General features: G+C 72.0%; 55 protein-coding genes and 1 tRNA gene (2 of these 56 cut by a window edge). 38 read left to right on the top strand and 18 right to left on the bottom strand.

Annotation, left to right across the window (positions count from 1 at the left end):
* Window positions 1-729 carry the end of a preprotein translocase subunit SecA gene (gene secA / locus AOM01_RS07990; RefSeq protein ID WP_062291569.1) on the top strand. 2,100 nt of this gene lie to the left of the window's left edge, so only the last 729 of its 2,829 coding nucleotides appear in the window; the start codon falls outside the window, past its left edge; the stop codon is at window positions 727-729.
* A gap of 64 nt (window positions 730-793) precedes the next feature.
* Here secA and AOM01_RS07985 read toward each other — a convergent pair whose 3' ends face one another.
* On the bottom strand, window positions 794-1,186 hold the full coding sequence (locus AOM01_RS07985) for an Rv3235 family protein (protein WP_062291567.1): 393 nt from the start codon (window positions 1,184-1,186) through the stop codon (window positions 794-796).
* Window positions 1,183-1,896, bottom strand: coding sequence for a LysM peptidoglycan-binding domain-containing protein (locus AOM01_RS07980; RefSeq protein WP_169746535.1), 714 nt, complete (start codon window positions 1,894-1,896; stop codon window positions 1,183-1,185). The genes AOM01_RS07985 and AOM01_RS07980 overlap by 4 nt, the downstream gene beginning before the upstream one ends.
* Before the next feature lie 135 nt (window positions 1,897-2,031).
* Here AOM01_RS07980 and AOM01_RS07975 point away from each other — a divergent pair, with 135 nt between their 5' ends.
* Entirely contained in the window at window positions 2,032-2,538 is a 507-nt protein-coding gene (locus tag AOM01_RS07975; RefSeq protein ID WP_062291562.1) for a hypothetical protein, read from the top strand.
* Between the two features lie 6 nt (window positions 2,539-2,544).
* Here AOM01_RS07975 and AOM01_RS07970 read toward each other — a convergent pair whose 3' ends face one another.
* Window positions 2,545-2,757, bottom strand: coding sequence for a helix-turn-helix domain-containing protein (locus AOM01_RS07970; protein WP_062291560.1), 213 nt, complete (start codon window positions 2,755-2,757; stop codon window positions 2,545-2,547).
* 108 nt (window positions 2,758-2,865) lie between these two features.
* Here AOM01_RS07970 and AOM01_RS07965 point away from each other — a divergent pair, with 108 nt between their 5' ends.
* The 3 genes from AOM01_RS07965 to AOM01_RS07955 are packed head-to-tail and all read left to right on the top strand — an operon-like array spanning window position 2,866 to window position 5,082.
* A complete protein-coding gene (locus tag AOM01_RS07965; RefSeq protein WP_062291557.1) occupies window positions 2,866-3,468 on the top strand; it encodes an SAF domain-containing protein in 603 nt (200 codons plus the stop codon).
* On the top strand, window positions 3,465-4,637 hold the full coding sequence (locus AOM01_RS07960; RefSeq protein WP_062291546.1) for a CpaE/TadZ family protein: 1,173 nt from the start codon (window positions 3,465-3,467) through the stop codon (window positions 4,635-4,637). Before AOM01_RS07965 ends, AOM01_RS07960 begins: the two co-directional genes overlap by 4 nt.
* Before the next feature lie 4 nt (window positions 4,638-4,641).
* On the top strand, window positions 4,642-5,082 hold the full coding sequence (locus tag AOM01_RS07955; RefSeq protein WP_062291544.1) for a DUF6912 family protein: 441 nt from the start codon (window positions 4,642-4,644) through the stop codon (window positions 5,080-5,082).
* Between the two features lie 12 nt (window positions 5,083-5,094).
* On the opposite strand, the gene hisN is transcribed toward AOM01_RS07955, so the two are convergent.
* The 4 genes from hisN to AOM01_RS07935 are packed head-to-tail and all read right to left on the bottom strand — an operon-like array spanning window position 5,095 to window position 8,822.
* Window positions 5,095-5,880 carry a histidinol-phosphatase gene (hisN, locus tag AOM01_RS07950; protein ID WP_062291541.1) on the bottom strand — a complete coding sequence of 262 codons (786 nt, stop codon included), beginning with the start codon at window positions 5,878-5,880 and terminating at the stop codon, window positions 5,095-5,097.
* Between the two features lie 43 nt (window positions 5,881-5,923).
* Complete coding sequence (gene rsgA / locus AOM01_RS07945; RefSeq protein ID WP_062291862.1) at window positions 5,924-6,943, bottom strand: ribosome small subunit-dependent GTPase A; 1,020 nt, start codon at window positions 6,941-6,943, stop codon at window positions 5,924-5,926.
* Window positions 6,940-8,244, bottom strand: coding sequence for a 3-phosphoshikimate 1-carboxyvinyltransferase (aroA, locus tag AOM01_RS07940; RefSeq protein ID WP_062291540.1), 1,305 nt, complete (start codon window positions 8,242-8,244; stop codon window positions 6,940-6,942). The genes rsgA and aroA overlap by 4 nt, the downstream gene beginning before the upstream one ends.
* Entirely contained in the window at window positions 8,241-8,822 is a 582-nt protein-coding gene (locus tag AOM01_RS07935; protein ID WP_062291534.1) for a hypothetical protein, read from the bottom strand. The genes aroA and AOM01_RS07935 overlap by 4 nt, the downstream gene beginning before the upstream one ends.
* Window positions 8,823-8,974: 152 nt before the next feature.
* On the opposite strand from AOM01_RS07935, the gene AOM01_RS07930 reads away from it, so the two are divergent.
* Both AOM01_RS07930 and rsrA read left to right on the top strand, forming a co-directional pair.
* Window positions 8,975-9,595 carry a sigma-70 family RNA polymerase sigma factor gene (locus tag AOM01_RS07930; protein WP_062291528.1) on the top strand — a complete coding sequence of 207 codons (621 nt, stop codon included), beginning with the start codon at window positions 8,975-8,977 and terminating at the stop codon, window positions 9,593-9,595.
* Window positions 9,582-9,827, top strand: a complete 246-nt coding sequence (gene rsrA, locus AOM01_RS07925; protein ID WP_062291527.1) for a mycothiol system anti-sigma-R factor — start codon at window positions 9,582-9,584, stop codon at window positions 9,825-9,827. Before AOM01_RS07930 ends, rsrA begins: the two co-directional genes overlap by 14 nt.
* Before the next feature lie 128 nt (window positions 9,828-9,955).
* Here rsrA and AOM01_RS14835 read toward each other — a convergent pair whose 3' ends face one another.
* Window positions 9,956-10,030, bottom strand: coding sequence for a 50S ribosomal protein bL37 (locus tag AOM01_RS14835; RefSeq protein WP_371327667.1), 75 nt, complete (start codon window positions 10,028-10,030; stop codon window positions 9,956-9,958).
* A 140-nt stretch (window positions 10,031-10,170) separates the two neighbouring features.
* On the opposite strand from AOM01_RS14835, the gene AOM01_RS07920 reads away from it, so the two are divergent.
* Window positions 10,171-11,259, top strand: a complete 1,089-nt coding sequence (locus tag AOM01_RS07920) for a type IV pilus twitching motility protein PilT (protein WP_062291524.1) — start codon at window positions 10,171-10,173, stop codon at window positions 11,257-11,259.
* A gap of 158 nt (window positions 11,260-11,417) precedes the next feature.
* Here the strand turns inward: AOM01_RS07920 and AOM01_RS07915 are convergent, their stop codons facing one another.
* The 4 genes from AOM01_RS07915 to AOM01_RS07900 form a co-directional block, all read right to left on the bottom strand.
* Window positions 11,418-12,014 (bottom strand): GDSL-type esterase/lipase family protein, encoded by a 597-nt coding sequence (locus AOM01_RS07915; protein ID WP_062291521.1) that lies wholly within the window; start codon window positions 12,012-12,014, stop codon window positions 11,418-11,420.
* Entirely contained in the window at window positions 12,011-15,784 is a 3,774-nt protein-coding gene (locus AOM01_RS07910) for a multifunctional oxoglutarate decarboxylase/oxoglutarate dehydrogenase thiamine pyrophosphate-binding subunit/dihydrolipoyllysine-residue succinyltransferase subunit (protein WP_228374253.1), read from the bottom strand. The genes AOM01_RS07915 and AOM01_RS07910 overlap by 4 nt, the downstream gene beginning before the upstream one ends.
* Window positions 15,785-15,966: 182 nt before the next feature.
* On the bottom strand, window positions 15,967-16,770 hold the full coding sequence (locus tag AOM01_RS07905; RefSeq protein ID WP_062291518.1) for an ABC transporter permease: 804 nt from the start codon (window positions 16,768-16,770) through the stop codon (window positions 15,967-15,969).
* A complete protein-coding gene (locus AOM01_RS07900; protein ID WP_062291513.1) occupies window positions 16,767-17,657 on the bottom strand; it encodes an ATP-binding cassette domain-containing protein in 891 nt (296 codons plus the stop codon). Before AOM01_RS07900 ends, AOM01_RS07905 begins: the two co-directional genes overlap by 4 nt.
* A gap of 113 nt (window positions 17,658-17,770) precedes the next feature.
* On the opposite strand from AOM01_RS07900, the gene AOM01_RS07895 reads away from it, so the two are divergent.
* The 9 genes from AOM01_RS07895 to AOM01_RS07855 all read left to right on the top strand — a co-directional run bounded on the left by AOM01_RS07895 (window position 17,771) and on the right by AOM01_RS07855 (window position 26,960).
* A complete protein-coding gene (locus AOM01_RS07895) occupies window positions 17,771-19,069 on the top strand; it encodes a hemolysin family protein (RefSeq protein ID WP_062291511.1) in 1,299 nt (432 codons plus the stop codon).
* A complete protein-coding gene (locus AOM01_RS07890) occupies window positions 19,066-20,106 on the top strand; it encodes a hemolysin family protein (protein WP_062291509.1) in 1,041 nt (346 codons plus the stop codon). Before AOM01_RS07895 ends, AOM01_RS07890 begins: the two co-directional genes overlap by 4 nt.
* Before the next feature lie 156 nt (window positions 20,107-20,262).
* Window positions 20,263-21,054, top strand: coding sequence for a M15 family metallopeptidase (locus AOM01_RS07885; RefSeq protein WP_228374252.1), 792 nt, complete (start codon window positions 20,263-20,265; stop codon window positions 21,052-21,054).
* 63 nt (window positions 21,055-21,117) lie between these two features.
* Window positions 21,118-22,206 (top strand): alanine dehydrogenase, encoded by a 1,089-nt coding sequence (gene ald, locus AOM01_RS07880; protein ID WP_062291504.1) that lies wholly within the window; start codon window positions 21,118-21,120, stop codon window positions 22,204-22,206.
* A gap of 9 nt (window positions 22,207-22,215) precedes the next feature.
* Window positions 22,216-22,680, top strand: a complete 465-nt coding sequence (locus AOM01_RS07875; protein ID WP_062291502.1) for a hypothetical protein — start codon at window positions 22,216-22,218, stop codon at window positions 22,678-22,680.
* 20 nt (window positions 22,681-22,700) lie between these two features.
* A complete protein-coding gene (locus AOM01_RS07870; RefSeq protein WP_062291500.1) occupies window positions 22,701-23,063 on the top strand; it encodes a YidH family protein in 363 nt (120 codons plus the stop codon).
* Window positions 23,060-23,398 (top strand): DUF202 domain-containing protein, encoded by a 339-nt coding sequence (locus AOM01_RS07865; protein ID WP_062291497.1) that lies wholly within the window; start codon window positions 23,060-23,062, stop codon window positions 23,396-23,398. Before AOM01_RS07870 ends, AOM01_RS07865 begins: the two co-directional genes overlap by 4 nt.
* Window positions 23,399-23,486: 88 nt before the next feature.
* Window positions 23,487-24,539: a LacI family DNA-binding transcriptional regulator gene (locus tag AOM01_RS07860; protein ID WP_062291494.1), complete on the top strand. Its 1,053-nt coding sequence runs from the start codon at window positions 23,487-23,489 to the stop codon at window positions 24,537-24,539.
* A 156-nt stretch (window positions 24,540-24,695) separates the two neighbouring features.
* The gene (locus AOM01_RS07855) at window positions 24,696-26,960 is read left to right on the top strand and encodes a beta-glucosidase family protein (RefSeq protein WP_062291492.1); all 2,265 of its coding nucleotides are present in this window, start codon (window positions 24,696-24,698) and stop codon (window positions 26,958-26,960) included.
* Window positions 26,961-27,279: 319 nt separating this feature from the next.
* On the opposite strand, the gene AOM01_RS07850 is transcribed toward AOM01_RS07855, so the two are convergent.
* Window positions 27,280-27,352: transfer RNA gene (locus tag AOM01_RS07850), tRNA-Arg, on the bottom strand.
* A 220-nt stretch (window positions 27,353-27,572) separates the two neighbouring features.
* On the opposite strand from AOM01_RS07850, the gene AOM01_RS07845 reads away from it, so the two are divergent.
* The 10 genes from AOM01_RS07845 to AOM01_RS07805 all read left to right on the top strand — a co-directional run bounded on the left by AOM01_RS07845 (window position 27,573) and on the right by AOM01_RS07805 (window position 38,292).
* Entirely contained in the window at window positions 27,573-28,919 is a 1,347-nt protein-coding gene (locus AOM01_RS07845; protein ID WP_156155896.1) for an ABC transporter substrate-binding protein, read from the top strand.
* 77 nt (window positions 28,920-28,996) lie between these two features.
* Window positions 28,997-29,935 (top strand): carbohydrate ABC transporter permease, encoded by a 939-nt coding sequence (locus AOM01_RS07840; RefSeq protein ID WP_062291858.1) that lies wholly within the window; start codon window positions 28,997-28,999, stop codon window positions 29,933-29,935.
* Window positions 29,932-30,786: a carbohydrate ABC transporter permease gene (locus AOM01_RS07835; RefSeq protein WP_062291487.1), complete on the top strand. Its 855-nt coding sequence runs from the start codon at window positions 29,932-29,934 to the stop codon at window positions 30,784-30,786. Before AOM01_RS07840 ends, AOM01_RS07835 begins: the two co-directional genes overlap by 4 nt.
* 3 nt (window positions 30,787-30,789) lie before the next feature.
* Window positions 30,790-33,549 (top strand): family 78 glycoside hydrolase catalytic domain, encoded by a 2,760-nt coding sequence (locus tag AOM01_RS07830; RefSeq protein WP_062291484.1) that lies wholly within the window; start codon window positions 30,790-30,792, stop codon window positions 33,547-33,549.
* Window positions 33,550-33,593: 44 nt separating this feature from the next.
* Window positions 33,594-33,947, top strand: coding sequence for a hypothetical protein (locus AOM01_RS07825; protein WP_156155895.1), 354 nt, complete (start codon window positions 33,594-33,596; stop codon window positions 33,945-33,947).
* Between the two features lie 41 nt (window positions 33,948-33,988).
* The gene (locus AOM01_RS07820; protein ID WP_228374251.1) at window positions 33,989-34,771 is read left to right on the top strand and encodes an MBL fold metallo-hydrolase; all 783 of its coding nucleotides are present in this window, start codon (window positions 33,989-33,991) and stop codon (window positions 34,769-34,771) included.
* Window positions 34,772-34,780: 9 nt separating this feature from the next.
* A complete protein-coding gene (argS, locus tag AOM01_RS07815) occupies window positions 34,781-36,454 on the top strand; it encodes an arginine--tRNA ligase (RefSeq protein ID WP_062291478.1) in 1,674 nt (557 codons plus the stop codon).
* Entirely contained in the window at window positions 36,451-37,797 is a 1,347-nt protein-coding gene (gene lysA / locus AOM01_RS07810; RefSeq protein WP_439645113.1) for a diaminopimelate decarboxylase, read from the top strand. The genes argS and lysA overlap by 4 nt, the downstream gene beginning before the upstream one ends.
* A gap of 95 nt (window positions 37,798-37,892) precedes the next feature.
* Window positions 37,893-38,048: a hypothetical protein gene (locus AOM01_RS14370; RefSeq protein WP_156155894.1), complete on the top strand. Its 156-nt coding sequence runs from the start codon at window positions 37,893-37,895 to the stop codon at window positions 38,046-38,048.
* A 34-nt stretch (window positions 38,049-38,082) separates the two neighbouring features.
* A complete protein-coding gene (locus AOM01_RS07805; protein ID WP_062291472.1) occupies window positions 38,083-38,292 on the top strand; it encodes a hypothetical protein in 210 nt (69 codons plus the stop codon).
* Window positions 38,293-38,305: 13 nt separating this feature from the next.
* Here AOM01_RS07805 and AOM01_RS07800 read toward each other — a convergent pair whose 3' ends face one another.
* Window positions 38,306-39,160, bottom strand: a complete 855-nt coding sequence (locus AOM01_RS07800; protein ID WP_062291469.1) for an NAD(P)H-binding protein — start codon at window positions 39,158-39,160, stop codon at window positions 38,306-38,308.
* A 116-nt stretch (window positions 39,161-39,276) separates the two neighbouring features.
* Here AOM01_RS07800 and AOM01_RS07795 point away from each other — a divergent pair, with 116 nt between their 5' ends.
* The 4 genes from AOM01_RS07795 to thrB all read left to right on the top strand — a co-directional run bounded on the left by AOM01_RS07795 (window position 39,277) and on the right by thrB (window position 43,044).
* A complete protein-coding gene (locus tag AOM01_RS07795) occupies window positions 39,277-39,666 on the top strand; it encodes a winged helix-turn-helix transcriptional regulator (protein WP_228374250.1) in 390 nt (129 codons plus the stop codon).
* An 84-nt stretch (window positions 39,667-39,750) separates the two neighbouring features.
* Window positions 39,751-41,037: a homoserine dehydrogenase gene (locus AOM01_RS07790; protein ID WP_062291853.1), complete on the top strand. Its 1,287-nt coding sequence runs from the start codon at window positions 39,751-39,753 to the stop codon at window positions 41,035-41,037.
* Window positions 41,038-41,040: 3 nt separating this feature from the next.
* Window positions 41,041-42,099: a threonine synthase gene (thrC, locus tag AOM01_RS07785; protein WP_062291466.1), complete on the top strand. Its 1,059-nt coding sequence runs from the start codon at window positions 41,041-41,043 to the stop codon at window positions 42,097-42,099.
* Between the two features lie 12 nt (window positions 42,100-42,111).
* Complete coding sequence (gene thrB / locus AOM01_RS07780; RefSeq protein ID WP_062291463.1) at window positions 42,112-43,044, top strand: homoserine kinase; 933 nt, start codon at window positions 42,112-42,114, stop codon at window positions 43,042-43,044.
* Between the two features lie 37 nt (window positions 43,045-43,081).
* Here the strand turns inward: thrB and AOM01_RS07775 are convergent, their stop codons facing one another.
* Window positions 43,082-44,050 (bottom strand): trimeric intracellular cation channel family protein, encoded by a 969-nt coding sequence (locus tag AOM01_RS07775; protein ID WP_062291461.1) that lies wholly within the window; start codon window positions 44,048-44,050, stop codon window positions 43,082-43,084.
* 36 nt (window positions 44,051-44,086) lie between these two features.
* Here AOM01_RS07775 and AOM01_RS07770 point away from each other — a divergent pair, with 36 nt between their 5' ends.
* The 5 genes from AOM01_RS07770 to AOM01_RS07750 are packed head-to-tail and all read left to right on the top strand — an operon-like array spanning window position 44,087 to window position 49,979.
* A complete protein-coding gene (locus AOM01_RS07770) occupies window positions 44,087-45,040 on the top strand; it encodes an FUSC family protein (RefSeq protein WP_082110088.1) in 954 nt (317 codons plus the stop codon).
* Window positions 45,037-45,621 (top strand): GNAT family N-acetyltransferase, encoded by a 585-nt coding sequence (locus tag AOM01_RS07765; RefSeq protein WP_062291453.1) that lies wholly within the window; start codon window positions 45,037-45,039, stop codon window positions 45,619-45,621. Before AOM01_RS07770 ends, AOM01_RS07765 begins: the two co-directional genes overlap by 4 nt.
* 50 nt (window positions 45,622-45,671) lie before the next feature.
* Window positions 45,672-46,271 carry a TetR/AcrR family transcriptional regulator gene (locus AOM01_RS07760; RefSeq protein ID WP_156155893.1) on the top strand — a complete coding sequence of 200 codons (600 nt, stop codon included), beginning with the start codon at window positions 45,672-45,674 and terminating at the stop codon, window positions 46,269-46,271.
* Window positions 46,272-46,275: 4 nt separating this feature from the next.
* Complete coding sequence (locus AOM01_RS07755) at window positions 46,276-48,006, top strand: ABC transporter ATP-binding protein (RefSeq protein WP_062291447.1); 1,731 nt, start codon at window positions 46,276-46,278, stop codon at window positions 48,004-48,006.
* Entirely contained in the window at window positions 48,003-49,979 is a 1,977-nt protein-coding gene (locus tag AOM01_RS07750) for an ABC transporter ATP-binding protein (RefSeq protein ID WP_082110087.1), read from the top strand. Before AOM01_RS07755 ends, AOM01_RS07750 begins: the two co-directional genes overlap by 4 nt.
* A gap of 64 nt (window positions 49,980-50,043) precedes the next feature.
* Here the strand turns inward: AOM01_RS07750 and AOM01_RS07745 are convergent, their stop codons facing one another.
* From AOM01_RS07745 to AOM01_RS07735, 3 genes are all read right to left on the bottom strand, one after another.
* Window positions 50,044-51,084, bottom strand: coding sequence for a TIGR00341 family protein (locus AOM01_RS07745; RefSeq protein WP_062291443.1), 1,041 nt, complete (start codon window positions 51,082-51,084; stop codon window positions 50,044-50,046).
* The gene (locus tag AOM01_RS07740; protein WP_228374249.1) at window positions 51,081-51,428 is read right to left on the bottom strand and encodes an SHOCT domain-containing protein; all 348 of its coding nucleotides are present in this window, start codon (window positions 51,426-51,428) and stop codon (window positions 51,081-51,083) included. The genes AOM01_RS07745 and AOM01_RS07740 overlap by 4 nt, the downstream gene beginning before the upstream one ends.
* Window positions 51,429-51,516: 88 nt before the next feature.
* On the bottom strand, window positions 51,517-51,945 hold the full coding sequence (locus AOM01_RS07735; protein ID WP_062291440.1) for a DUF6325 family protein: 429 nt from the start codon (window positions 51,943-51,945) through the stop codon (window positions 51,517-51,519).
* Window positions 51,946-52,289: 344 nt separating this feature from the next.
* Between AOM01_RS07735 and rho the strand changes: the two genes are divergently transcribed.
* Complete coding sequence (gene rho / locus AOM01_RS07730; protein ID WP_267127726.1) at window positions 52,290-54,143, top strand: transcription termination factor Rho; 1,854 nt, start codon at window positions 52,290-52,292, stop codon at window positions 54,141-54,143.
* Window positions 54,144-54,463: 320 nt separating this feature from the next.
* Window positions 54,464-56,401, top strand: partial view of an immune inhibitor A domain-containing protein gene (locus AOM01_RS07725; protein ID WP_062291438.1) — the 5' portion only. It continues 417 nt past the right edge of the window; the window shows 1,938 of its 2,355 coding nt (coding positions 1-1,938); it begins with the start codon at window positions 54,464-54,466; the stop codon falls past the right edge of the window.

Genomic DNA, 56,401 nt, shown 5'->3' with positions numbered 1-56,401 from the left:
GACCTGCGCGCCATCTACCCGGTCTCCATCGACATCGACGAGGTCATCGAGGAGGCCGGGGACCTCTCCGGCGTCTCGACCGCGTTCCTCGAGCGCGAGCTGCTCGCCGACGCGAGGCTCCAGTACCAGTACGTCGAGATGAAGCTGGGCGAGGACGTCCTGCGTCAGGTCGAGCGCCAGGTGCTGCTCCAGGTGCTCGACTTCAAGTGGCGCGAGCACCTGTACGAGATGGACTACCTCAAGGAGGGCATCGGCCTGCGCGCGATGGGTCAGCGCGACCCGCTCATCGAGTACCAGCGCGAGGGCTACCAGCTGTTCGAGGCGATGTCCGACGCGATCAAGGAGCAGGCCGTCTCGATCCTGTACCGGGTCGAGAAGAAGGAGCAGCCGGCGCCCGGCGCCGCCGTGACCGCGGAGTCGGCGGCCGCCGTCGCGAAGGCCGCGCCCGCCGCCGGGGGCCCCGCGCCGCAGCGCCTCGCGGCGATGCCCGCGACCGGATCCGCCGGTGGCCCCGTCCAGGCGCGCATGGGCGCGCTCACGTTCTCGGGCCCGTCGCAGGACGGCTCCGGCACCGCGAAGGTGGCCGCCCCGGCGCAGCCCTCCGGGCCCAAGCCGTGGGACGACGGTCGCGTGTTCGAGGGCGCCGGCAAGAACTCGCCGTGCCCGTGCGGCTCGGGGCGCAAGTACAAGATGTGCCACGGCAAGAACGAGGAGGACGCGGAGCTGTAGCGCTCCGTCCCCACCGCCACGAGGGCGGCACCCTTCCGGGGTGCCGCCCTCGTGGCGTCTGCCCTCAGCCGATGTCGAGCACGGTGATGACCCACCGGCCCGCGAGGTCCTCGAGGCGGATCGCGACGGCATGGGCGCGCGTCCCGATCATCGCGACCGCCGCGATCTCCGCCGCGCCGCGCGACACCCGGCAGGCGCGGGCGCGCAGGATGCTCGCCTCCGTGCCTCCCCGCCGCCCGGTGCGCCGGGCGATCGAGTGCTGCCGCGCCAGGGACTCGCGGACCTCCGGCGTGACCCACCGCAGCAGCGTGTCGATGCCATCGCCGCCGTGGGCCACCTCGATCGCGGTGAGCGCGACGGTGCACGCGAGCGGGGTGGGGTCTCCCAGCGTGGGCCGCCGCCTCCCGTAGACGTCGCGCCGGGCCGGTCGAGGCGCCCATGCCGGCTCGGCGCTCATCGGGCGCCCCCCTCGAGGGCGGCGGGGACCGTGAGCCGTTGACCCGGGTGGATGAGGTCCGGGTCGCCGCCGATCGCGGTACGGTTCGCGCGGTAGAGCTCCGGCCACGCGGCGGCGATCGCGCCGGCCTCGTCCGTGTCCAGCGCGTCCGCGGTGATGGACCACAGCGACTCGCCGGCGGCGACCACGTGCACGGAACGGCCGGGTGGCGCCCCGGCATCCGGGCGCTCCGTCGCCGTCGGCGCCGCCGTCGGGACGATGCGCGCGGGGCTCGGCGCCTCGGTCGCCGGGGTCCACGGGACGGCCGTCGAGGCGCCCTGGGCAGGGAGCCAGCCCGCGGAGGGCGGCGGGTCCGCGGCCTGTGCGGCACCGGCACCGAGCAGCGTCGCGGCGAGAGCGGCAGCGGTGGCCCGCGCGAACCGGCCCGTCCAGCGCGGCGCCGATGCGCCGTGGGCGATCGCCGCGAGGGCGGCGGCGACCTCGACCAGGAACCGGGCCGCGACCGTCGCGGCCACGGCTCCCGCGACCACCACCACGGCGTCGGCGGCGGCCCACACGCGCCAGTCGACCCGGTGCAGGGTCTGCCAGGCCAGGGCGGATGCCGCGCCGGCAGTCACGAGTGCCGCCGCCGTCGCGGCGAGCGACGCCCAGGCCGCCCGCGCCGCGGCCCCCGACCGCCGCATCGTCCCCGCGGCCCCTGACGGCCGCATCGTCCCCACCACGTTCATGGTTTGCCCCTCTTAGATGTTGTTTGATGCAGTTTGATATCTCCTGGTGTAACTCAGTGATGTCCGATCTGTCCACCGCTGCGGGCGGGCTGTGGATGCGGGCGCTAGCGTGGCGCCATGCGCTGGGAGCTGCTGTTCGCCGACCTCGAGTCGAGGCTCGAGGTCGCCGAGCGCGTCGACCTCGACGTCGAGATCGAGGAGCGCACCCGGGACGAACGGGCGGCGGTGACGCTCGCCGGGCGGCTCGCGGCGCACCGCGGTGGGCCCGTGCGCCTGGTGCTGCGCGGGGGCTCCGAGGTGAGGGGCGCGGTGGCGGACGTCGCCGGCTCCTGGGTGCTGCTCGACGTCGGCGACGGTCAGGCGTTGGTGCCGCTCGCGGCGGTGGCGGCCGCCGACGGACTGGGACACGCCGCGACGGTGCTCGGCGAGGTGCGGCTCCGCCTCACCGTGGCCGCGGCGCTGCGCGAGCTCGCGGAGGCCGGGCTCGCGGTGGCCGTCGAGACCGACGGTGGACGCTGGCGCGGGATCATCGGCGCGGTCGGCGCCGACCACCTGGACCTGGTGACGGACGCGGGGTCGGTCGCGATCGCATCGGCCGCGCTGCTCGCGGTCCGGGCCCGCTAGCGCAGGTCAGCGGGTCTCGCGCTCCTTCAGGTGCTCCTTGGCGAGCGCGTACTGGCGCGCGATGTACGCCTCGAGCTGCTCCTCCTCGACGCGCCACTGGCCGCGTCCGCCCACCTGGATCGCGGGCAGGTCGCCGGACCGCACCAGGGCGTAGGCCTGCGGGGAGGAGATGTTGAGGATCTCCTGAACGTCGCTGAGCTTGAGGAACCGCGGAGGCACCCGGCCATTGTGACACGGCGCCGTCACGCATGCCCGCTGTCCACAGGACTTCACGCGAGCCCATCCACCAGGCATGATGGCGGTATCCGGCGGCAATGGGGGGTGCCGATGGGCGCACAGGTGCAGGCGGTCGCCGCAAGGCTGCGACCGCCGGGGTGGCGCGACCCGCGCCTCGTGGTCGGGGTGCTGCTGATCGTGGTCGCCGTCGTGGGGGTCGCGGCGATGCTGCGCGGGGCGGACCGCACCGCCCCCGTGTACGCGGCCGCGACGGACCTCGCGCCCGGCACGGTGCTCGACGAGTCCACCCTGGTGGTCGCGCACGTGCGGGTGGGCGACCAATACCTCGGGGCGCCGGACCAGGCGCCGTTCGGCTCCGTGGTGACGCGCGCTGTCGGTGCGGGCGAGCTGCTGCCCGCCAGCGCGGTCGCCGCGCGCGAGGACTTCGACGGGCGTCCGGTCGCGGTGGTCACCACCGCACCCGTCGCCGCCGGGGTCGACGCCGGCTCCGTGGTCGACGTCTGGGTGACCCCGGAGGCGGGCGCCTCGGAGCGCGTGGGGGAGTCGCTGCCCGTGTCGGCGGTCGAGCGGGACGAGGGCTCCTTCGGGCTCGCCGGGGAGACGGTATACGTGGTGGTGCCCGCGGACGACGTGGGGCTGCTGCTCGACGCGCTGTCCGCCGCTTCCGAGGTCGCGGTGGTGGGGGCCGCGTGAGCGCGCCGCTCGGCGTGGTGGTCGCGGTGCGTGGCGACGCGGAGGCGCGCGTGGTCGCGGAGGTCGACGCCCACCCGCGGCTCACGGTGGTGCGCCGCTGCGCGGACCTCGCGGAGGCCGTCGCCGTGGTGCGCGCCGGGCTGGGCGTCGTGGTGGTGCTCTCGGACCAGCCCCACCTCGACGCCGACGCGGTGGCGGCGATGCGCAGGGCGGGCGCCGGGATCGTGGGCGTGGGCGAGTCCGCGCGTCTCGACGCGATCGGCATCGCCGTGGCGGACGGTAGCCTCGCGGAGGCGGTGCTGGCCGCCGTCGACACACCGGCCCCCGAGTTCCTTCCACCCCCGACCGTCGGCGACGGGGCGATGGTCGCCGTGTGGGGCACGGGCGGTGCGCCGGGACGCACCACGGTCGCGGTCAACCTCGCCGCCGAGGCCGCGCTCGCGGGTCATCGCGTGATGCTGGTCGACCTCGACACGTACGGCGCATCGATCTCGTCGATGCTCGGGCTTGCGGACGAGGCGCCCGGGATCGCGTCGGTCGCGCGGGCCGCCGCGCGCGGGGAGGACCCGGGATCGCTGCTCGAGCGGCACGCGCTCGAGGTCGCGCCGCGGCTGAGGGTCGTGACCGGGCTCACGCGTGCCGCGCGCTGGCCGGAGGTCACCGCGCCGGCGCTCGAGCGCCTGTGGCCGGCGCTCCGCGCGGCAGCCGACGTGGTGGTGCTCGATCTCGCCGCCTCGGCGGAGGCGGCGGCCGGTCCGGCCACGCTGGGTCCGCGCCGGGACGATGCGACGCTCGCGGGCCTCGCCGAGGCCGACGCGGTCGTCGCCGTCGGGGGAGCGGAGCCGCACCAGCTGGTGCGGCTGGTCCACCTGCTGCTCGACCATGAGGGGCCGACCCCGGTGGTGGCGGTGAACCGCATCCGGGCATCGGTCGCGGGCGCGCGTCCCGAGGACGCCATCGCGGCGGCGCTGGGCCGCCACGCGGGGATCGCGGAGGTGTGGCCGCTGCCGTGGGATCCGCGCGCCTGCGATGGGGCCGTCAGGGACGGCCGGACGCTCGCCGAGGCGGCGCCCCGCTCACCCCTGAGGCGCGCGATCGCGTCGCTCGGTGCCGCCGTGGTGACCCACGCGCGCGCCTCGCGTGGCACGCCCGCGACGGTGACAGACTGACCGCATGCGCGTGTACATCCCGGCCACCGTCGACGACCTCCCTCGCTGCGCGGACGGGCTGTGGGAGCCGCCGCTCGCCTATGCCGTGACCGACCGCCTGCTCGCGATCGTCGACTCGGACGACGCGGACGAGCTCGCGGAGATCGCTCGCGACGTCGCCGCCCGTGCCTCCGTGATCGAGGTCGGGTCGCCGCTGCGCGTCGTCGTGGTCGCGGAGCTCACGCGTGCCGAGTGCGAGGCGGACCCGGACCTGCACCCCGCCGCGGTCCGCGTCCAGGGGCGCATCCCCGCCTCGGCGATCGCGTGCGCGTTCGTCGACGAGGCCGACGCGGCCGCGGACGTGCGCGCCGCCGTCGGCGGTGACGAGGACGCCCTCGACTCCCTCGAGGAGCGCGACCTGCTCTGGTACGACGCGTCCGAGCTGGCCCACCTCAAGCCCGCCTGACCTTCATGGAGGTCACGCGAGGCGGCGCAGCACCTCATCGTGGAGCAGCCCGTTGGTGACCAGCGCGTTGCCGCCGTGCGGACCCGGCGTGCCGTCGACGCCGGTGAAGCGGCCGCCCGCCTCCTCGACGATCGGCACCAGCGCGGCCATGTCGTACAGCTCGAGCTCGGGCTCCGCGGCGATGTCGACGGCGCCCTCCGCGACCATCATGTAGCTCCAGAAGTCGCCGTAGCCGCGCGTGCGCCACACGGCATCCATGAGGCCCATGAAGGCGTCCAGCCGGCCGAACTCGCGCCACTCCGACAGGTCCGAGTAGGACAGCGAGGCCTCGCTCAGCGAGTCGACGCCCGACACGGAGATGCGACGGGCGGTCGCCTCCGACGCGCCCAGCCACGCCCCTTGACCGCGCGCCGCGAACCAGCGGCGGTGCAGCGCGGGCGCGCTCACCACGCCCACGACCACGTCGTCGCCGTCGAGCAGGGAGATCAGGGTCGCCCACACCGGCACGTCGCGGATGAAGTTCTTGGTGCCGTCGATCGGGTCCACGACCCACCGCCGCGCGCCCGTGCCCGTGGTCCCGTACTCCTCGCCCACGAACGCGTCGTCGGGGCGGTGCTGGGCGATGGCGTCGCGTGCGATGCGCTCGGCGGCGCGGTCGACCGCCGTCACGGGGGTGTCGTCCGGCTTGGTCTCGACCGTGAGATCCCCTGTCGCGAAGTTCGCGAGGGTGAGGCGGTCGACCTCGTCCGCGATGGCGAGGGCGAGCAGCAGGTCGTCGGCGTAGGGGGCGTCCGTCATGGCTTCAACCTACCGGCGACGATGCCCGGGCCGGGCGGGCGCGTCAGTACTGGTCGCCGGCCGCGCGGGAGGCGAGGAGGCGCCGGATCGACTCGACCCGGGCCTGGCGCGCCGGGTCGTCGGCCGCCCAGGCGTCGAGCTCGCAGCCCAGTGCGGCGCTCTCATGGGTGCAGCCCCGAGGGCAGAGCTCGTCGGTGGCGGCAGACACGTCGGGGAAGGCGTGGATGAACCGGTCGGGGTCGATGTGCGCGAGCCCGAAGGACCGTACGCCGGGCGTGTCCACGATCCACCCCGCGGTGGGGACCTCGTAGCGGATCGCGGACGTCGACGTGTGACGGCCGCGGCCGGTGACGTCGTTCACCACGCCCACCGCGCGGCCCGCGTCGGGGACCAAGGCGTTCACCAGCGTGGACTTGCCCACGCCCGAGTAGCCCACCAGGACGGTGGTGATCCCGTGGAGCTCCTGGCGGAAGCGCACGAAGCCGGGATCGACCTCCGGGCCGCCCTCCCGCTTGGTGGACGTCTCGATCACGGTCACGCCCAGCGGCTCGTAGGCGGCGCGCAGCTCGTCGGCGCTCGCGAGGTCCGCCTTGGTCAGCACCAGGAGCGCCGTCATGCCCGCGTCGAAGGCCGCGACCAGGCAGCGGTCGATCATGCGCGGGTTCGGCTCCGGGTCGGCCAGCGCGGTGACGATCGCGAGCTGGTCCGCGTTGGCGACGATCACCCGCTCGGTGGGATCGGTGTCATCGGCCGTCCGGCTGAGCGAGTTCCTGCGCTCGTCCCGCTTGACCACGCGGGCCAGCGTGTCGGGCGCGCCGGAGACGTCGCCGACCACCTTCACCCAGTCGCCGATGACCAGGCCGCGCCTGCCCAGCTCCCGGGCCTTGACGGCGGTGACCACCGCATCGTCCACCTGGACCGTGTAGCGACCGCGGTCGACCGCGATCACCGTGCCGTCGACGGCCTCGTCATGCGCGGGACGGATCTTGGTGCGAGGCCGCGAGCCGCGCCGATTGGGGCGCACCTTGGCGTCGGACTCGTCGTAGCGGCTCCAGTCGCTCACGCCGAGAGCATCCCCGTCCACATGCGCGGGAAGTCGGGCATGGTCTTCGCGGTGGTCCCGACGTTGATCACGTGCACGCCGGCCACGGCCAGCCCGACGATCGCCGCGAAGGTCGCCATCCGGTGGTCGTGATAGGTCTCCATGGCGGCGCCCGCAAGGCCGCCCGCGGGCACCCCTCCGAAGGTCAGCGAGTCATCGTCCGCCGTGCAGCGTCCGCCCAGCCGCTCCACCTCGGCCGCGATGGCGGCGAGGCGGTCGGTCTCGTGGCCGCGCAGGTGGCCGATCCCGCTCAGCCGCGACGGCCCCTCGGCCAGTGCGCACAGCGCCGCGATGGTGGGCGTGATCTCGCCGGCGGGGGAGAGGTCGGCGTCGATGCCGCGGATCTCGCCGGTGCCGGTCACGGTCATGACGTCGCCCTCGAGCGTGCACGTCGCACCCATGCGCTCGAGCAGCTCGGGGAAGTACGCGCCCGGTTGCGTGGTCGCGGACGGCCAGCCGGGGATGCGGACGCTGCCGCCGGCGACCAGCGCGGCGGCCATGAAGGGGCCGGCGTTGGACAGGTCCGGCTCGACGCGGACGTCCCCCGGACGGATGTCGCCCGGGTGGACCACCCAGGTGCGCTCGTCGGGCTGGTCGACCCGGATGCCTGCCTCGCGCAGCGTCTCGCACGTCATGTCGATGTGGGGCAGGCTCGGCAGGGTCGCGCCGGTGTGGCGGATGGTGAGCCCCTCGGGCAGGCGCGGCGCGGTCAGCAGCAGCCCGGTGACGAACTGCGACGAGGACGACGAGTCGACCTCGACCACGTCGGGCACCTCGGCGGGCGGGGTGACGGTGAACGGCAGCGTGCCGCGGCCGTCGTCGTCGACAGTGGCGCCCAGCAGGCGCAGCGCGTCGAGCAGCGGGCCCATGGGGCGCACGCGGGCGCCCTCGTCGCCGTCGAAGCTCACGGGGCCGTCAGCCAGGAGCACCATGGGAGGCACGAACCGCATGACCGTGCCCGCGAGCCCGCAGTCCACGTGGGAGCCGCCCCGCAGCGGGCCGGGCGTGACACGCCACTCGGCGCCCGCATCGTCCACCTCGACGCCCAGGCCGCGCAACGCGCCGATCATGAGCTCCGAGTCGCGCGAGCGCAGGCCGCCGCGGACCGTCACGGGCTCCGCGGCGAGCGCCGCGAGCACCAGGTAGCGGTTGGTCAGGGACTTCGAGCCGGGGACGGAGACCGTCGCGTCGAGGGGACGATGCGCGGCGGGCGCGTCCCACGCCTCGCCGAGTCCGGTGCCGGAGGGAAGGGTGCCGCTCACGCGGCGCGCTTCTTCTTCGCGCTCTTCGAGCTCTTGGCGGGCGTGGCCTCGGGCTGGTCCTTCGCCTTGGCTGCGGCCTTGAGAGCGGCCTTGACCTCCGCCTTGGCCTCCTTCTCCTTCAGCTTGGCCTCGACCGCCTTCTCCTTGGCCTTGGCCTTCTTTGCCTTCTTGCGGTCGATGTGACGCTGGCTGTGGCCCGCCGTGGCCGCGAGCAGCACGCCGCCCACGAGCGACACGTTCTTGAGGAACTGCTCGAGCTCCGCCTCCTTGCGCGCCTCGTCCTCCTCCTTCCAGAAGGGGTGGGTGAGGGCCGCGGTGGCGCCGGCAAGACCCGCGAGGCCGAGCGCGGCTGCGCGCGGGCTGCGTGACAGCGCGAGGGTGGCGGCCAGCGCGACGGATGCGGCGCCGTGGACCTTCACCAGGTCGACGGTGCTGACCTCCTCGAGACCCAGCTCCTTGAGCGCGGGCTCGACGGTGGGGGCGACGCGCGCGGCGCGCGTCTCGGGCTCGAGATAGCTCTGGACGCCTCCGTAGATGAACCACGAGGCGAGGAGCGGCCGGGCAAGTGCACGCAACATGCCTCCTACGCTACCAACACGCGGGCGTGCCGTCAGGGGCGGGAATGCGAGAGCGAGGCTCACCGTTACGGACCTTTGTGACGACCACCGTGGAGAGGCCCCGGGCGTCGCGCACTCCCGCGCGACGTCCCACGCCTGTACGCTCGCAACCGATGACCGACATTGCAGAGTTCGACTTCGAGGCCGAGGCGCTGTCCTACATGGACCAGCTGTACGCCGCCGCGCTGCGCATGACGCGCAACGGCGCGGACGCCGAGGACCTGGTCCAGGAGACGTTCGCCAAGGCGTTCGCCGCGCAGGACAAGTTCACGCCGGGGACCAACCTCAAGGCGTGGCTGTACCGCATCCAGACCAACGCGTTCATCAACACGTATCGCAAGAAGCAGCGTGAGCCCAAGCGCTCCGACGCGGAGTCCGTCGAGGACTGGCAGCTCGCCGCCGCGGCGGAGCACACGTCGAGCGGTCTCGCCTCGGCCGAGGACAACGCGCTCGACGCGCTCGGCGACGACGAGATCAGGCGGGCGCTGTCCGAGCTCTCGGAAGATTTCCGCATGGCCGTCTACCTCTCCGACGTGGAGGGGTTCGCGTACAAGGAGATCGCCCAGATCATGGACACCCCCGTGGGGACCGTGATGTCCCGGCTGCACCGCGGCCGGAAGCTGCTGCGAGAGAAGCTGCGCGACTACGCCGCCGAGCGTGGTCTCTACGAGAAGGCGCCCGTGAAGAAGGGCCAGAAGGACAAGGACGGGGGTGTGTGCCGTGCCGAAGCCTGAATGCGAAGAGGCGCTCGATCGACTGTTCGAGTACATCGACCACGAGCTGCCCGAGGATGAGATCCACCGGATCGGCGAGCACCTCAAGGAGTGCGCGCCGTGCGAGGCGGAGCACAAGATCAACGAGAAGATCAAGCGCCTGGTCAACAAGGCTGGTCACGAGGTGGCGCCCGAGGAGCTGCGCTCGCGCATCCTCGAGACCATCCGGGCCACCCGGCCCGAGAGCGCCTAGCGAGCGCCGGGGACGATGCCTGGGGCGCGTCACGCGCCCCGGTCACCCGCGCATCGTCCCCCTGAGAACGACGAAAGCCGCATCGGCGAGGCCGATGCGGCTTTCCTCATTCATCCGGGCGGAACGGCTCAGGCGTTGGGCCGCTTGCCGTGGTTGGCGCCACCCTTCGCGCGCGCCTTGCGCTTGCGGCCTCGCTTGCTCACAACGTTCCCCTTTCTGGACGCAGGAATTCGACCCCCTATCCTCCCACATCTGAGGACCTCGTCACACCGGGGGCCCGGGTGGCGGCGGTCACGGCTACGCTCCCCTCAAGCCGGGTGAGCCGGATGCCGATGGAGGAACCGTGAGCGATCAGCCCCAGTCAGTCATCCCGTTCCTGCATGCGCTTGCCTCGACGGGCGGCTCGGACCTGCACTGCAAGGTGGGCTCCGCGCCCCGCGTGCGAGTCGACGGCCGGCTGCGCAAGCTGCAGGTGCCGCCGCTGACCCCCGAGGACACGCGCCACATGGTCGCGCAGGTGCTGCCCGAGGACCTGGTCCCCGTGTTCCGCGACACGCACGAGGCCGACTTCGCGTTCTCGCTGTCCGGCGTGGGCCGCTTCCGCGTCAACGCCTACGTGGCGCGCGGCGCCGAGGGCCTGGTGTTCCGTCGCGTCGCGGTGGGAGCGCAGAGCTTCGAGGAGCTGGGGCTGCCCGGCGTCATCGCGGACCTCGCGCTCGAGCCGCGCGGCCTGGTCCTGGTGACCGGCCCGACGGGCTCCGGCAAGACCACCACGCTCGCGTCGATGATCGACCTCATCAACAGCTACCGCGAGGTCAACATCGTCACGATCGAGGACCCGATCGAGGTGCTCCACCAGGACAAGAAGGCGATCATCTCGCAGCGTGAGGTGCGCTCCGACACGCTCGACTTCACGTCCGCGCTGCGCGCCGCCATGCGCCAGGACCCCGACGTCATCATGGTCGGCGAGATGCGCGACATCGAGACGGTCCGCGCGGCGCTGTCCGCCGCCGAGACCGGCCACCTGGTGCTCGCGACGCTCCACACGGTGGACGCGCAGGACACCATCAACCGCATCGTCGACTTCTTCACGCCGCACGAGCAGAACCAGGTCCGCGCGACCCTCGCGCAGACCCTGCGCGGCATCGTGTCGCAGCGCCTGGTGCGCAAGGGCGACGGCGGTGGCCGCACGCTCGTCGCGGAGGTGATGGTCAACACCGGCCGCACCGCCGAGGCGATCGTCGACCCGTCGAGCCAGCCGCCCATCCTCGACCTCATCGCCGAGGGCGAGTACTACAAGATGCAGACGTTCGACCAGCACCTGTTCCAGCTGGTGCGGGACAACGTGGTCGCGCTGGACGACGCGGTCGCGATCGCGTCGCGTCCGCACGACCTGCTGGTGGAGCTGCGCGGCGCCGGCGTCATCGACTGACGCCTCGCGGCTCTCGGGGGCGCGTTGTCCCCGAGCCGCGTTCCACACGAGAAATGCAGCTGCATGCCTCTCACCAGGGGTGATGTGCGGACAGTTGCATCGGGTGAACGTTCACACCGGGCATGGTGTGTGGAGACTGGCAGCGGAACTCCGGCCCATCAGGCCGCGGGTGGCTCGATGCCGAGCCACGAGTGCCACCGCGAGTGCAGCACCAGCCACGCCATGAGGCCGTAGCCGGCCTGCAGCGGCAGCGAGTCATGGCCCGTGGCCATGTCCGCGCCCCACTGCTCGTGGCGCGCGAGCGGGCCGTACATGTCGATGTAGCCCACGCCCCGGCGTGAGGCGGCGTCCTCGCACACGGCGGCGAGCTCCGCGATGCGCGGGTTGTCGGCCTCGGCGCCCGGCGGGGGGCCGGCGATGAGGGTCTCGAAACCCAGCGCGTGCGCCCGGTCGAGGAAGTTCGCGATGTTGAGCCGCGTCATCGTGGGGGAGACCCCGCGGTGGACGTCGTGGCGGCCGATCGCGAAGAGCACGTGGTTCGCCGTGGGCTCGCTGCGCGCGGTGCGGCGCAGCGCCTCCTCGTCCCATCGGCTGGTGAGCTCGCCGGTGGTCTCGTGCGGCACCGCGAGCGTGTGGAACGCGAGGTCGGGCGCGAGGGGGAGGGTGCGCGCCGCGACGCGCCCCGCCCACCCCAGCGCCTTGGGGTCGCCGTGCCCGGCGACCAGCTCGTCGCCGACGAGGAAGACGTTCCTCATCGGGCGAAGGCCCGCGCGACCAGCTCCGCCTGCTCGGCCGCGTGGCGCGACGCCAGGCCCGAGGCGGGCGAGGCGGACGCCGGGCGGGACACCACCCCGAGGGTGGTGCCGACCACCTGCGGAAGGCTCAACGACATGCGCGACCACGCTCCCTGGTTCTGAGGCTCCTCCTGGACCCACACCAGCTCGGCGCCATCGAACGGGGCGAGTGCCTCGCGGATCGCGTCGTGCGCGAGCGGGTACAGCTGCTCAAGACGCACGATAGCGGTCGCCGTGTCCCCGGTACGCTCACGCTCCGCGACGAGGTCGTAATAGACCTTGCCCGCGCACAGCAGGACGCGGTCGACGCCGCCCGGATCCACGGCATCATCACCGATGACCTCACGGAACGTGCCCGTGGTGAAGTCCTCGACCGCGGACTGCGCGGCACGCAGGCGCAGCATCGACTTCGGCGTGAAGACGATGAGCGGCTTGCGGGGTCGGTTGTACGCCTGGCGGCGCAGCAGGTGGAAGTAGCTGGCGGGCGTGGACGGCATCGCGGCGATCATGTTCTCCTCGCCGCACAGTTGCAGGAAGCGTTCGACGCGCGCCGACGAGTGGTCCGGGCCCTGGCCCTCGAAGCCGTGGGGCAGCAGCAGCACCACGGACGAGGACTGCCCCCACTTCTGCTCGGAGGAGGAGATGAACTCGTCGATGATGGTCTGCGCGCCGTTGACGAAGTCGCCGAACTGCGCCTCCCAGACCACCAGCGAGTCCGGCCGCTCGACCGAGTAGCCGTACTCGAATCCCAGCACGCCGTACTCCGACAGCGGGGAGTCGTAGATGTGCAGGCGGGCCTGGTCGGAGGACAGGTACAGCAGCGGCGTCCACTCGGAGCCCGTGTTGCGGTCGTGGTAGACGGCGTGTCGTTGGACGAACGTGCCGCGGCGCGAGTCCTGTCCGGACACGCGGACGGGGACGCCCTCCTGCAGCAGCGTGCCGAACGCGAGGATCTCGCCGTAGCCCCAGTCGATGCCGCCCTCGCGGCTCATGACCTCGCGACGCTCGAGCAGCTTCTCGAGCTTGGGGTGGACGGAGAAGCCCTCCGGCGGGCGGACGTGGGCGCGTCCGATCCGCTCGACCTGGCTGGCCGACACGGCCGTCTTCCAGCCCACCATCACTCCGGCGTCCGAGGACTGCGAGGACGGCAGCTCGAGGCCCGAGATGGCCTCGGAGTCGGACGCCGGCTTGTAGCCCTCGCGCGTCTCGATGAACACTCGCTCGAGCTGGGCGAGGTAGTCCTTCGAGACCGACTCGGCCTCCTCGGTGGTGATGTCGCCGCGACGGATGAGCGCCTCGGTGTAGAGGTGGCGGACGGAGCGCTTGCCCTCGATGAGGTCGTACATGCGCGGCTGCGTCATCGACGGGTCGTCGCCCTCGTTGTGACCGCGGCGGCGGTAGCAGACCATGTCGACGATCACGTCGCGGCCGAACCGCTCGCGGTACTCGAACGCGAGTCGCGCGGCGCGCACGCACGCCTCCGGGTCATCGCCGTTGACGTGGAAGATCGGGATCTGGAAGCCCTTGGCGATGTCGGTGCAGTAGCGCGTCGACCGCGAGGACTCGGGCCCGGTGGTGAAGCCCACCTGGTTGTTGATGATGACGTGCACGGTGCCGCCGGTGCGGTAGCCCTTGAGCAGCGCCATGTTGAGCGTCTCGAGGACCACGCCCTGGCCGGCGAAGGCCGCGTCGCCGTGGATGAGGACCGGCAGGACGGGGTAGCCGTCCGTCGCCGGGTCCGCGCCCAGCGCGTCGAGCTTGGCCCTCACGATGCCCTCGAGCACCGGGTCGACCGCCTCGAGGTGCGACGGGTTACCGGCGAGGTAGACGCGCGTGGTGGCGCCCGACTCGGCGGTGAACGTGCCCTCCGTGCCCAGGTGGTACTTGACATCGCCCGAGCCCTGCACGGAGCCGGGCACGGCGGTGCCCTCGAACTCGGAGAAGATCTGGCCGTAGCTCTTGCCCGCGAGGTTGGCGAGCACGTTGAGGCGGCCGCGGTGGGCCATGCCGATGCAGACCTCGTGGACGCCCGCCTCGGCGGCGGCGCTCATCACGGAGTCGAGCAGCGGGATCAGGGACTCGCCGCCCTCGAGGGAGAAGCGCTTCTGGCCCACGTACTTGGTCTGCAGGAACGCCTCGAACGCCTCCGCCGCGTTGAGGCGGTGCAGGATCCGCAGGTGCTCCTCGCGCGTGGGCTTGGTGTAGCCGTGCTCGAGGCGGTCCTGGAAGAACGAGCGCTGCTCGCGGTCCGCGATGTGCATGTACTCGAGGCCGATGGTGCGGCAGTACGCGTCGCGCAGGCGGCTGAGCACCGTGCGCATCTTCCACGACTGCTGGCCGGCGAAGCCGCCGGTCTCGTACGAGCGGTCGAGGTCCCACAGGGTGAGGCCGTGCGTCTGCACGTCGAGGTCGGGGTGCTTGCGGGGACGGCTCGACAGGGGGTCCACGTCGGCCATGAGGTGGCCGCGCGAGCGGTACGCGTGGATGAGCTCCGCGATGCGCGCCGGCTTGGCGGCCTCGGTGGCGGGGTCGGTCGCGGCGTCCTGCACCCAGCGCACGGGCTCGTACGGCACGCGGACGGACGAGAACACGCGGTCGTAGAAGCCGTCCAGACCCAGCAGCTTGCGGTGCACGATCCCGAGGAACTCGCCCGACTGCGCGCCCTGGATGACGCGGTGGTCGTACGTCGAGGTCAGGGTCATGACCTTCGACACGCCCAGCCGGGTCACGGTGTCCTCGGACGCGCCCTGGAACTCGGCGGGGTAGTCCATCGAGCCGACGCCGATGATCGCGCCCTGGCCGTTCATGAGGCGCGGCACCGAGTGGACCGTGCCGAGCGTGCCCGGGTTCGTCAGCGTGAGCGTGGTGCCCTGGAAGTCGGCGGCCTGCAGCGCGCCGTTGCGGGCGCGGCGCACCACGTCCTCGTAGGCGGACCAGAACTCGGCGAAGTCCATGCGGTCCGCGCCCTTGATCGACGGCACGAGCAGCTGGCGCGTGCCGTCCGGGCGCGCCAGGTCGATCGCGAGGCCCAGGTTGACCGAGGCCGGCGTCGACAGTGCGGGCTTGCCGTCCTGCTCCGCGTACGCGACGTTCATCGACGGGAACTCGGCCAGTGCCTCGACGATCGCGAAGCCGATGAGGTGCGTGAAGCTCACCTTGCCGCCGCGCGTGCGTGCCAGGTGGTTGTTCACCACCACGCGGTTGTCCATGAGCAGCTTCGCGGGCACGGTGCGCACCGACGTCGCGGTGGGCACCGCGAGGCTCGACTCCATGTTCTCGACCACGCGCGCGGCGGGGCCGCGCAGGCGCGCGATGCCCTGGGTCACGTCCTTGGGCGCGACCTGCGAGAGCTCGGCGTGCTGCAGGTAGGCCGCGGTGGGCGCCTGCGCCGTCGCGATGGGCTGCGTCGCGGTCGGGTCCGCCTCGGCGGACGATGCGGCGGTCGCGGGCGCCGGCTTGCTGCGGGGCGCCTCGGGGGCGGCGGGCGACGTGGCGTCCTGCGCGGGCTCGGCCGCGGGGGTGGGAGCGTCGGCGCGCTGCGCGGCGGGCGGCGGGGGAGGCGGCGGCGGGATCGCACCCGCGGAGGCGGACGGGGTCACCGTCGGGATCGCCTGCGTGGGGGGCTGGGGGACGGTGGGGTTCTGCCCGGCGTCAGGGGTCTCCTGGCGCGTGGCGGCATCGCCCGGCGTCGCATCTGCCCCGCGCGCGTCGCCCAGGATGAGCGACGCCACGGATGGGGCACCTGCAGCGCGGGCGACGGAGACACGGTCGGTATCGGGCGCAGAGGTGTCTGGGGACACGGTGGAGGCCGCTCGCTTTCTTGGCGCATCAGCGTCGATGGTGATCAGTGGTTCCTATCTTCCACGCAAACGGGTCGGGGTCGGAACCACCTTCCGAAAGTTTTGGGGAACCTTTACGAGATGTCGTGACGGAAGGTCGTCCGCCACCCGATCGCCGCGGCCACCAGGCCGTATCCGAGCAGCACGAGCAGGCCCGCCCAGGCGGGGAGCAATGTCGCGAGCCCCGACGCCGAGTAGAAGCTGGTCCCGACCACGGCCTCGCCCGCGGCGCCAGGCAGGAACCGCGCGATCGGTGCGGCCGCGCTCCAGAACCCCGCCGCGAGCCGCACGAGAGGTTCGACGAGCTGGGTCCACACGATCAGACCGACGATCACGCCCACCTGGTGGGTGACGGCCGTGCCGAATCCCACGCCGACGAGCGTCCAGGCGGCCATCGCGGCGACGGTCGCGCCCAGGGCGCGCCACACCTCGGCGTCGCCGAGCATCGTCTCGGCTCCTGCGAGCGCGAGCGCTGGCGCGCCCGCCGCGACGGCGACGGCCGCCGCGACCAGCCCGTAGAGGAGGGCGAACGGGATCGCGGCGAGCAGCTTCGCGGTGATGACGCGGGCGCGCCTCGGCTCGGCCAGCAGCGTGGTCGCGATGGTGCGGTGCCGGAACTCGCTGGTGACGATGATCGCCCCGAAGGCGAGAGGGAACACGTACGCGAGCGAGACGCCCGCGGTGTACACGGTGAGCGCGAGGTGGGACGGTTCGATCGCGAGCGGCTGCCCGTCGGGTCCGGTGGTGTCGCCCAGCGTGAGCGCGAGCGCGAACACCACGGCGAAGAAGGCGACGGCCACCGCCATCATGGCGAGCAGGGCCCACCACAGGCGCGTGGTGAGGATCTTGCGCAGCTCGCTGCGGATCGCGGCGCTCATGCCGCCTCCTCGGTGAGCCGCAGGAACACCTGTTCGAGGGTCTCGCCCGTCTCCGTCAACCGGTGCACCTCGACCCCCGCCGCGAACGCGTGCGCGCCGAGCTCCGCCGGCGTGAGCTGCGGCACCGTGAGGTCGTGGGGCGAGGTGAGCGTGGCGCCGGGGAGCGCGTCCGCGAGCCGCGCGAGGCGCGCCGCGTCGGGGGAGGCGAGCGAGGCGGCCGGGTGGGCGAGGTCGCGCAGCTCGGCGAGCGAGGACGCGTGACGGACCCGTCCGCGCGCGATGATCACCACGTCGTCGACCGTCTGCTCGACCTCCCCGAGCAGGTGCGAGGACAGCAGCACGGTGCCACCGTGCGCGGCGAATGCGCGCACGAATCCGCGCATCCAGGTGATGCCCGCGGGGTCGAGGCCGTTCGCGGGCTCGTCGAGCACCAGCGCGGAGGGATCGCCCAGGAGCGCGGTCGCGAGCCCCAGCCGCTGCCGCATGCCCATCGAGAACCCGCCGACGCGACGCCGGGCCGCCTCGGTGAGGCCCACGGTCGCGATCACCTCGTCGCAGCGGTCGTCCGACGCGCCGACGAGTGGAGCGACCGTGCGCAGGTGGTCGAGGGCCGTGCGGCCCGGATGGAACGCGGTCTCGAGCTGCGCGCCGACCAGTGCGGCCGGGCGGTCGAGGTCCGGGTAGGGGCGGCCGCCGATCCGAGCCTCGCCCGCCGTGGGCGAGACGAGGCCGAGCAGGGTGCGCAGCGTCGTGGACTTGCCGGCGCCGTTGGGACCCAGGAAGCCGGTGACGCGGCCCGGCTCCGCCACGAACGACACGTCCTGGATCGCCGTGACCGCGCCGAAGGTCTTGGTCAGGCCGGCGATCTCGATGAGCGGTCCGTCCATGGCGCCGCCTTTCGCTTGTTGTTATAGATGAAATATAACAGTTGCGGCCTGTGCGGCGCGCGCCGTCGCCTGTATCCTTTCGACACCATGGACCCTGACAGTTCCGGCCGACCATGACCGCCTGGCTCCTCGTGGGCGTCGGGGTGCTCCTCACGCTCGGCACCGCCGTCTTCGTCGCCGCCGAGTTCTCGCTGGTCGCCCTCGACCCGTCCCACGTCGAGGACCAGGGTCGCGGACGCCGGGTCCGCACCGCGCTGCGGCGCCTCTCGACGCAGCTCTCGGGCGCCCAGGTGGGGATCACGCTCACCACCATCCTGCTCGGCTACACCGCTCAGCCCGCGCTGGTGGAGCTGCTGTCCGTGCCGCTGTCGACCACGCCGCTCTCGCGCGCCGCGGTGGCGGGGCTCGCCGGCATCGTGTCGCTCGTGGTCGTCAACGCGTTCTCGATGATCGTCGGGGAGCTCATCCCCAAGAACCTCGCGCTCGCCGAGCCGCTGCGCACCGCGGAGGTCGCGGCGCCGCTCAACATGGCGTTCACCGGGGCGCTGCGTCCCGTCATCGCGCTGCTCAACGCCGCGGCCAACGGGATCCTGCGCCTCATGGGGATCGAGCCGAAGGAGGAGCTCGCGGGCGGACGCTCACGGCAGGAGCTCGCCGCGCTGGTGAGCCGCAGCGCGGAGGCGGGCACGCTCGCACCCTCGACGGCGCTGCTGCTCAAGAACTCCATCGAGCTCGACGATCTCGCGGCGATCGACGTGATGACGGACCGGACGCGGCTGCACACGCTCGGCCGCGACGCCACCGCGGCGGACGTCATCGCCGCGTCGCGCGCGACCGGCCACTCGCGCTTCCCGGTGGTGGGGGAGGGCACCGACGACGTGCTCGGCATCGTCCACCTGCGGGCGGCGATCGCGGTGCCCGCGCATCGTCGCTCCGAGGCCGCGGTCCGCGCCCTCATGGCGGATGCCCCCCGCATCCCCGAGACCATGCGGATGAGGCCGTTGCTCGTCGAGCTGCGCGGCCTCGGGCACCAGTGCGCGATCGTCGTGGACGAGTACGGCGGCACCGCCGGGCTCGTCACGCTCGAGGACGTGGTCGAGGAGCTCGTGGGCGAGGTCGCCGACGAGCACGACCGCCGTCGCGCCGCCGTGCACCGCGCGCCCGGCGGCGCGTGGATCGTGCCCGGCGACCTGCGGCCGGACGAGGTGCGCGAGCGCACGGGCCTGGTGATCCCCGAGTCGCCCGCGTACGAGACCCTGGGCGGGTTCGTCATGGCGCGCCTGGGACGCGTCGCCGAGGCCGGCGACGCGGTCGCGGCACCCGGAGTGGGTGCACGCGTCGAGCGCATGGACGGCCGCCGCATCGATCGCGTGCGCCTCACCCCGATCGAGATCGCGGAGGAGGAGCGATGAGCGCGGGCATGGTGGTCGCCGTGGCCGCGCTGCTGCTCGCGAACGCGTTCTTCGTGGGCGCGGAGTTCGCGATCATCTCCGCCCGCCGCAGCTCGATCGAGCCGCGCGCGGAGCAGGGCTCGCGTGCCGCGCGCACGGTCCTGTGGGCCATGGAGAACGTCTCGCTCATGCTCGCGACGTCGCAGCTGGGCATCACCGTGTGCTCCGTCGCGCTGGGCGTCGTGGCGGAGCCCGCGCTCGCGCACGCCCTCGAACCGGTGCTCCACGCGTTCGGGCTCGGCGAGGCGGCGGCGCATGGCGTCGCGGTCGCGATCGCCCTGCTCGTGATCGTCGGGTTGCACGTGGTGGTCGGCGAGATGGTCCCCAAGAACGCCGCGGTGTCGAGCCCCGACCGCGCCGCCATGGTGTTCGGTCCGCCGCTCGTCGCCGTCGCGCGGGCCGTGCGCCCGATCATCGTCGCGTTGAACTGGGTCGCGAACGCCACCGTCCGCATGCTCGGCTTCGAGCCCAAGGACGAGGTCACGAGCGCGTTCACCGCCGACGAGGTCCACAGCATCGTCGAGCGGTCCTCCGCGGAAGGCACCATCTCCGACCCGACCGGCCTGCTCACCACGGCGATCGAGTTCTCCGAGCGCTCCGTGGAGGAGGTCATGGTGCCCCTCGACGGCGTGCGCGCCGTCGCGCTCGGCGTGACGGTCGAGGAGCTCGAGGAGGTCGCGACCGACACCGGATTCTCGCGGTTCCCCGTGACCGAGGGCGGCGTCTACGTGGGCTACCTCCACATCAAGGACGCGCTCTACGCGCGGCCCGGTGAGCGTGAGGAGCCCATCCAGGCGTGGCGCGTGCGCGACCTGCCGGCCGTGGAGCACGGGGCGGAGGTCGAGCTCGCGCTCGCGCTCATGCGGCGCTCCGGCGCGCACGTCGCGACCGTCATGCGCGACGACCGCGCGGTCGGCATGGTGTTCCTCGAGGACATCCTCGAGGAGCTGGTCGGCGAGGTGCGCGATTCGCTCGCCCGGAGGGACGCGAGCGCGTAGCAGGACGGTGACCGATCACGGGATGTGACGGAGCCGACATCCCCAGGGGGTTGGCCCCATCGTTACCATTTGGTAATAATTGACGCGGACGCCCCGGCGGAGATGACGCCCCGGGACGTTCGTGCATCCGATGTCCGTGGCCCCAAGGAGGCGATGGTGAGCAAGCGCGCCGCCCATCACGCGCTCCGACCGACCCACCGCTCCCGCAGGGAGCGCCGCGTCGAGCACACCGCCGAGATCCAGGTGCGCACCAGCCTGCGCCGCCGGAAGCTCGTCACCCGCGCGGGCGTCATGGTCGGCTTCCTGGCCGCCATGGTGATCTACCCGGTGATGGGCACCATCACGCCGTACGCGAACGCGGCCGAGCAGATCCCCGGCGTGGTGAAGGGCCAGTCGCCCACCACCGCGACCGCGATCCTGGGCGCCGGCCCCCAGTTCGAGTCCTCGGACCTGCCCCTGCCGACGGTCGACGACCAGTCCGGCGCCGTCCTCACCGCGAACGACATGCCCGTCGCGTCGAGCCTGCTGCCCGACTGCGATCCCGAGTTCGACCCCGTGATGTCCAACGGCAACCTGCGCAGCGATCAGCTGTGCTCGCTGTGGATCTCCGGCCAGGCGCTACGCCCCGACGCCGCGCTCGCCTTCGCGGCGCTCAACGAGCGCTTCAAGTCCGAGTTCGGCACGGACATCTGCATCACCGACTCGTACCGCAGCCTGTCGAGCCAGTACGCGACCAAGGCGTCCAAGGGCTATCTCGCGGCGACCCCGGGCACGTCGATGCACGGGCTCGGGCTCGCGATCGACCTGTGCAGCACGCACGCGTACGGCGTCTACTACACGTGGTTCGCGAACAACGCGGCCACGTACGGCTTCTGGAACCCCGACTGGGCCAAGACCAGCAAGTACGAGCCGTGGCACTGGGAGTACCAGACCTACGACCGCTACTGACGTCGCGCCCGCCCCGCCCCCAGGTCCTGGTGTAGGACTGGAGGGAGACGCGAGGAGGCGGCGATGCGTGTCGGTGTCCCCACGGAGACGAAGAGCGGCGAGACGCGTATCGCGCTGACGCCCGCCGGCGCGCACGCGCTCGCGGCACGGGGGCATGACGTGCTGGTGCAATCCGGCGCGGGAGACCGCGCGGGGGTCACGGACGCCGACCTCGCGGCCGCCGGCGCACGCCTCGTGTCCGCACAGGACGCGTGGGCCGCGGACCTGGTGATCAAGGTCAAGGAGCCGCAGCCGGACGAGCTCGGCCTGCTGCGCGACAACGCGTTGTTCACGTTCCTCCACCTGGCGGCGAACCCCGCGGTCGCGGACGCGCTGGTCCGCGCCGGCACCACGGCGCTGTCGTACGACACCGTCCAGGCCGCGGACGGGTCGCTGCCGCTCCTCACGCCGATGAGCGAGGTCGCGGGGCGGCTCGCGGTGCTCGCCGGCGCGCACCACCTGCTCGGGCCGCACGGCGGGAGGGGAGTGCTGCTCGCGGGCGTGCCCGGCGTGCCCGGCGCGCGCGTGACCGTGCTGGGCGCCGGGGTCGCGGGCTCGCACGCGATCGCGCAGGCGGTGGGGCTCGGCGCCGACGTCACCGCGATCGACCTCTCGCTGCCGGCGCTGCGCCGCCTGGACGAGCGTCACGGCGGTCGCGTGCGCACCCTCGCGTCGACGGCCCACGCCATCGCGGCGGAGGTGGAGGAGTCGGACCTGGTGATCGGGGCCGTCCTGCTGCCCGGGCGTCCCGCGCCCGTCGTCGTGACCGAGGCGATGATCGCGCGCATGCGTCCCGGCAGCGTGCTGGTCGACATCGCGATCGACCAGGGCGGATGCATCGAGGGTGCGGTGCCCACGACGCATGACGACCCCGTCAGGCGGGTCGCGGGCTCGCAGGTCTACGCCGTCGCGAACATGCCCGCCGCGGTCGGCGTGACCGCGACGCGGGCCCTCACCAACGCCACCCTGCCGTACATCCTGAGGCTGGCGGACGGGGTGGACGATGCCGTGGCCGGGGACCCCGCGCTCGCCGGCGGGGTCAACGTGCGGGACGGGCGCATCGTCCACCCCGCCGTGGCGGAGGCGCTCGGCGAGGCGAGAACACCCGCCTAGGCTGGGGCCATGTCCGAGGCCCCCGACGCGAACCCGACCCCCCGCACCTGGATGCCCCTCGCGATCGCCGCGTCGGTCGCCGCGCTCGTGGTGATCGGGGCGTTCGTCGCGTCGGGCCTGCGGTCCGGCATGAGCGAGGGAAGGGCCGACGCGGTCGAGGTGTGCGAGGCGGCATACGCGGACTCGGCGACCGACGGGGAGGCGCTCCCGCGCATCGTCGCCGGGGATGTCTACGGTGCCGCGGAGTGGCGCGACCTGCGCGCGTTCCTCGAGGAGCAGGGGCTCCTCGACTCCGCGGGGGTCGAGGTCGACGAGGTCGAGGCCGAGGCGTCCGCCGCCGCCCTCGCGGCGGAGGGCCGCGACCACGTCACCGTGGTGTGGTGGCTCGACAGCGAGGAGCACCTCGCCTGCGAGGTCGACGTCGTGGGCGACGCCGCGCTGCCCGACACCGTCGCGATCGTCCCGCTCGGCTGACCTCGCCCTACGCTGGCACCATGGCCGACTCGCCTGGCTTCCCTCGCCGCGTCTACGGCGTCGGCGACGCCCCCGATGCCCGGTTCTCGATGGCCAACGAGCGCACCTACCTCGCCTGGACCCGCACCTCGCTCGCGCTGTTCGCCACCGGGGTGGGCCTCGAGGCCCTCGATGCTCCCATCCACGTCACCATCCGGCTGATCGTCGCGGTGCTGTTCTGCGTGCTCGGGATCGTCGCCGGGGTCGCGGGGCTGGTCGGGTGGTTGCGGGCCGAGCGCGCGCTGCGCCTCGGGACACCGCTGCCGGGGCCCCGCGTGGGGATGCTCGTCACGGTGGGCGCGGTGACGGGGATGGTGCTCGTGGTGGTCGGGATGGTCGTGTGACGGACGGCACGGCCGCGGACGAGGGCCTCGCGCTCGAGCGCACGGCGCTCGCGTGGCAACGCACGGCTCTGGCCTTCGCGGTCGCGTCGCTGGGAGCCGCCGGGGTGTTCGCGCCGGTGGCCGGGGCGGCGGTCGCGCTCGCCGCGGGCGGGTCGCTGTGCGCGCTCGCCACGCTCGCCGTCGCGGTGCTGCGGTACCGGGCCGTTCACCTCCATCGGGTGCGCACAGGTCGGCACCTCGGACCGGGCCTGCTGGTGGCGGCGATGTCGGCGGCCGTGCTCCTGCTCGGCGCGGCGTGCGTGATCTACACCGTGGTCGGGTACGCGGGCGGCTGAGGCGCGCCCGGCTCGGGAGCCGCTCCCCGGACCCGCGCACGTGTCATGCCTGCGAGATCGCACCCCGACGCGCCCGTAGAGTGAGCGCGTGACCTCAGGACCGTCCGTCCGCCGCGCCGCCGCGGCGCGGCGTAGCAGCCTCGCCGACGTGGCGGCGCTCGCGGGCGTGTCGAAGGGCACGGTGTCGCACGTGCTCAACCACCCGGAGCGCGTCGCGGAGGCCACGCGCCAGCGGGTCGAGAGCGCGATCGCGGAGCTGAGCTTCGTGCCGCACGGCACCGCGCGCTCGCTGGCGGTCGGCACCATGCCGGCGGTCGGTCTGGTGCTGTCGGACGTGGCGAACTCGCTGTTCGTGGAGATGCTGCGCGGCGTCGAGCGGATCGTCGAGGAGCGCAACGGATACGTCCTCATCGCGAACTCGTACACGGATCTCGACCGCGAGCGGCGGTACCTGGGGATGTTCGAGGCGGTGCACACCCTGGGCGCGCTCGTGTCGATCAACAACGCGGCCCACTACGAGAGCCTGGCCGCGAATCATCGCGGCGAGCGGCCGCTCGTGTTCCTCGACTACCGCAACCTCGACGACCGCTATTGCTCGGTCCACGCCGACAACCGCGCCGGCGGTGCGATCGCGGCCCGTCACCTGGTCGGGCTCGGCAGGCGCCGCCTCGCCGTCGTCTCGCCGCCCCACGAGCTGCAACCGGTCGCCGAACGCCTTGCCGGCTTCGAGGAGGTGGTGGACGCGAGCGACGCGAGCATCGTCGCGCGCGTGAGCGTGGAGAACGTGCACCGCGCAGACGGGTGGCGCGTGGGCCGCGAGCTGCTGCCGAGGATCGAGGCCGGCGACATCGACGGGATCTTCGCCGTCGCGGACCTCGCTGCGGCCGGGCTGCTTCAGGCGGTGTCCGCGTCGGGCACCGTCGACGTCCCGGGCGACGTCGCGATCGTCGGATACGACGACAACCAGGAGGCGTGGGACAGCCCCATCCCGCTGACCACCGTGCGGCAGCCGGGCGAGGACATGGGCGCGCGCGGCGCGGAGCTGCTGTTCGAGGAGATCAACGACCCGAGCCACGAGCACCGCGTGGTAGGCCTCGCACCGAGCCTCATCGTGCGACAGAGCACGGTCGGAACCGCCTGACCCGGTCCGTCGACGCTGAAACGTTTCGTTTTGCGAAATGTGCTCGTTAACAGCCGCTATATGTTGCGACGTCCGTATTCGGTTGATACGTTCCAACCGGGTTGAAGCGGTTCAACCTGGCCGCAAGGTCTCTCAAAGGCGAGAGAAGGAGCATCAATGTCCCCACGACTGACACCGGGCGGGCGCCAGCGGCGCCGCGCCTCCGCCGCGCTCACGGTCCTGGCCGCGGGCGCCATCGCGGTCCCCGCGATCGCAACCACGGCGACCGCCGCAGACGAGCCCCTCGACTGCTCGACCGTCCCCTGGATGGACACGAGCCTGACCGCCGAGCAGCGTGCCGAGGCGCTTCTCGACGCGAGCTCGCAGCACCAGATCTACCGCTGGCTGGTGGAGCAGCCGGCCAACGACCCGACCCGCGTGCAGTGGAACCCGAGCAACGTCGGCGACGGGTTCCCCGGGGACACCCTGCCGGTGATCTACCCGGCCCAGGTGGAGTGCACGCCCAAGGTCGTGTACACCAACGGTTCGGAGGGTGTGCACCGCACCGCGGGCACCACCGCATGGCCGGTGCCCGTCGCGAACGCGGCGACCTGGGACCTCGACCTGCAGGTGGCGCGCGGCGCCGCGATCGCGGACGAGTCGTTCGACAAGGGCCGCAACGTCGTGCTCGGTCCCGGCGTCAACAGCGCCCGCGCGCCGCTGTCCGGGCGCACGTCCGAGTACTTCGGCGAGGACCCGGTGCTGTCGGGGCTGCTCGCCGGCGCGACCATCCGCGGCATGGAGGACGAGAACGACCCCTCCAAGCCGGTGGTCGCCAACCTCAAGCACTACTACGCGAACGAGCAGGAGATCGATCGTTCGGCGAGCTCGTCGAACATGTCGGAGCGGGTGGCGCGCGAGATCTACAGCCTTCCCTATGAGATCGCCGTCACGGACTCCGACCCGGGCAGCATCATGTGCTCGTTCAACCAGGTCAACGGGGTGTGGGCCTGCGAGGACCCGATCCAGCAGGTCGTCCTCAAGGACGAGGTGGGCTTCAACGGCTACATCATGAGCGACTTCGGCTCGGTGCACTCGACGGGTGCGTCGCTCATGGCGGGCATGGATCAGGAGCTCAACCGGCCGAAGTGGTTCACGCCGGCGCGTCTCGATGCGGCCCTCGCGGCCGGCGAGATCACGCAGGAGCGCATCGAGGAGGCGGCGATGAGGGTCGTCACCGCGCTCATCGGCGAGGGCGTGTTCGACCACCCGCTCCCCGCGACCCCCGTCGCGAACGCGTCGACGCCGGAGCACAAGGCGCTCGCGCGTGAGATCGCCGAGAAGTCGATGGTGCTGCTGAAGAACGAGGACGCGCTCCCGCTCGCCCCCGCCTCGGGCGACTCGATCGCGATCATCGGTGCGACCGCGTCGACCACCCCGACCAACGGCATCAGCGCGACGCGGGCCTGCAGCACGGGAACCACGGGCAACGTGCTCAACTGCAGCGCCATCGTCGATCCGCTCACCGCGATCACGGCGCGCGCCGCTCAGGACGGCGCCTCGGTGACGTTCAACGGCGGGGCGGACCTCGCCAGCGTCGCGGCCGATGCCGCTGCCGCGGATGTGGCAATCGTGTTCGGCTACACCAACCAGGGCGAGTTCTCGGACATGGCCGACATGGTGCTCGACAACGGTGGTGACGCGCTGATCGAGGCGGTCGCCGCCGCGAACCCGAACACCGTCGTGGTGCTGCAGACCGGCAGCGCGGTGGAGATGCCGTGGCTCGACGACGTCCCGGCCGTCATGGAGGCGTGGCACGCGGGCGAGCAGGTGGGACCCGCACTCGCGTCGCTCCTCTTCGGGGACGTCGCGCCGTCCGGCAAGCTGCCGATGGCGTTCACGCCCGACCTCGCGACCGGCCCGCTCCTCACCGCGGAGCAGTACCCAGGCGTCGAGATCATCAACGGCATCCGCCAGGTCGAGTACACCGAGGGGCTCGAGGTGGGCTACCGGTGGTTCGAGGCGAACGGCGTGGACCCGCTGTTCGACTTCGGCCACGGCCTCACCTACACGGACTTCGAGTACTCGAAGCTGCAGATCACGCCCACGTCGCACCAGGGCACCAACGACGTGCGCGTCCGCTTCCGGCTGACCAACACGGGCGACACCGCCGCGACCGAGATCGCTCAGGTGTACCTCGAGCTGCCCGCCTCCGCGGGGGAGCCGTCCAAGCGGCTGGCCGGATGGCAGCACGTGACGCTCGAGCCCGGACAGCACAAGAACGTCCAGGTGACGTTCACCGGTGACGACCTCGAGGACCTGCGCCTGCTGCAGTACTTCGACGAGTCCGCGGGTGCGTGGACCACCGCCAAGGGCACCTTCACGGTGCACGTCGGCGGCTCGGTCGACACGGTGCTGGAGGACACCTTCACGCAGAAGTAGGAGCGTGGTGCGGGAGGCCCGAGGCGAACGCCTCGGGCCTCCCGTGCTGTCCGGATCGCTCTGGGACGATGCGGGGGTCGCCTGGATGCCGCGGGCTCCGGCTTCCTGTGCGTGGGGTACGAAGCGGCGCGGCGGCCGGCTCCGGTGATCCACGAGACCCGAAATCCTGCCCGATCTGTGCACCGGTGCATCAGCCTGGCGCGGGGGATCGCTCGGCCCGATGCGGGGACCGCGAAACACGGCGTGGCGGCCGCTCCGGAGACGACGAAGGCCCCTCGTGCGAGGGGCCTTGCGTGCGTCGACATCCGGTGTCGAAGAGTGCCCCCGACAGGAATCGAACCTGCGACCTACGGTACCGGAAACCGGCGCTCTATCCGCTGAGCTACGGGGGCATGCCCGGACTGGCCGGGCCGAATGAGGATATCAGCAGGGCGCACCCGTGCGGACACGGCCCGCGAACACGTCGATCTCCACCCGCGGAGGCGAAGGAGCGCCCGCTCGAGACCCTCTCGTTATTGAATCGTTACACAAACCCTTGCGGGACCAAGGACCCCCATGCTTGAATCGGTTCAACGGCAGGGCAATGGTGCCCGCCGGAACAGGAGGACAATGATGCCTTTCCGTCTCCGCCGCGGTGCCTACGCGCTCCCGGCCGTCTTCGCGGTCTCGGCCCTCGGCCTTGCCGCCTGCTCCTCGGGGGGCGACCCCGAACCGTCCGGCTCCGCCGGTGGCGCCGAGACCACCGAGGCGATGGAGCCCGTCGAGCTCAGCTTCCTCGTCGACAGCACCGAGACCACGGTGGGGATCGTCGAGGCCCTGACCGCGGCGTACACCGCCGAACACCCCGAGGTCACCTTCGCGATCGAGGAGCGTCCGCAGGGCGGTGACGGCGACAACATCGTCAAGACCCGCCTCCAGACCGGCGAGATGTCGGACCTCTTCTGGTACAACTCCGGTTCGCTCTTCCAGGCGCTCGCGCCCACCAAGACGCTCCTCGCGATCGACGACCTGCCCAACGCCGGTGCCATCTCCGACACGTTCAAGGCGGGCGTGACGGCCGACGGCAGCCTCTACGGCGTGCCCGCGGGCACCGCCATGGGTGGCGGCGTCATGTACAACATCCCCCTCTACGAGGAGCTCGGTCTCGAGATCCCGACCTCGTGGGACGAGTTCATGGCGAACAACCAGGCGATCCTCGACGCGGGCGACGCCGCTCCCGTCATCCAGACCTTCGGTGAGACGTGGACGTCGCAGCTGTTCGTCCTGGGCGACTTCGCCAACGTCCTCGCGGTCGACCCCGAGTGGGCGGACAAGTACACGGCCAACGAGGTCAAGTACGCGGACGGCCCGCCGGCGATCGACGGCTTCACGCACCAGCAGGAGGTGTTCGAGGCCGGCTACCTCAACAAGGACTTCGCGTCCGCGGGCTTCGCAGACGGCGTGCGCATGGTCGCGTCGGGCGAGGGTGCTCACTACCCGATGCTCAGCTTCGCCCTCTCCGAGCTTCAGGCGAACTCGCCCGACGACGTCGCGAACGTCGGCTTCTTCGCGATGCCGGGCGACGAGGGCGACAGCCCGCTCACCACGTGGCTGTCCGCGGGCATCTACGCGCCGGCCACGACCGAGCACGCCGACGCCGTGAAGGACTTCCTCAACTTCGTGGCGACGCCAGAGGCCTGCGACATCCAGACCGAGGCCGTGGGTGCCCAGGGCCCGTACTTCGTCGACGGCTGCACGCTGCCCGACGACGTGCCGCAGATGGTGGCGGACATGCTGCCGTACTTCGACGCGGGCAACACCCAGCCGGCGCTCGAGTTCCTCTCGCCCATCAAGGGCCCGGCCCTCGAGCAGATCACCGTCGAGGTGGGCTCCGGCATCCGCTCCGCGGAGGACGGCGCCGCGCTGTACGACAAGGACGTCGAGAAGCAGGCCCAGCAGCTGGGCCTCGAAGGCTGGTGACCTGAGGGTTCCCTCACCGACACGCGGTGGGCCCGGCCTCGCCGGGCCCACCGCCCCCTCAGGAGAGACTCATGACCATGACGACAACGACGTCTCAGACCGGCTCCGCCTCCGCATGGCCCGCCGAGCCGGAGCCCACCGCGAGGAAGCGGCGCGGCAAGAAGCGCAGCCCGTACCCCATGTGGTTCTACCTTCCGGCGGCGATCATCTACATCGGCCTCTTCGTGGTGCCGACGTTCACGTCCTTCTACTTCTCGCTCACGCGCTGGACCATCTTCGACTCCGAGTTCGTGGGCCTGGAGAACTTCCAGACGTTCTTCTCGGAGCCTTTCCTCTTCCAGAGCCTGATCCACACGCTCATCTACGCGGCCATCACCTCCGGGCTGAAGGTGGTCCTCGGGCTCCTGATCGGCGTCTTCCTCTCGAGCCAGATCATCGCGCGCGGCTACCTCCGCAGCGTCGTGTTCTTCCCCGTGCTGGTCTCGGCGGTGGGCGTGGGTGTCACCTTCTCGGTGCTGATGGACCCGTTCGACGGCCTCATCAACAAGTCGCTCGCCGTGTTCGGTATCGAGGGACCGGGCTGGCTCACCGACCCGAACCTCGCTCTCTACTCGGTCGCGTTCGTCGATGTCTGGTCGGGGGTCGGCATCGCCACCCTCATCTACATCGCCGGAATCGTCGCGATCCCCCAGGAGTACTTCGAGGCCGCGAAGGTCGACGGCGCGAACGCTGTGAAGTCGTTCTGGAACATCACGCTTCCGCTCATGCGTCCCGCGACCACCACGGTGATCATCCTGTCCCTCATCGGGGGTCTGAGGTCCTTCGCCCTCATCTGGACCATGACGAACGGCGGACCTGGGTTCAGCTCGGACGTGCTCGCCTCGATGGTCTACAAGCAGTACCAGGCGGGGTTCTACGGCCTGTCCACGGCGGGCAACGTGGTGCTCTTCGTCCTGGTGGCGGTCATCGTCGTGCCGCTGTTCTGGTTCCTCAACCGCAAGGAGGTCGACCAGTGACCACCGCAACGAGCACCCCGAAGCTCAACCGCACGTACAAGTGGGCCGGCGGTCTTGCCGGCATCGTCGTCACGACCGTCGTCTTCATCGTGCCGTTCATCTTCATCGTCCTCACGGCGTCGAAGACGGGCCAGGAGGCCTCGCTTCTCGAGTTCTCATGGCCGACCGAATGGCGCTTCTTCGAGAACCTCGTCGAGGTGGTGCAGGCCCGGGACTACATCCTCGTGACGGCGTTCATCAACTCGACGATCCTCACCGTCGGCTCGGTCACGCTGATGGTGGTCGTCTCGGCGCTCGTCGGCTACGTGCTGCAGCGCCGCAGGTCCAGGTGGAACGGTCTCATCAGCTTCCTGGTGCTCGCGGGGCTCATCGTGCCCCCGGCCGTGGTGCCCACCATCTGGGTGATGCAGGGCCTGGGCATCTACAAGACTCTCCACGGCCTCATCCTCATCGAGGTCGCGTTCGGCATGGCCTTCTGCATCCTCATGTTCCGTGCCTTCGTGGCGACCATCCCGCGTGAGCTCGACGAGGCCGCGATCATGGACGGGGCCGGCCCGATCCGCCTGTTCTTCAAGGTGATCTTCCCGCTGCTGCGCTCCGTGATCGTCACCGTGGTCGTGGTCCAGTCGGTGTTCGTCTTCAACGACTTCCAGAACCCCCTGTACTTCCTGCCGGGCGACAAGGGCGCGACGGTGCAGACCACGCTCTATGCGTTCCAGGGCCAGTTCTCGACCTCGTGGAACCTGCTCTTCATGGACATCCTGCTCATCACGCTGCCCATGCTCCTCATGTACATCTTCTTCAACCGTCAGATCGTCGCCGGCATGACGTCCGGCGCCGTCAAGGGGTGACTCATGCCTGAAAGCACCACCGTCCGTGTCAGCGTCGACTCCGGAGCCTTCGGCACCGTCGTGATGACTCGGACCCCCCGGCTCTCCTGGGCCACCGCCACCGCGGCGCCCGGCTGGACCCAGCAGTCCGCCGAGGTCTCGTGGACCGGCCCGCACGGCGCGCTCATCCGCGAGATCTCGGGCGCCGCGTCCGTGCTGGTCGCGTGGCCGTTCGCGCCGCTGCGCGACGGTGAGCGCGGCACCGTCCGGGTGCGCGTGCACTCCCGTGACACCGGGTGGTCGCCGTGGAGCGACGAGGTGCCGGTGCTGTGCGGCGTTCGCGACGGCTGGCCCGCGACCTGGATCGGCCACCCCGGGCCGCGCACCGAGCAGTGCCCGGTGCGCCTGCGTCGCACCGTCGAGGTCCGCGAGGGCCTGGTGTCGGCCATGCTGCACGCGACCGCGCACGGCGTCTACCAGGCGTACGTCGACGGCGTCGCCGTCGACGACGAGCGACTCAAGCCCGGCTGGACCACCTACGGAGTCCGCGACACCTACGCCGCGACCGACGTCACCCCGCTCCTCACCGAAGGCCCGCGCACGCTGACCGTCGACCTCGCCGCCGGCTGGTACTCCGAGCGGTTCGGCTTCCACGGCCAGGAGCGCTACGTCTACGGCGCGCAGCCCGCCTTCACCGGCGTCCTCACGCTGACGTACGCGGACGGCACGGTCGACGAGGTCGTCACGGACGGCTCGTGGGAGGTCACCGACGAGGGCCCGGTGATCGCCTCGGGCATCTACGCGGGCGAGCACGTCGACGCGCGCAAGGAGAACCCGACCACCTGGGTGCCCGCCGCATCGTCGCCCGTCGACGTCGCGCCGGTGCCGCGCACCAGCCCACCGGTGCGCGCCACCCAGGAGCTCGCCCCGATCGAGGTGATCCGCACGCCCTCGGGTGCGACGGTGCTCGACTTCGGTCAGAACCTCGTGGGGCACCTGCGCATCCGGGTCAGCGGACCGGCGGGAAGCACCGTCACGCTGCGTCACGCCGAGGTGCTCGAGAACGGCGAGCTCGCGCTGCGCACCCTGCGACGCGCGGCCGCCACGGACCGCTACACCCTCGCGGGCACGGGCGACGAGACCTGGGAGCCGCGCTTCACGTTCCACGGCTTCCGCTACGCGCAGCTCGACGGCTGGCCCGGAACCCTCGACCCCGCGAGCGTCACCGCCGTCGTCGTGGGTTCCGACATGCGGCGCACCGGGACCTTCGCGTCCTCGCACGCGCTGCTCGACCGTCTCCACGAGAACGTCGTGTGGTCCATGCGCGGCAACTTCCTCTCCATCCCGACCGACTGCCCGCAGCGCGACGAGCGCCTGGGATGGACCGGCGACATCCAGGTCTTCGCGCCCACCGCATCGTTCCTGCACGACGCGGACGCGTTCCTGTCCTCGTGGCTCGAGGACCTCGAGCTCGCGCAGACGGAGGACGGCTCCGTGCCGTTCGTGGTCCCGGACGTCCTCGACTCCGCGCACGTGGGCACGGCCGCGTGGGGCGACGCCGCGACGCTGGTCCCGTGGACGCTCTACCAGCGGTTCGGCGACCGCGACACGCTCGCGCGCCAGTTCGGCTCCATGACCCGGTGGGTCGACTGGATGGCCGGCCGCGCCGGCGAGAACCTCCTGTGGGAGGACGACTTCCAGTTCGCGGACTGGCTCGACCCGTCCGCGCCGCCGGAGAACCCGGCGGACGCCAAGGCCGACAAGGACCTGGTCGCGACCGCGCACCTGTTCCGCTCGGCGGACGTGGTGGCGCAGGCGGCACGGGTGCTGGGGGACGATGCCGCGGCCGGCAAGTACGGCGACCTCGCCTCCCGCGTGCGCGCGGCCTGGCTGGCGCAGTACGTCACCGCGAACGGACGCCTCATGTCCGACGCGCAGACCGCCTACGCCGTGGCGATCGGCTTCGGGCTGGTCGACGACGCGCGCCGTCAGGCGATGGGCGACCGCCTGGCCGACCTGGTGGAGCGCGCGGGCTACCGCATCTCCACCGGGTTCGTGGGCACCCCGCTCATCGCGGATGCGCTGTCCGACACCGGGCACGCCGATGTGGCGGGGCGTCTCGTCTTGAACGACGAGAACCCCTCGTGGCTCTACCCGGTCACCATGGGCGCGACCACCATCTGGGAGCGCTGGGACTCGATGCTCGAGGACGGCTCGGTCAACCCTGGCGAGATGACCAGCTTCAACCACTACGCGCTCGGCGCGATCGCGGACTGGATGCACCGGCGCCTCGCCGGGCTGGCCCCGATCGAGCCCGCGTACCGGCGGGTCGAGGTGCGTCCGCTGCCGATCGACGGGATCGACCGCGCACGCGCCACCTTCGAGTCCGCCTACGGCACGCATGAGGCCGGCTGGGAGCGGGTGGGGGAGAGCCTGCGCATCCGCGTGGTGGTGCCGCCGAACACCACGGCGCTGGTGCACGTCCCTGGCGGCGACGAGCCGGTCGCGGTCGGATCCGGCACCCACGAGTGGATGGCGCCCGCCCCGGCGCGGGCGGCCGCTTGGGAGGGATTCTCCTCGGAGACCCCGCTGGTGGAGATCCGCCGCAACGCCGGTGCCTATGCGGCCGCGAAGAGCGCGCTCGTGGGGGCGCTCGGGGCGGACGGCGCGGCGACCTTCCTCACCATGGTCGAGTGGGGTCCGCAGGCCACGTTCCGTCAGCACGCGCTGATGCTCCCGCCGGCGGCGATCTCCGCGCTGGACACGGCTCTCGCGGACGTGTGACCGATGCATGGCACGGCGCCGCGCGCGCCGTGCCATGCTGAGGCATGCGTAGCAGGACAGTCGCCGTCGTGGCGATCGCGCTCGCCCTCGCGGCGTGCGCGCCCCGCGGCGGCGGTGATGCGCGTGACGACCGCGACCCCGACGCGATCGGCACGGTGATCAGCGTCGACGACGCGACCGGGGTGATCGCGGTGGGCTTCGCGCCCGACCCGGGCTACGAGTACTTCGAGGGCACCACGTTCGAGTTCGCGGAGCAGGGCGCGATCGAGCGCCCCGACGGCGAGGCCGCGGTCGCCTCGGACCTCGACGTGGGCACCCGGCTCGAGGTATGGGTCGAGGCGTGCGCGGAGTCCTTCCCTGTCCAGTGCGCGGACCCGCTCGCGCGGATCCTCGAGTAGGCGCCGTGGCGACGATGCGCGGGCCGAGCCACACTGGTGCCATGCCCGACGTCGAGCTCGCCCTGGTAGGCGGTCCCACCGTGGTGATCGGCTACGCCGGCCTCACGCTGCTGACCGACCCGACGTTCGACCCGCCGGGGGAGTATGGGAACCTCACCAAGCTCACCGGCCCTGCCTTCGGTCCCGAGCACATCGGCCACGTGCATGTGGTGCTGCTGTCCCACGACGAGCATCCGGACAACCTCGACCGCGCGGGCCGGGCCCTGCTGGAAGGTGCGGGTCACGTGCTCTCCACGCCCGGCGCATCGTCCCGCGTGCCGGGTGTCGTGGGGCTCAAGCCGTGGCATTCGATCACGCTCTACGGTGCCCACGCGCCGGTGTGCGTCACCGCCGTGCCGGCGCAGCACGGGCCCACGGAGATGCGCGACCGGCTCGCGGAGGTCACCGGATTCGTGGTGAGCGCCGCCGGCTGGCCCACCCTGTACTTCTCGGGCGACAACGCGGAGGTGGAGGTCGCTGCAGCGGTCGCGCATCACTTCCCCGACGTGGAGATCGTGCTGCAGTGCGCCGGGGCGGCCCGCGTCGCGCGACTCGACAACGCGTTGCTCACCGCGGACGCCGCCCGCACCCTCGCGATCGCGGACCTGTGGCCGGCGGCGACGGTGGTGCCGGTCCACGTGGACGACTGGGCGCACTTCTCCGAGCCCCGCGCGGTGTTCCGCAGGGCGGTCGAGGGCGACCCGGCCCGCGACCGCATCGTCCTCCTCGAGAGGGGAGCCGCGGTGCGCGTCCCGCGCGCGTGGAGCGCGCCCGCCCACGCCTAGAATGGCCTGGTGACCCCCGAAGAGCTCTCCGCGACCATCCGCGCCGCCATCCTGGCCGGCATCGACGACAGCGACTTCCAGCTGTCCCCGTTCGACGTCCCGGAGGCGCGCGTCGAGCGACCGCGCCAGCGCGAGCACGGCGACTGGTCGACCAACGTCGCGATGCAGCTCGCGAAGAAGGCAGGCACGAACCCGCGCGAGTTCGCGGAGACCCTGGTGGACCGCCTGCGCGTGATCGATGGCATCGCGACCGCGGACGTCGCGGGACCGGGCTTCATCAACATCTTCCTGGACGCGGACGCGGCCGGCCTGCTCGCCAAGGGGATCGTCGACTACGGCGACGACTACGGTCGCGGTGAGTCCCTCACGGGTCACACCGTGAACCTCGAGTTCGTGTCCGCGAACCCGACCGGCCCCGTGCACCTGGGCGGCGCCCGCTGGGCGGCGGTGGGCGACTCGCTCGCGCGCCTGCTCGAGTTCCACGGCGCCGAGGTGATCCGCGAGTACTACTTCAACGACCACGGCGTGCAGATCGACAACTTCGCCAAGTCCCTGGTCGCGGCCATCCTCGGCGAGGACACCCCCGAGAACGGCTACGGCGGCGACTACATCCAGGAGACGGCCAACCGTGTGCTCATCGAGGCGATGGAGGCGGGCGACCGCGACCCGCTCGAGCTGCCTCGCGAGGAGATGCAGGAGTTCTTCCGTGCCCGCGGCGTCCACCTCATGTTCGACGAGGTCAAGCGCTCGCTGCACGACTTCGGCGTCGACTTCGACGTGTACTTCCACGAGGACTCGCTGCACAAGTCCGGCAAGGTCGAGAAGGCCGTCGCCGAGCTCAAGGACTCCGGCGCCCTCTACGAGGCGGACGGCGCCTGGTGGCTGCGCTCGACCGAGTACGGCGACGACAAGGACCGCGTGGTCATCAAGTCCGACGGCCACCCGGCCTACATCGCGGGCGACATCGCGTACATCCGCGACAAGCACGAGCGCGGCGCGGACCGCTTCATCTACCTGCTCGGCGCCGACCACCACGGCTACATCGCGCGTCTCAAGGCCGCCGCCGCCGCGCTCGGCTACGACGCCGACTCGGTCGAGGTGATCATCGGTCAGCTGGTCAACCTGGTGAAGGACGGCCAGCCGGTGCGCATGTCCAAGCGCGCGGGCACCGTGGTCACCATGGCGGACCTGGTCGACGCGACGTCGGTGGACGCCGCGCGCTACGCGCTGGCCCGCTCCAGCGCGGACTCGACCATCGACATCGACCTCGACCTGCTCGCCTCCGCGAGCAACGCGAACCCGGTGTTCTACGTCCAGTACGCGCACGCCCGCACCGCCGGCGTGGCGCGCAACGCCGCCGAGTACGGCATCCGCCGCGAGGACGGCTTCGACCCGTCGCTGCTCACGCATGAGACCGAGTCCGCCCTGCTGGGCATCCTGGGCGAGTTCCCGCGGATCATCGCGCAGGCCGTGGACTTCCGCGAGCAGCACCGCGTCGCCCGCTACCTCGAGGACGTGGCCGCCGCGTTCAACCAGTGGTACGACCGCACGCGCGTCACCCCGCAGGGCGACGAGCAGGTCACCGACCTCCACCGCACCCGCCTGTGGGTCAACGACGCCACCGGCCAGGTGCTGCGCAACGGCCTGCGCCTGCTGGGCGTCTCCGCTCCCGAGAGGATGTGACCGTGACCGCGCCCGTGTTCTCCCGGACCGTGCTGCGCGGCGAGGACGGAGCCCTGTCCGTGGGCGGCGTCGACGTGCGCGAGCTCGCCGGCCAGTACGGCACCCCGCTGTACGTGGTCGACGAGGAGGACATGCGGGCGCGCGCCGCCGCGTTCCGCGACTCGTTCACCGCCGCCTTCGGCCGCCACGGCGCCAAGGTGGACGTCTACTACGCGTCCAAGGCGTTCCTGTCCTCGAAGGTCGCGCGCTGGATGCGCGCCGAGGACCTCAGCATGGACGTCGCCAGCGGCGGCGAGCTCGAGCTCGCGCTGCGCGGCGGCATGCCGGCGGCGCGCATCGGGCTGCACGGCAACAACAAGTCCGACGCGGAGCTGCGGCGCGCGCTCGAGGTGGGCGTGGGGCGGATCATCGTCGACTCGTTCACCGAGATCGAGACCCTCGACCAGATCGCGCGCGAGCTCGGCACCACCGCGCCGGTCCTGGTGCGCGTCACCACCGGCGTGCATGCCGGCGGGCACGAGTACATCGCCACCTCCCACGAGGACCAGAAGTTCGGGCTGTCGCTCGCCTCGGGCGCCGCCTTCGACGCGCTGGTGGCCTGCCACGACGCCGCCGGCATCGACCTGCGCGGCATCCACACCCACATCGGCAGCCAGATCCTGTCCATCGAGGCGTTCCAGGAGAGCGCCGAGCGCATGCTCGGCCTGCGCGCGGCCTTCCTGGCGGAGCTCGGCGCCGACCTCCCCGAGGTCGACCTGGGCGGCGGCTACGCCATCCGGTACACGCCGCACGGCGAGGAGCTGACGCCGGACGATGCCGCCGCCGGGATGGCCGAGGCCGTCGCCGCGGCGGTGACGAAGGTGGGCGGCACGTGGCCGCACCTGTCGATCGAGCCGGGCCGCGCGATCGCGGGCCCCGCGGGCCTCACGCTCTACCGGGTGGGGGTGGTCAAGCAGGTGGGCCTCGACGACGGCGGCTCGCGGCAGTACGTCGCGGTCGACGGCGGCATGAGCGACAACATGCGCACCATCACCTACGGCGCGGAGTACACCGCCACCATCGCGTCGCGCCTGTCCGAGGCGGAGCCGGCGCTCAGCCGCGTGGTGGGCAAGCACTGCGAGAGCGGCGACATCGTGGTCCGCGACGTCGACCTGCCGCACGACGTCGCGCGCGGCGACCTGCTCGCGGTGCCCGCGACCGGCGCGTACGGGCGCGTGATGGCGTCGAACTACAACGCGGTGCTGCGGCCTGCCGTGGTCGCGGTGCGCGACGGCGCGTCCGAGGTGCTGATCCGCCGCGACACCCTCGAGGACCTCTTCAGCTGGGACGTCGCGCCCGACTGAGCCGGCGCATCGTCCCGCCGGCCGCGCCTCCGCTCGCGCGTGCGCGGCGGGCGCGGTTCACTGGGAGGGAGTCCCCGCGAACGAAGGGAGCCGCCGTGTCCGCCGGAGCCGAGAAGCCGCACCTGGGAGTCTTCGATCCCGCCCCGACCGACGAGTGGGAGGACGAGACCGACGACGACGCGGGCGACGTGATCCCGTTGGCCGCGGTCGACATGGAGATCCTGCATCCGCTCGGCCATCACGAGGGCTGATGCGCCGCAGGAAGCGCGCACGAGGAGGTGCGAGATGAGCGAGCAGTTCGCCGACGACGCGGAGGCGATGGCCCGGATGGAGGCCGCCGCCGAGCGCGAGCGGGAGGGTGAGGGCACCGCATACGACGCCTCCGTCGACCCCGAGGACGAGATCGACGAGGAGGCGCCCGCCGACGGCCCCGTGGTCCCCCTCGAGGACGAGCCCGAGGGGGACGAGGGCGGCGACGAGGCGCGCTACCTCTGAGGGGCCGTGCGGGTTACGCGCGGGCGGCCGCGACCGCGTCCGCGAGCAGGGTCGCGGGCCGGCCGATGAGCTGCTCGAGCGCGGTGCTGTCGGTGTCGAGCTCGCCCTTGGCGATGGAGCCGTCGATCGCGGCCCAGAAGCCAGCGGCGCCCGCGTCCATCCCGACCTCCTGGAAGGTGGTGGCGAGCTGCTCGACGGTGACGTCCGAGTGCGTGATCTCCGCACCCGTGACGGTCGACGCGGCCTCGGCGAGGTCCGCGAGCGTGAAGCGCGTGCCCGCGAGCTCGTAGGTGTCGCCCTCGGCGTCCTGGAGCAGCGCCACCGCGGCGGCCTCGGCGTAGTCCGCGCGGGTCGCGGCGGCGATGGTCGCGCCGCCGGTCGCGCCGAGCACGGTGCCCGTCTGGGCGTAGGTGTCGAGCTGGCCCGTGTAGTTCTCGAGGTACCAGGAGTTGCGCAGGATCGTCGCGGCGATCGGGGAGGCGGCGAGCGCCTGCTCGGTCGCGAGGTGCTCGGGGGCGAGCGGGTTGCTGGTGGTGTCGGCGCCCAGGAGGGACGTGTAGACGATGCGAGAGACGCCCGCGCGCTCGGCGGCGCCGATCACGTTGGCGTGCTGCGCGGCGCGCCGGCCCACCTCGGAGCCCGAGACGAGCACCAGGCGGTCGACGCCCGCGAGTGCCGCGTCCAGGGAGGCGGGGTCGGTGTAGTCGCCGTGGCGGACGGCGACGCCGCGCGCGGCGAGGTCCTCGGCCTTGGCGGTGGTGCGCGCGATCGCGACCACGTCGGCGGCGTGCGCGCCCCGAGCGAGGAGGCTCTCGACGATCAGGCGGCCCAGCTGGCCGCTGGCCCCGGTGACGGCATAGGTGGTCATGGCGATGTCCTTCCGTACGGCGGCGGGGCCCGATGCCGCGCCTTCCGCATGTACTAACTTTTCGTAAGTGCAGTCTATTCCGTTCGTATTCAACTCTTTCGACGTACAGTGGAGGCGTGGAGCAGACCGAGGTGCAGGACCCGACACCGCAGCTGGTGACGGACGTGTTCGCGCGCGCGTGCACCTCCCGTGCGGCGTTCGAGGACGTCACCTCCCGCTGGTCCTCGCTGGTGCTGCTCGCGCTCGCCGAGGGCCCGCACCGGTTCGGCGAGCTGCGCCGCCGCGTCGAGGGCGTGAGCGAGCGCATGCTCGCGCAGTCGCTGCGCGGCCTCGAGCGTGACGGGCTGCTGATCCGCGACGTCGCGGGCACCATCCCGCCGCGCGTCGACTACGCGCTCACGCCGCTCGGCGCGAGCGTCGCGGAGAGCCTGCGCGTGCTCGCGGACGTGCTCGAGGGCGCCGTCCCCGAGATCGACCGCGCGCGCCTGGACTACGACGCAAGGTGACGGCGCCGGGGTGCCCCGGCCGGTGCATCGTCCCCCTGCCAGGACCGCCGGGAGAGACCCAGCCATAACGCTAGAGTGGGAGCCGTGCCCAGCCCCCTGTCCTCCGTCAAGGTCGCCCTCCTCGGCCCTGGAACCGTCGGCTCCGAGGTGGTCCGCCTCCTGACGCAGGAGGCCGACGACCTCGCGGCGCGCGTGGGCGCGCCGCTCGAGCTCATCGGCGTCCACGTGCGCGACACGTCCCGCGACCGCGGCCCCCACATCCCCCGCGAGCTGCTCACGTCCGACGCGTCGGCGCTGGTCGCCGCCGCCGACGTGGTGGTCGAGCTGATGGGCGGCATCGAGCCCGCGCGCACGCTCATCCTCGAGGCGATCGCCGGCGGCGCGTCCGTGGTGACCGCGAACAAGGCGCTGCTCGCCGCGCACGGACCCGAGCTGTACGAGGCGGCCGACGCGGCACACGTCGACCTGTACTTTGAGGCTGCCGTCGCCGGCGCGATCCCCCTGGTCCGCCCCGTGCGGGAGTCCCTCGCGGGCGACCACATCACGCGCATCCTCGGGATCGTCAACGGCACCACCAACTACATCCTCGACGAGATGACCCGCAGCGGCCTGTCCTACGACGTGGCGCTGAAGCAGGCGCAGGAGCTGGGCTACGCGGAGGCGGACCCGACCGCCGACGTCGAGGGGCACGATGCCGCGGCCAAGGCCGCGATCCTGGCCTCCCTCGCGTTCCACCAGCGGGTAGCGCTGTCCGACGTCTACTGCGAGGGCATCTCCGCGATCACCGCGGAGGACGTGATCGCCGCGCGCGAGACTCACCAGGTCATCAAGCTGCTCGCGATCGCGGAGCGCACGCCCGACGGCGTCGCCGTGCGCGTGCACCCGGCGCTCGTGTCCCAGGACCACGTGCTCGCGGGCGTGCACGGCGCGTTCAACGCGGTGTTCGTCGAGGCGGAGTCCGCCGGCGGGCTCATGTTCTACGGCCAGGGCGCCGGCGGCACCCCGACCGCGTCCGCCGTGCTCGGCGACCTGGTGTCCGTCGCGCGTCACCGCGCGATCGGCGGCAAGGGGCCCCGGGAGTCGAATTACGCGGTCCGCGAGGTGCTGCCCATCGACGCCACGCGGACGCGGTACTGCATCCGCATGGCCGTCGAGGACCGTCCCGGCGTGCTCGCGGCGGTCGCGACCGTGTTCCAGAAGCACGGCGTCGGCATCGAGATCGTCCGTCAGGTGCCCGGGCAGACGCACGCCGGGCTCATCCTGTCGACCTACGCGGCTCCCGAGCGGGACCTGCGCGCGACCGTCGAGGACCTGCGCGCGTCCGACGCCGTCGCGGAGGTCAAGTCCGTGCTTCGTATCGAGGGGGAGTAGTCCGTGGCGCACGTGTGGGGCGGGATCATCCGCGAGTACCTGGACCGGCTGCCGTTCTCCCCGGAGGACCGGATCGTGAGCCTGGGCGAGGGCGGCACGCCGCTCGTGCACGCGCCTTCGATCTCCGCCGAGGTGGGCGCCGAGGTCTTCGTCAAGGTCGAGGGCATGAACCCGACCGGCTCGTTCAAGGACCGCGGCATGACCGCGGCCGTCACCCAGGTGGTGAAGGAGGGCGCCCACACCATCGTGTGCGCCTCGACCGGCAACACGTCGGCGTCCGCCGCGGCCTACGCCGCGCGCGCGGGCCTCCGCTGCGTGGTGATGATCCCCGAGGGCAAGATCGCGGCGGGCAAGATGGCCCAGGCGATCGTGCACGGTGCGGACCTGGTGCAGGTCGACGGCAACTTCGACGAGTGCCTCGACATCGTCCGCGACCTGTCCGAGCAGTACCCCATCGCCCTGGTGAACTCGGTCAACCCGTACCGCCTGCAGGGGCAGAAGACCGCGGCGTTCGAGATCGTCGACCAGCTGGGCGACGCCCCCGACATCCACATGCTCCCCGTGGGCAACGCGGGCAACATCTCCGCGTACTGGATGGGCTTCCGTGAGGCGCTCGCGGACGGATCGGCCACGCGCACCCCAACGGTGTGGGGCGTGCAGGCCGCCGGCGCCGCGCCCTTCGTCGCCGGTCACCCCATCAAGGACCCCGAGACCGTCGCGACCGCGATCCGGATCGGCAAGCCCGCATCGTGGGACCTCGCGATCGCGGCCCGCGACGAGTCGGGCGGCTGGATCCGCGCCGTCTCCGACACCCAGATCCTGTCCGCGCAGGCACGGCTCGCCGCCGACGTCGGCGTGTTCGTCGAGCCCGCCTCCGCGGCGCCCATCGCGGGCCTGCTCGCGGCCGCGGCGCTCGGCGAGGTGCCGAAGGGCGCGACCATCACCTGCACCGTCACCGGCAACGGGCTCAAGGACACCGCGACCGCGCTGGGCGACCGGTCGGTCGAGCCCATCGTGATCCCGGTCGACGTCGAGGCCGCCGCCGCGGCGCTCGGTCTGTAGCGGGGCGCGGCCATGGCCATGCGCCTCGCCGCGGACCACGTCCGCGTCTCGGTGCCCGCGACCGCGGGCAACCTCGGACCCGGCTTCGATGCGCTCGGCATGGCGCTCGGCCTGGTCGATGACCTCGAGGTGCGCGCCGTCGCGTCCTCCTCGGTGACCGTCGCGATCGAGGGCGAGGGCGCATCGTCCCTGCCCCGCGACGAATCCCACCTGGTGGTGCAGGCGCTGCGCGCGGCGCTCGACCACGTGGGCGCGTCCCAGACGGGGCTGGAGATCCGCGCCGTCAACCGCATCCCGCACGGCCGCGGCCTGGGCTCCTCCGCCGCCGCGGTGGTCGCCGGGATCGTGGCGGCGCGTGCCCTGATCGCGGAGCCGGAGGCCTTGCCGGCCGCGGAGGTGCTCACCCTGGCCAACGCGTTCGAGGGCCACCCCGACAACGCCGCGCCCGCCATCTACGGCGGCGCGACGGTCGCATGGAAGGACGCCTCCGGCGTGCACGCGCGTCCCCTCGTGGTCGCCGACGAGATCGAGACCGCGGTGCTGGTGCCCGGGTCCACGCTGCCCACCAAGGAGGCGCGCGCGGTGCTGCCCGCGAAGGTGCCGCACGTGGACGCGGCGTTCAACGTGGGCCGCGCGGCGCTGCTGGTGAACTCGCTGGCCGGCCGCCCGGAGGACCTGTTCGCCGCCACCGAGGACAAGCTCCACCAGAACTACCGGGTCGACGTGCTGGGACCGGCGAGCGCCATGGTCCGCGCGCTCCGCGAGCGCGGGCTGGCCGCCGTGGTGTCGGGAGCGGGGCCGTCGGTGCTGGTCCTCGGGACCGGTCTCGCCGAGGCCGGCCTGGACACCGGACGCCTCGACTGGGCCGACGGCGTGGGCGGAGACCGCTGGCACTGCATCCACACGCGGGAGCGCGTGCCGGGCGCGACCGGGGCGCGCCTGTAGCGTCGCCGCGCCCGCAGCGTCGCCCAGGCGCCGCCGGTCAGGCGGGACGGTCCTCGTCCCCGTCGCCGGGCTCCACGTCGTCCTCGTCCGCCTCGGCCTCCACCGACGCTGCCCATTCCTGCGACGGCGAGGCGTGGCCGAGTCCCGGACCGTACTCGTCGATGACCAGGGTCTCGGTGGCGGTCGGAGGTTCGACGGCCGCGTCCGCCTCCTCCCAGGACTCGTCCCATGCCTCCGGCTCGGCCGTGGGCTGCGGGTGCGCGAGCGTGATCGCGGCGAGCGATCCCGTCGCCGGGCTGAGCTCGCCGACGCCTTCGGGCAGCGTGCCGGCACGGCGCGCGCGGCGGAAGGCGCGGCGCATCTTGAGCTCGTACGCGTGCTTGCGCGGCTGCGGCACGGTGACGTGGAACAGCGGCCCCGACAGGCGGATGAGCACCGCCACGGCGGTCGACAGGATCAGGGTCACGATCGGCTCGGTGGGCCGTGCGAGCAGCACGTAGGCGATGCCGGCGCCCAGCCCGGAGATCGCGTTCGGCGGGCCCATGTACATGATCGACGAGGGCCTGCCCTGGAGCACGTCGCACAGCATCAGCCCGCCCACGGACGCGACCGTGCCGATCACGATCGCCGGCAGCCAGCGGACGCCCGACAGCAGCGCGGTGTTGACGCCCACCACCGCGAACACGCCGATGATGATCGAGTCCAGCCACCACAGCAGCTGCCCGAGCTTGCGCAGGTAGTACAGGAACAGCATCCCGACGCCCGCCGCGATGCCCGCAGCGATGAAGTAGGACGGGTCGCGCAGCGACTGCGGGGGGAGGCGCCCGAGCAGGATGTCGCGCATGATCGCCCCGCCGAAGCCCATCGTGGCGGACAGCGTGAGCACCCCGACGAGGTCGGTGTGCTCGTCCTCGCCGGCGCGGATCGCACCGCCGAGGGCGCCGATGAACACTGCGGCCACGTAGATCCACTGGGGCATGTCGATGAGATCCGCTGCGACGATCACGGCACGAGCCTACGGGCGCGCCCCTAGGCTCGTCGCATGGGATCTCGCAGATCAGCGCTGGTGCCGCCGGTGAAGGCGCTGCGGCTCGCGCTCGTGATCGTCGCGATCCTCGTCGCGGTGGCCGCCGCGGTCGGGCTCGTCGCGGGCGTGGGCGCCGGGGTCGGTGCCGCGCTCGGCGGCCTTACCGTCGTCACGGTGTCCCTCATGACGGGCCCGCGGTGGCACGCGGTCGCTCTGGGTCTCGCGATCGCCGTCCTCGCCGCGCTGGCGACGCTCGCGCGGGACGATGCCGCGGTCCTGGGCCTCCTCACGGCGGCCGCGGCCGCGGCGACGCTGCCCGTGGTGCTCCGCTACGGGCCGGTGTGCGGCACCGCTCCCGTGGTGATCGCGGTCGCGGGGACGTCGGCCGCGGACATCGGTCCATGGGCCGCGCTCGTCGGCGTCGCCGGAGCCGCCCTGCTGGTGCCGCTCGTGGTGGGGGCCCTGGGACTCGCGCGGCTCACCCCGGGCACCGTCGGGCGTCGCATCGGCATCGCGTACGTCTCCGCGCTCGCTGTCGGCGCGGGTCTGGCGATCGGCGTGGCGACCGCGCTCGACGTCGAGCACGCGCTGTGGCTCGTGGTCGCGCTCACCGCGGTGCTCGTCCCCATCCGCGCAGAGACCACGCCGCGCGCGCGGCGTCGGGTGGTCGGCACCGTGCTCGGGACGCTCGCCGGGGCGGTGCTCGCGACGCTGCTCCCGACGGGGCTCGCGAACGTGCTCGCGGTGGTCGCGGCGATCGGCGGCGTGGCCTGGACCCTGGTGAAGGACGAGGTCCGGGGCTCCGCGTTCACCGCGGCCGTGATCGTGCTGCTCGCGGGAGCCGCATCCGCGGCCGGTGCATGGGATGCGGCCGTGCAGCGCATCGGCCTCACGATCGTCGGCGTCGTCATCGCGGTGGCCCTCGCGCTGCTGATGGCCCGGCTCGAGCGCGAGGAGGCGCGGCCATGACCATCAGGCCCGCGGGTCCCGAGGACCACGAGGCGGTCGCCCGCATCTGCCTCCTCACCGGAGCGCAGGGCGAGGACGCCACCGGACGGTTCGGCGACGACGCCGCGCTGGCGGACGTCTACGCCACGCCCTACCTCCACGGGCCGGGCGCGTTCTGCCTGGCCTGGGACGTGGACGGGGAGGCGCGCGGATACGTGCTCGGCACCTCCGACACCGTGGCGTTCCAGCGATGGTTCGTCGAGGAGTGGTGGCCGGCGGTCGGGACGCGTCACGCGGAGCGCACGGCGGATGACGGATGGCTGCTGGCGTCCGCGGCGGACCCGTCGCGGATGCTCATGCCGCGGCTCGACGAGTTCCCCGCGCACCTCCACATCGACCTGCTGCCCGACCAGCAGGGGCGCGGCGCGGGCCGCCTGCTCATCGAGGCGGCGTGCGAGCTTCTCGCCGCGCGCGGCGTGCGCGGCGTCCACTTGGTCGCCGAACGCGCCAACGCCGGCGCCCAGTCCTTCTACCCGCGTGTGGGCTTCGAGGCCATCGCTGGGGACGATGCGGTGGTCACCTTCGCGCGCACCCTCGCCTGACCGGTCGGCCCGGGTTGCGGAGTGAGTGCTCACTCACTTAGTCTGGCCGGGTGGTGACCACGACCAGGCGGGCCCGCCCGATGTCCCCGGAGGACCGGCGCGAGCAGATCCTCGACGCGGCGATCCCGCTCATCCTCGAGCGCGGCGCCGAGGTCACCACGCGCGAGCTCGCGGACGCCGCCGGGATCGCCGAGGGCACCGTGTTCCGGGTGTTCTCCGACAAGGCCGAGCTGATCGACGCCGCGGTGGCGCGGGTGATGGACCCGGCGGCGACGCTCAGGGTGCTCGAGCAGATCGACCCGGCGCTGCCGCTCGAGGTCAAGATCGAGCACATCGTCGCGGTGCTGCACAGTCACGTGCGAGGGGTCGTGCGGTTCATGACCGTGCTCGGCCCGCGCGAGCATAAGCGCCACGCGCCGGGAGACGACCACCCGCATCGTCGCCCGCCCCTGGCCGAGACCACGAGCGTCGTCACCCGCCTGCTCGAGCCCGACCAGGACCGACTTCGCGTTCCCGTCGCGACAGCGGTCGATTACCTGCGCATCCTGGTCTTCGGGACCACGATGCCGTTCCTCGCCACCGACGCGGCCTCGGATCCCTCCGAGCTCGCCGACTTCATCCTGCGCGGCATCGCCACGGAAGGGGACTGATTCCATGCTCTGGAGACTTCTCGTCTCATCGGTCAGGCCGTACTGGTCGCTGCTCCTCGGGGTGGTCGTGTTCCAGCTCGGCCAGTCGATCGCCAACCTGTACCTGCCCACCCTCAACGCCGACATCATCGACAACGGCGTCGCGGCGGGTGACGTCGGCTACATCTGGAGGATGGGCGGCTGGATGCTGCTGCTGTCGTTCTTCCAGGTCGCGTGCACCATCGCCGCCGTCTACTTCGGCGCGAAGATCGCCATGCGCGTGGGTCGCGACCTGCGCGGCCAGATCTTCGGCCGGGTCGCCTCGTTCTCCGAGGCGGAGGTCCAGAAGTTCGGCGCCCCGTCGCTCATCACGCGCACCACCAACGATGTCCAGCAGGTCCAGATGCTGGTCCTCATGACGTGCACGCTGCTCATCTCGACGCCGTTCACCGCGATCGGCGGAGTGATCTTCGCCATCCAGCAGGACGCGAAGCTGTCGTGGATCATGGCGATCGCGATCCCGTTGCTCCTGGTGATCGTGGTGAGCATCGTGTCGCGCATGGTGCCGCACTTCCGCCGGATGCAGGTCCGGATCGACGGCATCAACCGCGTGCTGCGTGAGCAGCTCACCGGAATCCGCGTGATCCGCGCGTTCGTGCGGGAGGGTCAGGAGGAGGAGCGCTTCGCGGACGCGAACGCGCTGGTCACCGAGTCCGCGGTGAAGGCAGGCCGACTCATGGCGTCGATGTTCCCCCTGGTGATGCTCGTGGTGAACATGGGCTCGGTCGCGGTGATGTGGTTCGGTGCCGAACGGATCAACAACGGTGAGATGCAGGTGGGCGCGCTCACCGCGTTCCTCAGCTACCTCATCCAGATCCTCTTCTCTGTCCTCATGGCGACGTTCCTGTTCGTCCTGGTGCCGCGCGCGTCCGTCGCCGCGGACCGCATCGGCGAGGTCCTCGAGACCGACAGCACCGTGGTGCCGAGCGGCAAGGCGCTCGCGGTGCCCGCCGCCGGCGAGGTCGTGTTCGACAACGTCACCTTCACCTACCCGGGCGCCGAGCAGCCCGTCCTCGCGGACATCAGCTTCACGGCGCGCCCCGGCACCACCACCGCGATCATCGGCTCGACCGGCGCGGGCAAGTCGACCCTGGTCAACCTCATCCCGCGCCTGTACGACGCCTCGGGCGGCACCGTCAGCGTGGGGGGCGTCGACGTCCGCGACGCGGAGCTGGAGTCGCTGTGGTCACGCGTCGGCGTGGTGCCGCAACGTCCGTACCTGTTCGCGGGAAGCGTGGGCAGCAACCTCCGCTTCGGCAAGGACGATGCGACGGACCAGGAGATCTGGGACGCGCTCGCCATCGCGCAGGGAGAGGACTTCGTGCGCGCCATGCCGGAGGCGCTCGACAGCGCCATCGCGCAGGGCGGCACCACCGTGTCGGGCGGCCAGCGCCAGCGCCTGTCGATCGCGCGCGCGCTGGTGCGGCGCCCCGAGGTGCTGATCTTCGACGACTCGTTCAGCGCGCTCGACACCGCGACCGATGCCCGCCTGCGCGCGGCGCTGGCCCGCGAGGTGACCGACGCCACGATCATCGTGGTCGCGCAGCGCGTCTCGAGCATCGTCGACGCGGACCAGATCCTCGTGATGGAGGACGGCCGCATTGTCGACCGCGGCACCCATGCGGAGCTCCTCGCGAGCTCCGAGACGTACCAGGAGATCGTCAGCACCCAGCTGCGCGCGGAGGAGGCGGCATGAGCGAGACCACGACCGACGACAAGCCGTCGACGCCCCGTCCGCCCCAACAGCGTCAGCACGGCCCCGGCGGCCCCGGCATGGGCGCCCCGGGGGAGAAGGCGCAGGACTTCAAGGGCTCGGCGATGCGTCTGGTGCGGCTGCTCGGACCCGAGAAGCTGCTCGTGTACCTGGTGATCCTCCTCGGCGCGGCGTCGGTCGCCCTGAGCGTGGTCGGCCCCAAGATCCTGGGCAATGCGACCACGGTGATCTTCGAGGGCTTCACCACCGGCACCGGGATCGACTTCCCCAAGCTCCACGGGATCCTGTGGAGCGTCGCGGCCATCTACGTGGTGTCCGCGATCCTCGCGCTGGTGCAGGGCCTCGTGCTCAACGGCGTCACCCAGCGCACCGTCTACCGGCTGCGTCAGCGCGTGGAGGACAAGATCCACGACCTCCCGCTCAGCTACTTCGACCGCCATCAGCGCGGAGACCTGCTCAGCCGCGTCACCAACGACATCGACAACATCTCGCAGACGCTGCAGCAGACGCTGAGCCAGCTGTTCACGTCGGTGCTCACCGTGATCGGCATCCTCATCATGATGCTGTCGATCTCGTGGGAGCTCGCGCTCATCGCGATCGTCTCGATCCCGCTCACCACGGTGATCGTGGCGATGGTCGCGAAGCGGTCGCAGCCCAAGTTCGTGGCGCAGTGGAAGCACACCGGCGACCTCAACGCCCAGATCGAGGAGGGCTACACGGGTCACGCGCTCGTCAAGGTGTTCGGCCGCAACAAGGAGACGCAGGAGGAGTTCCGCCGCAAGAACGAGGAGCTCTACGAGGCGAGCTTCGGCGCCCAGTTCATCTCCGGCATCATCATGCCCAGCGCGATGTTCGTGGGGAACCTCGTCTACGTCGCGATCGCGGTGGTCGGCGGCATCATGGTGACCAACGGCCGCCTCCCGTTCGGCGACATCCAGGCGTTCATCCAGTACTCGCGCCAGTTCCAGCAGCCCATCAGCCAGCTGGGCTCGATGGCCAACCTGCTGCAGTCCGGCGTGGCGAGCGCGGAGCGGGTGTTCGAGCTGCTCGACGCCGATGAGCAGGAGCCCGACGAGGACCCCGCGCTCACCCCGAGCGACGACCACGGCCGCCTGGTGTTCGAGGACGTGTCCTTCCGCTATGTCGAGTCCAAGCCGCTGATCGACCACCTCGACCTCACCGTCGAGCCCGGCCGCACGGTCGCGATCGTGGGCCCCACCGGCGCGGGCAAGACCACCCTGGTCAACCTCATCATGCGGTTCTACGAGCTGTCCGGCGGGCGCATCACGCTCGACGGCACGGACATCGCGCACATGACGCGCGACGACCTCCGCTCGCGCACCGGCATGGTCCTCCAGGACACGTGGCTGTTCGGCGGCACCATTCGCGAGAACATCGCCTACGGCCGTTCGGACGCGACGGACGAGGAGATCCTCGACGCCGCGAAGGCGGCGTACGTCGACCGGTTCGTGCACTCGCTGCCCGACGGCTACGACACCGTCCTCGACGACGACGCGACCAACCTGTCCGCGGGCGAGCGCCAGCTCGTCACCATCGCCCGCGCGTTCGTCGCGCAGCCGCAGGTGCTCATCCTCGACGAGGCGACCTCGTCCGTGGACACCCGCACCGAGCTGCTCGTGCAGCGCGCGATGGCGAAGCTGCGTCAGGACCGCACGGCGTTCGTCATCGCGCACCGCCTGTCGACCATCCGCGACGCGGACCTCATCCTCGTGATGGAGAACGGGTCGATCGTCGAGCAGGGCAACCACGCCGAGCTGCTCGCCGCGAAGGGCGCGTACGCGCGCCTCTACGAGGCCCAGTTCGCCGCCCCGATCGACGAGGTCGAGGCGCCCATCGACGAGGTTCACCCCGAGACCGAGGCGGTCCCGACCACGTTCGACGACCCGTCCGTGCCGCACCCCGAGGGTCCCGCGCACGCGGGCGAGCCCGCCTGACCTCACCACAGCGACAGGGGACGATGCGCGGGTCGGGTGACCCGCGCATCGTCCCCTTCGCCTGTCAGGAGGCGGGCGCCTCGAGGTGCTCCGAATCGAAGGAGTACGTGGGCACCAGCTCCACCTCGATGAGCGACGTGTCGAGCCCGTCCTGCTCCATCGCGTCGTAGACCTTCGCCATGTCGGGAAGCGGCGGCTGACCCTTGACGATCACGTGGATCTTGCCGCCCTCGCGCGGGGTGATCGACACGAGGTCCCAGCGCGTGCCCTCCGTCGCGTCGTTGACGAAATTCGTGACCCGGCCCATGCGGGAGCGCGACTCGATGCTCTGCGCGGTCGAGTACGCGAGCGGCACCGTCACCAGCACGAGCAGCACGATGGTGGTGAGGTAGGCCCGCGCGCGGCGCCGCCGCTCCGCCTCCTTGTCCTCCGCCATCTCGATCCTCACGTTCGCGAAGCCGTAGATCGCCATGACCACGGACCCGGTGGCGAGGATCGCGGCGACGTTGGTGACGAACAGCAGCAGCGCACCCGCCGCCTGCGACCACGCGCCGGACTCGAGGGTGAGCCCCACCACGGTGAGCGGCGGCACCAGCGAGATCGCGATCGCGACGCCCGGCAGCGTGTCCGAGATGTCGGAGCGCAGCAGCGCGATCGAGCCCACCACCCCCGTGGCGAGCGCGGCGAGCAGGTCGACCACGCCGGGGGAGACGCGGCCCGCGACCTGGGCGTTGGTCGCCGCGGTGATCGGCTGGATGACGATCAGCCCGATGACGAACCCCACGCCGATCGCGGCGATCGCGCCCGCGACCATGGTGCCGATCGAGCGGACCAGGTTGCGGTGGTCGCCGAGCACGGTCGACAGCATGGTGCCCTGGATGGGACGCATGAGCGGCGCGACGATCATCGCGCCGATCACCGTCGCGGTGGAGTCCGCGACCACGCCGGCGGTCGCGATGACCGACGCGAGGATGAGCAGCAGCCAGAAGCGCGTGTACTGCGCGCGGACCCCGCTGCCGTCGAAGAGGACGGCCTCCCGCATGTAGTCGACGCTGTTGAGCTTGGCTCCCCAGCGGGACTCGCGCGGCGTGGCGGCGGCGGTCACCCGAGGAGCTTCGCCTTCGCGGCCGCGAACTCCGCGTCGGACAGGATGCCCGCGTCCTTCATCTGGGCCAGCTGCGCCAGCTTGGCCATGAGGTCGTCCCCGCCCGCGGGAGCGGCGGGTGCCGCCGCGACCTGGGGTGCCTGCTGCTGCTGCAGCTGGGCGAGCTCCGCCTGCATGGCCGCCATCTGCGCCTGCGACTGCTGCTGCTGGTACGCGGCCTGTTCGGCCTCGTACTGCTCCTGCTGCGCCTGCTGCTCCTGTCCCGCCCAGCGCGTGCGCTGGTTGCGCGCGACGCGCCCGCCCACCGCCTGCGCGGTGCCCGCGACCACCGCGGTGCGTGCCATCGTGCCGATCAATCCGGGTCGACCCATCCTGCGCATCGTTCCGCTCCTCTGCTGTTCCTGGTGCCGGTGTCTGTGTGCTGTGGCGCTGCTACGCCTCGGCGCGAACCGCGTCGAGGACCTCCTGGACCACGGGTCCCGGCACGCGCACCGTGTCGAGCAGCTCGCCGCCCGCATCCGCGATCGCGTCGCGCAGCGGCACCACCCAGGTGTGCTCGAAGCACAGGATCGCGGCGCTGGCGCCGGGGGCGAGCGACTCCGCGAGGATGTCCGCGTCCTCGTCGTTGAGGAGGCCGTCGAGGCGCGCGAGCAGCTCGCTGAGAGCGCCCACCTCCGGGTCGTCGGTGATCTCCGCGAGCTCGAGGATCTCGACCGCGCCCTCCGCGTCCTTGTGCACCACGACGGCGTCGACGATCGAGATCACACCCGTCTCGACCAGCTTCTTGATCTCCGCGAGGATCGAGCCGTCGAAGCGGCTCTCCGCGAAGGCGATGGTGACGATCTCGACGGGGCCGATCATGGTGGTGCTCCCTTGTGCTGACATTGCTCTGAGGCGTGGCGACGGGCGCGACGTGCACCCCCACACGGCAGGCTAGGCCCGGCGGGCGGGCGCGGCAACAGGAGCGAGACGCGTGTCGTGGCACCGGGTGTCGCGTGACGTGACGCGCGTCACCACCAGGGGTGATTGTTCCGGGAGTGCCGCGGTGATAACCTGGTCCCGCTTCCCCCGGACGGCGCATCGCGCCCCGGACGAACGCTATCCACGTTGCAGGCGTCTGACGAAGATGTCCCGTCAGCCGTACCCACGTGGGCGAATCTCGCACTTCTGGAGCCACAGGGGCTCGTGCGAGGAAAGGACAGTACGTGACCGACACGACCGTGGCGCCCGACCAGACCGCCACCCTCTCCGCGATGAAGCTTCCGCAGCTCCAGGCGCTCGCCGCCGAGCTCGGGGTCTCCGGAACCGCGCGCATGCGCAAGAACGACCTGATCGAGGCGATCAAGAACGGCGGAGTGGTCCCGGCGAAGGCGCCGGCGACCGAGAAGGCGCCCGCCAAGGCGCCGGCCAAGGCCGCCGCGAAGGCCTCGACCCCCGACGCCGCGCCCGAGCACGATGCACCCGCGAGCGAGCGCCCCGCGCGCCAGCCCCGCCGCCGCGCCGAGTCGCCCCAGTCGGCCCCGGCCGCCGCGGGTGCCGCCGTCGACGAGGATGCCGCGTCGCGCGCCCGCCGCGCGAAGGAGGCCGTGAGCCTCGACCTGCCCCGCGCCGACAAGGCCGAGGCGCCCCATGAGAACGAGGACGCGGCATCGCGCGCCCGCCGCGCCAAGGAGGCCGTGAGCCTCGACCTCCCGCGCGGCGAGGATGGCGAGGGCGAGCAGCAGGGCGGCGACCGCCGTCAGCAGCAGGGCCAGCAGCGGCAGCAGCAGAACCAGCCCGCGCAGGACGACGACGGCCAGGGCAACCGCCGGCGCCGTGGTCGCGGTCGCGGCCGCGGCCGCGGGCGCGACCGTGACGGGCTCGACCCCGTCCAGCCGGCTCAGCAGCTCGACGAGGACGACGTCCGCGACGACGAGGAGCTCACCCCCGTCGGCGGCATCGTCGACATCCTCGACAACTACGCGTTCATCCGGACCACCGGCTACCTGCCGGGCAAGTCGGACGTGTACGTGTCGATGAACCAGATCAAGAAGTACGGCCTGCGCAAGGGCGACGCCATCACCGGCACCGTGCGCCCGCCCCGCCCGGGCGAGCGCGGCCAGCGCCAGAAGTTCAACGCGCTCGCCGAGGTGGACCGCGTCAACGGGCTCACCCCCGAGGAGGCGCGCGGCCGTGCGTCGTTCGGCGACCTCACGCCTCTGTACCCGCAGCAGCGCCTCCACCTCGAGACCGACCCGCGCAACATGACCAACCGCGTGATCGACCTCGTCGCGCCCATCGGCAAGGGCCAGCGCGGTCTCATCGTCTCGCCCCCGAAGGCGGGCAAGACCCTGGTGCTGCAGTCGATCGCGAACGCGATCGTCACCAACAACCCCGAGGTCCACCTCATGGTCGTGCTCGTCGACGAGCGCCCCGAGGAGGTCACGGACATGCAGCGCACGGTCAAGGGTGAGGTCATCGCCTCCACCTTCGACCGTCCGGCCGAGGACCACACCACGGTGGCGGAGCTCGCGATCGAGCGCGCGAAGCGCCTCGTCGAGATGGGCCACGACGTGGTCGTGCTGCTCGACTCGATCACCCGCCTGGGCCGCGCCTACAACATCTCGGCGCCCGCGTCGGGCCGCATCCTGTCGGGCGGCGTGGACTCGTCGGCGCTCTACCCGCCCAAGCGCTTCTTCGGTGCGGCACGCAACATCGAGAACGGCGGCTCGCTCACCATCCTCGCGACCGCGCTGGTCGAGACCGGCTCGAAGGCGGACGAGGTGATCTTCGAGGAGTTCAAGGGCACCGGCAACATGGAGCTCAAGCTGTCGCGCACGCTCGCCGACCGCCGCATCTTCCCGGCCGTCGACGTCAACGCCTCCGGCACCCGCCGCGAGGAGATCCTCATGGGTCCCGACGAGCTCAAGATCATGTGGAAGCTGCGCCGCGTGCTCACCGGCCTCGAGCAGCAGCAGGCGATCGAGCTGCTTCTGGGCAGGCTCAAGGAGCACAAGACCAACGCCGAGTTCCTCATGCAGGTCGCCAAGACCACCCCGGGAGCCGACGAGGAGAAGTAGCCCCTCACGACCGACAGGGCCGGGTCCGCCGCGAGGCGGGCCCGGCCCCTCGCGTTCCCCGACGCGCGCCCGGGATCATGGCACAGGCCCGTACGCGCCGCCCGACAACCCGGGCGAATGTGAGAAACGCCCCACACCAGGACCTTCGGCCCGGACGGTGATAATCCTGGAGGTCGGGACGCGACGTAGAGGTGCCGGATCCGATCGGGTCGAGGCAGCACAGGGGGCGGCGCATCCCGCGGCGGCCGGACCGGACCGCCGAGCAGAGCGCCGCGCCCGTCATCAGCGTGCCCGGCGCTCCTCACGCATGGAGGAGATGCATGCCCAAGTCCCTGCTGGCAGCCACCACGGCGGTGGCTCTCGGAGCAACCCTGGTCGCGGCGCCAGCCGCCACGGCGGCCCCGACGATCGCGGCCGTCCCGCCCGCAGATCCCGCCCCCTCGACGGCCCCGCCGTCGGACAACCTGCCCAACCCGCTCGACGAGAAGCGCAGCGCGCTGCGCGAGACCGCCATCACCGGCGTCCTCGAGGGCGAGCTCCAGCCCGAGCAGCGCGGCGGCAGCGAGGTGGTCAAGGTCGGCACCGAGGAGGCGCCGCCGGCCGACTCCAGGTCCGCGCGCCACGGCAAGTCGCGCCCGCACACCCAGGACCAGTACGTGGAGCTGTCGCGCGAGGCGACCGACAGGGTCTTCGTGATCCTCGCCGAGTTCGGCGACGAGCCCTCGCCGTACGCGCCCGCCGAGGACGCGCAGCGCACCGAGGGTCCGCTCCACAACGAGATCCCGGAGCCCGACCGCACGGTCGACAACAGCACCGTGTGGCAGGCCGACTACTCGCAGGACCATTTCCAGGACCTGTACTTCGGTGACGGCGAGTCGCTGCGCGACTACTACGAGACGCAGTCGTCGGGCCGCTACAGCGTCGACGGCGAGGTCACCGACTGGGTCAAGGTCGACGCGACCCAGGGCCGCTACGGCACCGACGCCTGCGGCAGCAACGTGTGCTCGACCGTGTGGGACCTCGTGCGCGACGCGGCGAACGTCTGGTACGAGGATCAGCTGGCGCAGGGCCGGTCGGTCGAGGAGGTGGACGCGGACCTCGCCTCGTTCGACGAGTGGGACCGCTACGACTTCGACGGCGACGGCGACTTCAACGAGCCCGACGGGTACATCGACCACTTCCAGATCGTCCACGCGGGCGGCGACCAGGCGGACGGCGACCCGATCTACGGCGGCGACGCGATCTGGTCCCACCGCTGGTACGCGTACTACACCGCCGCGGGCCGCACCGGCCCCGAGGCGAACCCGCTGGGCGGCACCCAGATCGGCGACTCGGGCGTGTGGATCGGCGACTACACGATGCAGCCCGAGAACGGCGGCCGCAGCGTGTTCTACCACGAGTACGGTCACGACCTGGGCCTGCCGGACGACTACAACGTGCAGTCCGGCGGCGACAACAACAACGAGCACTGGACGCTCATGGCGCAGAGCCGCCTGGGCGCCAGGGACGACGACGGGATCGGCGAGCGCGGCGGCGACCTGGGCGCGTGGAACAAGCTCCAGCTCGGGTGGCTCGACTACGAGCTCGTCGACGCGGGGGAGCGCGCGAAGGTGGACCTGGGGCCCGCGGAGTACAACTCCCGCAAGACGCAGGCGCTGATCGTGTCCCTTCCCGAGAAGACCCTCACCACCGACCTGGGCGCGCCCGCGTCGGGAGAGTCCCAGTGGTACAGCGGCACGGGTGACGACCTCACCAGCACGCTGACCCGCTCGGTCACGCTGCCGGAGGGGTCGCCCGCGCTGACGTTCCAGGCGCGGTACGACATCGAGGAGGGCTACGACTACTTCTACGTCGAGGTCGACGCGGGCGACGGGTTCGTGCCCATCGCGGGCAGCACCACCCACGACATCGGCGGCGGCATCGAGGCCACCGACGGGACGCAGGCCGACTGGGAAGCGGCGACGTTCGACCTGAGCGCGTACGCGGGCCGGACCGTGGACGTGCGCATCCGGTACACCACCGACGGCGGAGTCGCTGGCAACGACCCCGACGTGGTCGACGGCCTGTTCCTCGACGACATCGCGATCGACGGGGTGTTCGCGGACGGCGCGGAGGACGGCGACAACGGCTGGACCGTCGACGGATTCTCGGTGGTGGGCACCACGAGCACGGAGGACCACCCGCACTACTACATCGCGGCCCACCGCTCCTACGTCTCGTACGACAGGTACCTCGAGACGGGGCCGTACTTCTTCGGG

It is taken from the genome of Demequina phytophila (genome assembly GCF_000971135.1).
GTDB classification, from domain to species: domain Bacteria; phylum Actinomycetota; class Actinomycetes; order Actinomycetales; family Demequinaceae; genus Demequina; species Demequina phytophila.
Note: the sequence above shows the minus strand (reverse complement) of the source record. Positions and strands in the feature narration are given on the sequence as shown.

What these genes read in the sequence shown, in the direction of transcription:
- AOM01_RS07740 (WP_228374249.1), bottom strand. Translation starts at nt 51,428, where the DNA reads ATGGCACGCACCGCGGTGGTCGCGGGCACCGCGCAGGCGGTGGGCGGG.
- AOM01_RS07845 (WP_156155896.1), top strand. Translation starts at nt 27,573, where the DNA reads ATGCCTTTCCGTCTCCGCCGCGGTGCCTACGCGCTCCCGGCCGTCTTC.
- AOM01_RS07855 (WP_062291492.1), top strand. Translation starts at nt 24,696, where the DNA reads ATGTCCCCACGACTGACACCGGGCGGGCGCCAGCGGCGCCGCGCCTCC.
- AOM01_RS07840 (WP_062291858.1), top strand. Translation starts at nt 28,997, where the DNA reads ATGACGACAACGACGTCTCAGACCGGCTCCGCCTCCGCATGGCCCGCC.
- AOM01_RS07915 (WP_062291521.1), bottom strand. Translation starts at nt 12,014, where the DNA reads ATGAGGAACGTCTTCCTCGTCGGCGACGAGCTGGTCGCCGGGCACGGC.
- AOM01_RS07830 (WP_062291484.1), top strand. Translation starts at nt 30,790, where the DNA reads ATGCCTGAAAGCACCACCGTCCGTGTCAGCGTCGACTCCGGAGCCTTC.
- AOM01_RS07890 (WP_062291509.1), top strand. Translation starts at nt 19,066, where the DNA reads ATGAGCGCGGGCATGGTGGTCGCCGTGGCCGCGCTGCTGCTCGCGAAC.
- AOM01_RS07770 (WP_082110088.1), top strand. Translation starts at nt 44,087, where the DNA reads ATGGGATCTCGCAGATCAGCGCTGGTGCCGCCGGTGAAGGCGCTGCGG.
- AOM01_RS07980 (WP_169746535.1), bottom strand. Translation starts at nt 1,896, where the DNA reads ATGCGGCCGTCAGGGGCCGCGGGGACGATGCGGCGGTCGGGGGCCGCG.
- AOM01_RS07755 (WP_062291447.1), top strand. Translation starts at nt 46,276, where the DNA reads ATGCTCTGGAGACTTCTCGTCTCATCGGTCAGGCCGTACTGGTCGCTG.
- AOM01_RS07800 (WP_062291469.1), bottom strand. Translation starts at nt 39,160, where the DNA reads ATGACCACCTATGCCGTCACCGGGGCCAGCGGCCAGCTGGGCCGCCTG.
- AOM01_RS07905 (WP_062291518.1), bottom strand. Translation starts at nt 16,770, where the DNA reads ATGAGCGCCGCGATCCGCAGCGAGCTGCGCAAGATCCTCACCACGCGC.
- AOM01_RS07825 (WP_156155895.1), top strand. Translation starts at nt 33,594, where the DNA reads ATGCGTAGCAGGACAGTCGCCGTCGTGGCGATCGCGCTCGCCCTCGCG.
- AOM01_RS07955 (WP_062291544.1), top strand. Translation starts at nt 4,642, where the DNA reads ATGCGCGTGTACATCCCGGCCACCGTCGACGACCTCCCTCGCTGCGCG.
- AOM01_RS07895 (WP_062291511.1), top strand. Translation starts at nt 17,771, where the DNA reads ATGACCGCCTGGCTCCTCGTGGGCGTCGGGGTGCTCCTCACGCTCGGC.
- thrB (WP_062291463.1), top strand. Translation starts at nt 42,112, where the DNA reads ATGGCCATGCGCCTCGCCGCGGACCACGTCCGCGTCTCGGTGCCCGCG.
- AOM01_RS07870 (WP_062291500.1), top strand. Translation starts at nt 22,701, where the DNA reads ATGGCCGACTCGCCTGGCTTCCCTCGCCGCGTCTACGGCGTCGGCGAC.
- AOM01_RS07930 (WP_062291528.1), top strand. Translation starts at nt 8,975, where the DNA reads ATGACCGACATTGCAGAGTTCGACTTCGAGGCCGAGGCGCTGTCCTAC.
- AOM01_RS07875 (WP_062291502.1), top strand. Translation starts at nt 22,216, where the DNA reads ATGTCCGAGGCCCCCGACGCGAACCCGACCCCCCGCACCTGGATGCCC.
- AOM01_RS07735 (WP_062291440.1), bottom strand. Translation starts at nt 51,945, where the DNA reads ATGATCGGCCCCGTCGAGATCGTCACCATCGCCTTCGCGGAGAGCCGC.
- AOM01_RS07975 (WP_062291562.1), top strand. Translation starts at nt 2,032, where the DNA reads ATGCGCTGGGAGCTGCTGTTCGCCGACCTCGAGTCGAGGCTCGAGGTC.
- ald (WP_062291504.1), top strand. Translation starts at nt 21,118, where the DNA reads ATGCGTGTCGGTGTCCCCACGGAGACGAAGAGCGGCGAGACGCGTATC.
- hisN (WP_062291541.1), bottom strand. Translation starts at nt 5,880, where the DNA reads ATGACGGACGCCCCCTACGCCGACGACCTGCTGCTCGCCCTCGCCATC.
- AOM01_RS07765 (WP_062291453.1), top strand. Translation starts at nt 45,037, where the DNA reads ATGACCATCAGGCCCGCGGGTCCCGAGGACCACGAGGCGGTCGCCCGC.
- AOM01_RS07900 (WP_062291513.1), bottom strand. Translation starts at nt 17,657, where the DNA reads ATGGACGGACCGCTCATCGAGATCGCCGGCCTGACCAAGACCTTCGGC.
- AOM01_RS07985 (WP_062291567.1), bottom strand. Translation starts at nt 1,186, where the DNA reads ATGAGCGCCGAGCCGGCATGGGCGCCTCGACCGGCCCGGCGCGACGTC.
- AOM01_RS07750 (WP_082110087.1), top strand. Translation starts at nt 48,003, where the DNA reads ATGAGCGAGACCACGACCGACGACAAGCCGTCGACGCCCCGTCCGCCC.
- AOM01_RS07935 (WP_062291534.1), bottom strand. Translation starts at nt 8,822, where the DNA reads ATGTTGCGTGCACTTGCCCGGCCGCTCCTCGCCTCGTGGTTCATCTAC.
- AOM01_RS07820 (WP_228374251.1), top strand. Translation starts at nt 33,989, where the DNA reads ATGCCCGACGTCGAGCTCGCCCTGGTAGGCGGTCCCACCGTGGTGATC.
- AOM01_RS07965 (WP_062291557.1), top strand. Translation starts at nt 2,866, where the DNA reads ATGGGCGCACAGGTGCAGGCGGTCGCCGCAAGGCTGCGACCGCCGGGG.
- AOM01_RS07805 (WP_062291472.1), top strand. Translation starts at nt 38,083, where the DNA reads ATGAGCGAGCAGTTCGCCGACGACGCGGAGGCGATGGCCCGGATGGAG.